Source organism: Loktanella sp. F6476L, assembly GCF_023015725.1.
Classification (GTDB): Bacteria; Pseudomonadota; Alphaproteobacteria; order Rhodobacterales; family Rhodobacteraceae; genus Yoonia.
Window position 1 is genome coordinate 57,672 of record NZ_JALKAR010000009.1, and the last position, 45,265, is coordinate 102,936.

41 protein-coding genes (1 of these 41 running past the window's edge) are annotated in these 45,265 nt (G+C 54.9%); 11 read left to right on the forward strand and 30 right to left on the reverse strand.

The features are described 5' to 3' along the window. Positions 1-307 carry the final stretch of a DNA repair protein RadC gene (gene radC / locus MWU61_RS15910; protein WP_247129429.1) on the forward strand. Its footprint begins 440 nt before the window's first position, so 307 of the gene's 747 nt are visible here — the last part of the coding sequence; its start codon lies beyond the left edge, outside the window; the stop codon is at positions 305-307. Here radC and MWU61_RS15915 read toward each other — a convergent pair. The 3 genes from MWU61_RS15915 to secA all read right to left on the reverse strand — a co-directional run bounded on the left by MWU61_RS15915 (position 292) and on the right by secA (position 5,669). After that, positions 292-1,866 (reverse strand): phosphate ABC transporter substrate-binding/OmpA family protein, encoded by a 1,575-nt coding sequence (locus tag MWU61_RS15915; RefSeq protein WP_247129430.1) that lies wholly within the window; start codon positions 1,864-1,866, stop codon positions 292-294. The two genes, radC and MWU61_RS15915, sit on opposite strands and share 16 nt — an antisense overlap. Before the next feature lie 11 nt (positions 1,867-1,877). Continuing rightward, a complete protein-coding gene (locus tag MWU61_RS15920; RefSeq protein WP_247129431.1) occupies positions 1,878-2,846 on the reverse strand; it encodes a hypothetical protein in 969 nt (322 codons plus the stop codon). 99 nt (positions 2,847-2,945) lie between these two features. Further along, positions 2,946-5,669, reverse strand: coding sequence for a preprotein translocase subunit SecA (gene secA, locus MWU61_RS15925; protein WP_247129432.1), 2,724 nt, complete (start codon positions 5,667-5,669; stop codon positions 2,946-2,948). A gap of 186 nt (positions 5,670-5,855) precedes the next feature. On the opposite strand from secA, the gene MWU61_RS15930 reads away from it, so the two are divergent. From MWU61_RS15930 to mutT, 3 genes are read left to right on the forward strand one after another with little or no spacing between them, the layout of a single operon-like run. Next, on the forward strand, positions 5,856-6,701 hold the full coding sequence (locus MWU61_RS15930) for a peptidylprolyl isomerase (RefSeq protein WP_247129434.1): 846 nt from the start codon (positions 5,856-5,858) through the stop codon (positions 6,699-6,701). After that, a complete protein-coding gene (gene argJ / locus MWU61_RS15935; protein WP_247129436.1) occupies positions 6,702-7,916 on the forward strand; it encodes a bifunctional glutamate N-acetyltransferase/amino-acid acetyltransferase ArgJ in 1,215 nt (404 codons plus the stop codon). Further along, complete coding sequence (mutT, locus tag MWU61_RS15940) at positions 7,913-8,311, forward strand: 8-oxo-dGTP diphosphatase MutT (protein ID WP_247129437.1); 399 nt, start codon at positions 7,913-7,915, stop codon at positions 8,309-8,311. Before argJ ends, mutT begins: the two co-directional genes overlap by 4 nt. A gap of 13 nt (positions 8,312-8,324) precedes the next feature. Here the strand turns inward: mutT and MWU61_RS15945 are convergent, their stop codons facing one another. The 11 genes from MWU61_RS15945 to pip form a co-directional block, all read right to left on the reverse strand. Continuing rightward, positions 8,325-9,491, reverse strand: a complete 1,167-nt coding sequence (locus MWU61_RS15945) for a YHYH protein (RefSeq protein ID WP_247129439.1) — start codon at positions 9,489-9,491, stop codon at positions 8,325-8,327. Positions 9,492-9,608: 117 nt separating this feature from the next. Next, positions 9,609-12,107, reverse strand: coding sequence for a translation initiation factor IF-2 (infB, locus tag MWU61_RS15950; RefSeq protein ID WP_247129441.1), 2,499 nt, complete (start codon positions 12,105-12,107; stop codon positions 9,609-9,611). Next, entirely contained in the window at positions 12,097-12,753 is a 657-nt protein-coding gene (locus MWU61_RS15955; protein ID WP_247129485.1) for an RNA-binding protein, read from the reverse strand. The genes infB and MWU61_RS15955 overlap by 11 nt, the downstream gene beginning before the upstream one ends. Before the next feature lie 21 nt (positions 12,754-12,774). Continuing rightward, positions 12,775-14,382, reverse strand: a complete 1,608-nt coding sequence (nusA, locus tag MWU61_RS15960; RefSeq protein ID WP_247129443.1) for a transcription termination factor NusA — start codon at positions 14,380-14,382, stop codon at positions 12,775-12,777. After that, positions 14,382-15,026, reverse strand: a complete 645-nt coding sequence (rimP, locus tag MWU61_RS15965; RefSeq protein WP_247129445.1) for a ribosome maturation factor RimP — start codon at positions 15,024-15,026, stop codon at positions 14,382-14,384. The genes nusA and rimP overlap by 1 nt, the downstream gene beginning before the upstream one ends. A 196-nt stretch (positions 15,027-15,222) precedes the next feature. Then, positions 15,223-15,747 carry a hypothetical protein gene (locus MWU61_RS15970; protein WP_247129447.1) on the reverse strand — a complete coding sequence of 175 codons (525 nt, stop codon included), beginning with the start codon at positions 15,745-15,747 and terminating at the stop codon, positions 15,223-15,225. Positions 15,748-15,946: 199 nt separating this feature from the next. Beyond that, positions 15,947-17,500 carry an ABC transporter substrate-binding protein gene (locus tag MWU61_RS15975; RefSeq protein WP_247129448.1) on the reverse strand — a complete coding sequence of 518 codons (1,554 nt, stop codon included), beginning with the start codon at positions 17,498-17,500 and terminating at the stop codon, positions 15,947-15,949. 72 nt (positions 17,501-17,572) lie between these two features. After that, a complete protein-coding gene (locus tag MWU61_RS15980) occupies positions 17,573-19,219 on the reverse strand; it encodes an ABC transporter ATP-binding protein (protein WP_247129449.1) in 1,647 nt (548 codons plus the stop codon). Next, positions 19,216-20,412, reverse strand: coding sequence for an ABC transporter permease (locus MWU61_RS15985; protein ID WP_247129450.1), 1,197 nt, complete (start codon positions 20,410-20,412; stop codon positions 19,216-19,218). Before MWU61_RS15985 ends, MWU61_RS15980 begins: the two co-directional genes overlap by 4 nt. After that, complete coding sequence (locus MWU61_RS15990) at positions 20,409-21,398, reverse strand: ABC transporter permease (protein ID WP_247129451.1); 990 nt, start codon at positions 21,396-21,398, stop codon at positions 20,409-20,411. Before MWU61_RS15990 ends, MWU61_RS15985 begins: the two co-directional genes overlap by 4 nt. Before the next feature lie 80 nt (positions 21,399-21,478). Continuing rightward, the gene (pip, locus tag MWU61_RS15995) at positions 21,479-22,468 is read right to left on the reverse strand and encodes a prolyl aminopeptidase (RefSeq protein WP_247129452.1); all 990 of its coding nucleotides are present in this window, start codon (positions 22,466-22,468) and stop codon (positions 21,479-21,481) included. 64 nt (positions 22,469-22,532) lie between these two features. Here pip and ubiG point away from each other — a divergent pair, with 64 nt between their 5' ends. Continuing rightward, on the forward strand, positions 22,533-23,282 hold the full coding sequence (gene ubiG, locus MWU61_RS16000; RefSeq protein ID WP_247129453.1) for a bifunctional 2-polyprenyl-6-hydroxyphenol methylase/3-demethylubiquinol 3-O-methyltransferase UbiG: 750 nt from the start codon (positions 22,533-22,535) through the stop codon (positions 23,280-23,282). Between the two features lie 53 nt (positions 23,283-23,335). On the opposite strand, the gene MWU61_RS16005 is transcribed toward ubiG, so the two are convergent. The 5 genes from MWU61_RS16005 to MWU61_RS16025 all read right to left on the reverse strand — a co-directional run bounded on the left by MWU61_RS16005 (position 23,336) and on the right by MWU61_RS16025 (position 26,414). Next, entirely contained in the window at positions 23,336-24,013 is a 678-nt protein-coding gene (locus MWU61_RS16005; protein ID WP_247129454.1) for a type 1 glutamine amidotransferase domain-containing protein, read from the reverse strand. A 126-nt stretch (positions 24,014-24,139) separates the two neighbouring features. Then, a complete protein-coding gene (locus MWU61_RS16010) occupies positions 24,140-24,580 on the reverse strand; it encodes a MarR family transcriptional regulator (RefSeq protein ID WP_247129455.1) in 441 nt (146 codons plus the stop codon). Beyond that, positions 24,580-25,410: a carbon-nitrogen hydrolase family protein gene (locus MWU61_RS16015; protein ID WP_247129457.1), complete on the reverse strand. Its 831-nt coding sequence runs from the start codon at positions 25,408-25,410 to the stop codon at positions 24,580-24,582. The genes MWU61_RS16010 and MWU61_RS16015 overlap by 1 nt, the downstream gene beginning before the upstream one ends. Then, complete coding sequence (grxC, locus tag MWU61_RS16020) at positions 25,407-25,664, reverse strand: glutaredoxin 3 (RefSeq protein WP_247129459.1); 258 nt, start codon at positions 25,662-25,664, stop codon at positions 25,407-25,409. Before grxC ends, MWU61_RS16015 begins: the two co-directional genes overlap by 4 nt. A gap of 33 nt (positions 25,665-25,697) precedes the next feature. Beyond that, a complete protein-coding gene (locus MWU61_RS16025) occupies positions 25,698-26,414 on the reverse strand; it encodes a double zinc ribbon domain-containing protein (RefSeq protein WP_247129486.1) in 717 nt (238 codons plus the stop codon). 28 nt (positions 26,415-26,442) lie between these two features. On the opposite strand from MWU61_RS16025, the gene MWU61_RS16030 reads away from it, so the two are divergent. The 3 genes from MWU61_RS16030 (at position 26,443) to MWU61_RS16040 (ending at position 29,165) form a co-directional block, all read left to right on the forward strand. Beyond that, a complete protein-coding gene (locus tag MWU61_RS16030; protein ID WP_247129461.1) occupies positions 26,443-27,261 on the forward strand; it encodes a methyltransferase domain-containing protein in 819 nt (272 codons plus the stop codon). Between the two features lie 64 nt (positions 27,262-27,325). Continuing rightward, positions 27,326-28,411 carry a ferrochelatase gene (gene hemH / locus MWU61_RS16035; RefSeq protein WP_247129462.1) on the forward strand — a complete coding sequence of 362 codons (1,086 nt, stop codon included), beginning with the start codon at positions 27,326-27,328 and terminating at the stop codon, positions 28,409-28,411. Positions 28,412-28,565: 154 nt separating this feature from the next. After that, complete coding sequence (locus MWU61_RS16040; RefSeq protein WP_247129464.1) at positions 28,566-29,165, forward strand: DUF6778 family protein; 600 nt, start codon at positions 28,566-28,568, stop codon at positions 29,163-29,165. Between the two features lie 75 nt (positions 29,166-29,240). Here MWU61_RS16040 and MWU61_RS16050 read toward each other — a convergent pair whose 3' ends face one another. Together MWU61_RS16050 and MWU61_RS16055 are read right to left on the reverse strand one after the other, a co-directional pair. After that, entirely contained in the window at positions 29,241-31,931 is a 2,691-nt protein-coding gene (locus MWU61_RS16050; protein ID WP_281502208.1) for a BspA family leucine-rich repeat surface protein, read from the reverse strand. A gap of 266 nt (positions 31,932-32,197) precedes the next feature. Then, complete coding sequence (locus MWU61_RS16055) at positions 32,198-32,788, reverse strand: L,D-transpeptidase (protein ID WP_247129466.1); 591 nt, start codon at positions 32,786-32,788, stop codon at positions 32,198-32,200. 164 nt (positions 32,789-32,952) lie between these two features. On the opposite strand from MWU61_RS16055, the gene MWU61_RS16060 reads away from it, so the two are divergent. Then, on the forward strand, positions 32,953-33,549 hold the full coding sequence (locus MWU61_RS16060; protein ID WP_247129468.1) for a CAP domain-containing protein: 597 nt from the start codon (positions 32,953-32,955) through the stop codon (positions 33,547-33,549). On the opposite strand, the gene MWU61_RS16065 is transcribed toward MWU61_RS16060, so the two are convergent. From MWU61_RS16065 to MWU61_RS16100, 8 genes are all read right to left on the reverse strand, one after another. Continuing rightward, on the reverse strand, positions 33,540-34,016 hold the full coding sequence (locus MWU61_RS16065) for a L,D-transpeptidase family protein (RefSeq protein WP_247129470.1): 477 nt from the start codon (positions 34,014-34,016) through the stop codon (positions 33,540-33,542). The two genes, MWU61_RS16060 and MWU61_RS16065, sit on opposite strands and share 10 nt — an antisense overlap. Before the next feature lie 104 nt (positions 34,017-34,120). Beyond that, positions 34,121-35,323: a class I SAM-dependent RNA methyltransferase gene (locus MWU61_RS16070; protein ID WP_247129472.1), complete on the reverse strand. Its 1,203-nt coding sequence runs from the start codon at positions 35,321-35,323 to the stop codon at positions 34,121-34,123. A 3-nt stretch (positions 35,324-35,326) separates the two neighbouring features. Further along, a complete protein-coding gene (locus MWU61_RS16075) occupies positions 35,327-37,159 on the reverse strand; it encodes an ABC transporter ATP-binding protein (protein WP_247129474.1) in 1,833 nt (610 codons plus the stop codon). Next, positions 37,156-39,006 (reverse strand): ABC transporter ATP-binding protein, encoded by a 1,851-nt coding sequence (locus MWU61_RS16080; protein ID WP_247129475.1) that lies wholly within the window; start codon positions 39,004-39,006, stop codon positions 37,156-37,158. The genes MWU61_RS16075 and MWU61_RS16080 overlap by 4 nt, the downstream gene beginning before the upstream one ends. A 45-nt stretch (positions 39,007-39,051) precedes the next feature. Then, positions 39,052-39,636 carry a LysE family translocator gene (locus tag MWU61_RS16085; RefSeq protein ID WP_247129476.1) on the reverse strand — a complete coding sequence of 195 codons (585 nt, stop codon included), beginning with the start codon at positions 39,634-39,636 and terminating at the stop codon, positions 39,052-39,054. Next, entirely contained in the window at positions 39,629-40,765 is a 1,137-nt protein-coding gene (locus MWU61_RS16090) for a CCA tRNA nucleotidyltransferase (RefSeq protein WP_247129477.1), read from the reverse strand. The genes MWU61_RS16085 and MWU61_RS16090 overlap by 8 nt, the downstream gene beginning before the upstream one ends. Continuing rightward, the gene (locus tag MWU61_RS16095; protein WP_247129478.1) at positions 40,762-41,352 is read right to left on the reverse strand and encodes a CoA pyrophosphatase; all 591 of its coding nucleotides are present in this window, start codon (positions 41,350-41,352) and stop codon (positions 40,762-40,764) included. Before MWU61_RS16095 ends, MWU61_RS16090 begins: the two co-directional genes overlap by 4 nt. Next, positions 41,342-42,346, reverse strand: a complete 1,005-nt coding sequence (locus MWU61_RS16100) for an Hsp33 family molecular chaperone HslO (RefSeq protein ID WP_247129479.1) — start codon at positions 42,344-42,346, stop codon at positions 41,342-41,344. The genes MWU61_RS16095 and MWU61_RS16100 overlap by 11 nt, the downstream gene beginning before the upstream one ends. Positions 42,347-42,424: 78 nt before the next feature. Here MWU61_RS16100 and MWU61_RS16105 point away from each other — a divergent pair, with 78 nt between their 5' ends. Next, the gene (locus MWU61_RS16105) at positions 42,425-42,859 is read left to right on the forward strand and encodes an NUDIX hydrolase (RefSeq protein WP_247129480.1); all 435 of its coding nucleotides are present in this window, start codon (positions 42,425-42,427) and stop codon (positions 42,857-42,859) included. A gap of 36 nt (positions 42,860-42,895) precedes the next feature. Here MWU61_RS16105 and MWU61_RS16110 read toward each other — a convergent pair whose 3' ends face one another. Beyond that, positions 42,896-43,669 carry a hypothetical protein gene (locus tag MWU61_RS16110; protein ID WP_247129481.1) on the reverse strand — a complete coding sequence of 258 codons (774 nt, stop codon included), beginning with the start codon at positions 43,667-43,669 and terminating at the stop codon, positions 42,896-42,898. Positions 43,670-43,807: 138 nt separating this feature from the next. Here MWU61_RS16110 and MWU61_RS16115 point away from each other — a divergent pair, with 138 nt between their 5' ends. Beyond that, a complete protein-coding gene (locus tag MWU61_RS16115; RefSeq protein WP_247129482.1) occupies positions 43,808-45,025 on the forward strand; it encodes an argininosuccinate synthase in 1,218 nt (405 codons plus the stop codon). Positions 45,026-45,265: the final 240 nt, after the last annotated feature.

The following is a 45,265-nucleotide window of genomic DNA, read 5'->3' on the forward strand; positions in this document are numbered from 1 at the left end:
ACAGTTTCGTGTGCTTTATCTGGATACACAAAACACTGTCATCGCGGATGAAGCACAGGCGCAGGGCACCATTGATCACGTTCCTGTCTACCCCCGCGAGGTCGTCAAACGCGCACTTGATCTTAATGCGGCTGCCTTGATCCTTGTGCACAATCACCCGTCCGGTGATCCAACGCCCAGCCAAGCGGACATCGACATGACGCAACAGGTTGTGAACGCGGCAGAGGTGCTTGGCATCACCCTGCACGATCATGTCATTATCGGCCGATCACGCGAAGTGTCGTTCAGGGTTCAGGGTTTGCTTTGATCGACCCATAATTCGACACGGCGGTTCATCTGTCGTCCCCACTCTGTGTCGTCGCAACCCATGGGCAAGGCTTCACCAAAAGCTTCGGTTTCCAACGTAACGGCCTCTGGCCATGTCCCCAACGCGGCGACCAAAGCACGCTTCACAGCCTCGGCACGCGCGCTCGATAGTTCCCTGTTTGGGGCCGGTGCCCCGCGTCCATCACTGAATCCCACCAACATCAAGCTTTGCCCGTCAAATCGGCCGTCGCGGATCGCCTGTCCCAGCGCCATCATATTGGATCGCGATTGCGCGTCTAACCGCGTTGATCCCACCTCAAACCGGAAACTCGTCGACAACCGCGTGCGCGGCATCAGCACGCGGACCATGCGTTGCAGTTCACCCAATGGGATGTCGGTGCCTGCCTTCAAGATTGCGTTCGCAAAACGTTGTCCTTGGGCATCAAGCGGAATGGGCACTGCACCCTGATCTACAAAACCCGCACGGCGCACGACCAACTGCGCTTCTGGCCCGCGCAACCACGCCAGAAAATCACGAACAATCTGCGGCTGCCGTCGGTCTGGTAGATATAAAAACAACGGTTCGGTCAGTGGGTAATCTTCGGTCTTAAGCGTCGTGGACACGGGGGTTGCTGTAAAATCACAGGCGTCTCGCAGTGCCAAGGGCTGCGTGTTACCCGTCTGGCCAAACGGCAACATCGCAATGCTTCCGGGGACATCTGCAACAGCATCACGCACTGCCGAAAGATCGGCGTGCCGCGTGATGTCTTCGGCAACGGTTCCGCCATCGGGCCTAACGATCCGGTCAACGAAGAACTGCATCTGCCCGTTTTCAACAGGCCCAAGGTGGCGTTGCACGGGCAAATCCGGACCACCAATGTCCGCCCAATTATCGACAAGACCACGGAACACCTGCGACACATCTTTCAGTGCGATTGCGTCAAGTTCCAACGAAGGATGCACGACGGGCACAAGCGCATCCAAACCGATAATGCGACTTTGTCGCGGTGATGTCAGATCACCCAAGCCGGCTTCCAACGCCAATTCAACCTCTTCGGGTCGTATCTCGCGGACCGCCAATGCCATGTCCGCCTCGAAGGCAATCAAATCGGCGAAGCCTTCGTCGGAATTCGTCACACGGAACGCAAAATTTGCCTGCACGCCATCCGTCGCGTCCACCAAATCCACAGTGAAATGAGACGCATCAATTTCGGTCAGGACAGATTGCCAACCGCGGGATCGCCCAAATGCCTCGACCAAAGCAGGCACAGCGACCTCAGACATCCGTGCGGACCCTGAAATGCGCACAAGCGGGACATAAGCATCTGGATCAGGACAGGCCGCGCCACCACAGGTGACCGACGCATAGCGCAGCGTCAAAGGGCCGTATTCTGTTCGCAGCTGCAGGAATTCACCGTCATAGCCGATGACATCACCCGTCAGAACCAGACCACCACCGTCAGATGTTACCGTGACAGGTTCTGCCAAAGCAGATGTCGCACAAAGAAAAACTGCGGCAAAACATGCCGCAGATTTCAACTTGTCTGTAAATTGGTTCAAACAGCGTCGCATCATCTTAGCGCGAGTGTCTGTTCCCCCAGTACCTTTTTCAACTCAAGAGTTGCACCAATCTCTTCACAGCTCGGAAGTGTGATACGGATGTCCTTAAATGCCAGATCAACGATGCCTGGGAAGACCGAAAAGCTTTCAGCGATCAGGTCTTGGCCGCAGTTCTTGTCTGTCACATGCGCCACGATGTTAATGTCGCGCATTCCGGTCGCGATATCTGTGTCGGCAGGAAAGGAATAAACTTCGGCAAACCGCGGGATTTCTCCGATGTCGTCCCCAAAATGATCCAGCATTACCTGGGTCCCTTCAGGGCCGTTTGATTGCAAATAACCCCCGTCATGACCTTCCCACTGAAACACGACGCGATTGTATTGCTGAGCTTGCGGCGCATAGGTCGACGCGGCAAGGCTTTTGCCATCTTCGAACGTGATAAAGAAAGTCGCGTCTTCGGACAAAGCCGGAACCGTCATTATCGCCGTACCGGCTGCATCTGCTTGGGCCGAAAAGGACAAACCACTGTGGTTCACCGTAAACGGCATGTCTGATCGACATTCTGACACAACAGTGACGATTACAGACCCTGTCGCATTCGGTGCTGTCACAGCAAGAATTTCACAATCTTTTGAAACGCTTGCACTGATTTGTGTTTGCGCAAATAGGCTTTGACCATCAACGTCATCAACATCTTCGACCAACGCAATCAGTTTAACGCTATCCGGATCAATCGGCAGGTTCGCCGTCGTTGCAATGCGCTGAGCGGCTGGTGCTTCAGGCTTCAACGTAAAGCTATCGGCTGTCGCCAATGGCGAATAATCGACGAGCAGAACAGGGTCGCGAATTTCGACGGGCAGATTGGCGTTGTAGCGCGCGGCATCTACATCGCCGTATTGCATGATAAAGCCGATGCCCAACGCAATCGCAAAAGTCGATGCGATGGTCGTTGCCTTTTTAACTCTCGTAAGACGCGACATGAGGTTGCTCCCGATTCCCACTTGGAAACAATAAGCACCTTGGTCGTGGCCCCAGCGCGACTGCGCGGGGGTTTTATCGTGACGGGATTATGGCTGAATTTAGCCTAATTTTCCGTGACAATGTTTAAATTTGTCACCAGAGCCACACGGGCAAGCGTCATTACGGCTTGGGTTGCCCCACGTATTTGGGTCATCTTCTACAAATCCGGGACGCGCGGCGTCTGGGTTTGTTGCAGCGCCCGCAACAGTCGCTCCCCCTGCAGTTGCGCCACCTGCGGCAGCAGCCGCTGCTGCGGCCTGTTGTTCGCGCATTTGGGCAACCATACGCTCCTGTTCTTCGGCGGTCATAGGTCGAATCGCACCCAGTTTTTGGGTCACATCGGTCCGCAAACCATCCAAGAGACGTTCAAACAGCTGGAAACCTTCTGTTTTGTATTCGTTCAACGGATCACGCTGGGCATACCCACGGAAACCAACGACGGATCGCAGGTGTTCCAATGTCAGCAGATGTTCACGCCATTTCGCATCAATCGTCTGCAACAACAGCTGCTTTTCGATGTTGCGCAGCGTTTCCGGACCAAAGGCTTCTTCCTTCTCGGTCATGTGCTTGTCGCTCTCGGCTTCAAGCCGCTCGCGCATGACTTCGTCGTCGACGCCTTCTTCCGCTGCCCATTTCATCACAGGCACATCCATGCCCAGATCACGGATGACAGCGGCGTACAGGCCTTCGGTGTCCCACTGATCCGCGTAAGATTTCGCCGGCATAAAGTCGTCGACCAGATCTTCGATAACCTGATAACGCATATCGCGCACTACTTCAGACAGATCGCTGTCTTCCATGATTTCGCGGCGCTGACCAAAGATCACCTTACGCTGCTCGTTCATCACGTCATCGTACTTGAGCAACTGCTTACGCATGTCAAAGTTACGACCTTCGACTTTCGCCTGCGCGCGCTCCAGCGACTTGTTCACCCATGGGTGCTCAATCGCTTCGCCTTCTTTCATACCAAGCGTCGACAAAACCTTGTCCAAGCGTTCAGACCCGAAAATCCGCATCAGATCATCTTCGAGCGACAGCAAGAACAACGACCGGCCCGGGTCACCCTGACGACCGGAACGGCCGCGCAGCTGGTTATCAATCCGGCGGCTTTCGTGACGTTCTGTGGCCAGAACAAACAGACCACCAGCGGCTTTCACCTTTTCTTCGGCGTCTTTATGTTCCGCCTCGATCCGTGCGCGTACCTCATCAGGGTTCGCCTCTGGATCTTCCGCCAGCGCCTGAACGACCTGCATCTCGACGTTACCGCCCAGTTTAATATCGGTCCCGCGACCCGCCATGTTCGTGGCGATTGTTACCGCACCCAGTTTACCAGCATCACCGATAATCTGCGCTTCTTGTTCGTGCAGGCGGGCGTTCAGCACGTTGTGCGCGATCCCCTCAGCAGTCAGCATCTGGCTAATCAGCTCTGATTTCTCAATCGACGTGGTACCAACCAGAACAGGCTGCCCTTTGGCATTCGCTTCTTTGGTCAGGTCAATCACGCCCTGATATTTCTCGCGGGCGGTCCGGTACACTTGGTCGTTTTCGTCCAAGCGGGCGATCGGACGGTTCGTTGGAACCTCGACCACGCCAAGACCGTAAATCTCTTTGAATTCGTCCGCTTCGGTCAACGCCGTACCAGTCATACCAGCCAGTTTGTCGTACAGACGGAAATAGTTCTGGAACGTCACAGAAGCTAGCGTCACGTTTTCCGGCTTCGGGTTCACGCCTTCTTTGGCTTCAATCGCTTGGTGCAAACCATTGGACAAACGACGACCGTCCATCATCCGCCCTGTGAATTCGTCGATCAGAACCACTTCGTCACCACGGACGATGTAGTCTTTGTCGCGCTGGAACATCTTGTGGGCTAGCAGGCCTTGGCTGACGTGATGCACCAGCGTCGCGCTTTCCGGATCATACAACGTCTGACCTTCAGGCAGTTGACCCATCTCGGTCAGGCGCTTTTCAATGAAATCGTTGCCTTCGTCATTAAACGTCGCCTGACGGGTCTTTTCATCCAGCGTGTAATGATCGTCCTGCACTTCAGGGATCAGCTTGTTGATGTCGATATACATCTGGCTGCGGTCCTGCGCGGGACCAGAAATAATCAGCGGTGTCCGTGCTTCATCGATCAAGATCGAATCGACCTCATCCACAATCGCAAAGTTGTGGGCGCGTTGCGACATCTGGGACAGTTCAGACTTCATGTTGTCGCGCAGGTAGTCAAAGCCAAGCTCGTTGTTCGTCGCAAACGTGATATCAGCGGCGTAGGCTTCAATCTTTTCGGCTTCCGGCTGTTGCGGGTAAATCACGCCAACAGTCAGACCAAGGAAGTTATAAACGTTCGCCATCCATTCAGCGTCACGCTTGGCAAGGTAATCGTTCACGGTGACGATATGCACACCTTTGCCAGTCAACGCATTCAGGTAGGCCGCAAAGGTCGCGGTCAGGGTTTTACCTTCACCGGTCTTCTGTTCGGAAATGTTGCCCTGATGCAGGAAAATCCCGCCCATCAACTGTGTGTCAAACGCACGCAGACCAAGCGCACGACGCGCGCCTTCACGACAGTTAGCAAACGCTTCCGGCAGCAGATCATCCAGACTTTCACCACCCATGGCACGTTGCGCCAGGCTTTCTGTCTTTTCCTTGATCTGCTCGTCAGTCAGTTTTTCGAACTCAGGCTCAAGCGCATTGATCTTCGCGACCAGCGGGCGAACCGATTTCACTTTACGATCATTGGCGGTGCCAAAGACTTTTTTGGCGACGGTTCCTAAACCAAGCATGTATTCTCCGGTGGCGCAGTGACGCCTGTCTAACATCGAATTGAGAGGAGGTCGCTTGTAGCCCCTGAACAGGCCACCTACAAAGGGCCAAGACCAGCCCCCTCAGGGTCTTTCATTGATCTAAGGTCGGGGTTGAACAGTGTCAACGTCGCGCACCCGCGCGGCGCATCAAGGGATCGTTTTAGAATGAAACATGTAACATTTTTGGGGTCTGCGGCGCTGATCGCAGCGTTGGCGGCACCGGTTGCAGCACAAGAAACCACTGCGGATACCGTTATTGCCACCGTTGGCGAGACAGAGATCACATTGGGCGAGATGATTATCGCACGCGCACAGCTGCCTCAGCAGTACCAGTCTTTGCCAGCTGACGTGTTGTTCGAAGGTGTTCTGGAACAGCTGATCCAGCAACAACTTTTGGCAGATGCCGTCGAAACGGCCCCTGCCCGCGTCGATTATGCATTGCGCAACGAACGCCGTTCCCTGCTGGCTGGCGAAGAAATCGACGCGCTGTCTGTGGCATCCATGACGGATGAAGCGGTCCAAGCCGCCTACGACGCGAAATACGAAAACGCAGAATCCGAAACCGAATTCAACGCAGCCCACCTGCTTGTTGAAACGCTGGAAGAAGCTGAAGCTGCCAGAGCCCGCATTGATGCAGGCGAAGAATTCGGCGAAGTCGCAAAAGAAGTCTCAACCGGCCCAAGCGGTCCGAACGGCGGCAACCTTGGTTGGTTCGGCGCAGGCCAAATGGTCACCCCGTTTGAAGATGCGGTCATGGCGATGGAAGTCGGCGGCGTGTCCGATCCAGTTGAAACCCAATTCGGGTTCCACGTGATCAACCTGATCGAAAAGCGCGTCAAAGAAGCACCTGAATTGGACGCTGTCCGGTCCGAACTGATGGCAGAAGTCCAAGAAGCCGCAATTCAAGCACGGCTCGCTGCGTTGACCGAAGCCGCAGACATCGTGACGCCGGAAGAAGGCACAATCGATCCTGAACTTCTGGGCGACCTGTCCCTGCTGGAGCCAAAATAAATGCCATTGTCCCCGCTGGCCCCTGCGGCCTTTCCTGAACTGCCCGTCATTGACGGCGTGACATTCGCAACTGCGGAAGCGGGGGTGAAATACAAAAACAGGGCCGACGTGATGTTGGCCCTGCTGACGCCCGGCAGCACCATCGCCGGGGTCTTTACACGATCAGCCACGCGATCTGCGAATGTGCTCGACTGCCAAGAAAAACTCGGCGGTGACCAAACAGGACCTGCCGCGATCTTCGTGAACTCCGGCAATTCCAATGCATTCACGGGCAAGGCCGGCACGGGATCGGTGAATGCCATCTCTGATGCCATCCAAAGCACCACAGGGGTGGCATCAAACCGCGTCTTCACGTCCTCTACTGGCGTGATCGGTGAACCGCTGCCGCACGACAAGATCATCGCGAAAGTCGACGAACTGCACACAGCGCAACACGCCTCCGGCCTGCACGATGCTGCTCGCGCAATCATGACGACCGATACCTTCGCCAAAGGGTCAACGCGGCAGATCACCATCAACGGCAAAACCGTGAACATCGCAGGCATCGCTAAAGGATCCGGCATGATCGCGCCTGATATGGCGACAATGCTGGTCTACATCTTCACCGATGCGGCGATTGGCTTCGAGGCGCTGCAATGGCTGCTGACCGAACAAACCAACAAGACCTTCAACAACATCACCGTCGATAGCGACACTTCGACCTCTGACACGCTTCTGGTCGGCGCAACGGGTGCGTCCGGCGTGGATGTTACGGGCAACGACGATTTCGCCGAAGCGCTGCACGCGGTTATGCTGGACCTATCGCATCAGGTCGTGCGCGACGGCGAAGGCGCGACAAAGTTCATCACCATCAACGTCACAGGCGCCGAGAACGACGCAGACGCACGCAAGGTGGCGATGGCGACAGCAAACTCACCACTCGTGAAAACCGCGATTGCTGGCGAAGACCCCAACTGGGGCCGCGTTGTAATGGCAGTAGGCAAATCTGGTGCAAAGGCGGATCGCGACCTACTGGCGATCAGTTTCGGTGATATCAAAGTGGCGGAAAACGGGTGGGTGTCCCCGACCTATTCAGAAGACGCCGGTGCCGCGTACATGAAAGGCGAAGACATCGCGATCAACGTCGATCTGGGCATCGGGTCCGGTACCAGCACAGCATGGACCTGCGATCTGACCCACGAATACATCCGGATTAACGCGGATTATCGGTCATGAAGACAGTCCTTGTATCCGCAGTCGCGCTGATCGACGTCGACGGGCGCATCCTTTTGGCCCAACGTCCCGAAGGCAAATCCATGGCGGGCCTATGGGAATTTCCGGGCGGCAAAGTCGAACAGGGCGAAACGCCAGAGGTCGCCCTGATCCGCGAACTGCAAGAAGAGTTGGGCATCGACACATGGGAAAGCTGCCTCGCGCCGCTGACCTTTGCATCGCATAGCTACGATGACTTCCATCTGCTGATGCCCCTGTTCGCTTGCCGCAAATGGAACGGCACACCGCAAGGGCGCGAAGGGCAAACGTTGAAATGGGTCTCATCGAAAGACCTGCGCGACTACCCAATGCCGCCCGCAGATATTCCGCTGATCCCAATTTTGCGCGACTGGCTCTAACGAACATGACACCTTACGGGCGCTGTGGCATCGCGGCCTGCAGGTCATCCAATGAAACGCCCAATGTCGTCGCGACCTGTGAAAGATCCGCATCACGTCCACCGGCTGCTTCCATCGCCGCAAAGAATGCTTCGCTCGTGACGCCAAGTTGCGCGGCGGCATCCTCAAACCCCGGTGGCATCCCACCGTTGTCACCAGGACGCGGCGGTTCATTCCGTCCACCGTCACCTGCGTTCTGGGCGCCAACGCCCGCCTCGGCGGTGGTGGTAAAGTTGCCTTCGGCTTGCACACCGATCAGACAGGGCGGCAAATTCGGGAACTCTGTGCCAGCGTGGTAGTGGTAGACACCATCGGGATATTCCTCTGTCTCCCTGACATGGCCCTGACATTCATCTAGATTAGTCGGCACTTCACCACCCGCATCTTGGCTGCCGTAAAGCGGGAAACCGTCGAAAGCGTAACCAAACATCGCGGCGCTGTCCTGCTCAAGATAGCAAGACGCTGCGACATCGACGGCATCATAAACAGCGTTCAAATCTGTTGATGTGGCGTGCCAGTGATACCAACCACCCGGATCAACATGACCGCCGCACGTATCCAGCGCGGGCATATGCCCCGTCTGTTGAATACTAGGTGCATCTGAAAAGATCGGCACGCCGTTCAGCGCCAAACCGATCTTGGACACTGTGCCAAGCGCAGTGCTTTTATCCGCGACAACGGGGGTTGTCGGGATCAGCATCGTCATCGTGACCGAAGCGTCTTCAGATACGTTAATGCAGGCATGGTCGTCTTCAGGTTGGGCCCTCGCGATGTCCGCGATATGCACCGTGCCGTCCTCGTCGTAAAACGTGTAGCCAAGGTTGCTGAGAAATTCAAAATACGCGCGATCAATGCGGTACAATCCTGCCTCGTCACCCGTCCAATCCCAGATACCCCCTTCATCGTCCAGTGTTGCGGGGCAAAACGGGCCAATATCCAGATCATCCGGAAGGTATTTGACGGTGAACTGCGCGCATTCGGACTGCGTTCCGTCTTCTAGTGTACACGCGACAATGTCTGGCTCTTGCACCAAGGCTTGATCGCTAATGCTGCCGGTATCGACGTGGGCCATTGCGATCACTGGCAGACAGGTCAACGCTGCGATCAGCGAAATATACGAGATATGGGAATATCGGATCATTGGGACACCTTTTGGTCAATCATACGTATTGAACGTAGCGCCAATGAATTTCCGCCGCCTCAAAATGCAAAAAGGCGACCCAAAGGGCCGCCTTTTCGAATGAATTCGGTCACCTGATTAGAGGTTCCGTTCGACCTCTTCACGCTCAAAGATCTCGATGACATCGTTCGCGCGGATGTCTTCGTAGTTCTCGAACGCCATGCCGCATTCCTGACCGGACTGCACTTCGGCAACTTCGTCCTTGAAGCGTTTCAGGGTCTTCAGCGTACCTTCGTGGATCACCACGTTGTCACGCAGCAGACGCACACCGGCAGACCGACGCGCCACACCTTCAGTGACCAAACAACCAGCAACCTTACCAACGTTAGACACCTTAAAGACGTCCTTGATGGTGGCATACCCGATGAAGTTCTCGCGGATTTCCGCAGACAACAGGCCAGATGCGGCGGCTTTCACATCGTCAACAAGGTCATAGATGACCGAGTAGTACCGAATTTCCACGCCTTTTTGGTTGGCCGTGTTCCGCGCCGTCGCATTGGCGCGCACGTTAAAGCCAAACACAGGGGCGCCGGATGCTTCGGCCAGACCGATGTCTGTTTCCGTGATCGCACCAACACCGGAATGCAGGACACGAACGCGGACTTCATCGTTACCGATTTTTTCCATCGCCTGAACGATCGCTTCGGCAGAACCCTGCACGTCGGCTTTCACCAAGATTGGCAGCTCGCTGATGTCCTCGTTCGCTTTCGCATTCGCCATCAACTGCTCAAGTGTAGTCGCCGCACCAGCAGCTGCACGTTTATCTTTCGCAGCTTTCTCGCGGTATTCAGCGATTTCACGCGCTTGGGCTTCGGTTTCTGTCACGTTCAGAACGTCACCAGCTTCTGGTGTACCGTTCAGGCCCAGAACCTCTACAGGAACAGACGGACCGGCTTCTTCAACGCGTTTGCCTTGGTCGTTGATCAGCGCGCGGACTTTACCCCACTGCTCACCCACAACAAAGATATCGCCGCGTTTCAGCGTACCGGACTGAACCAGAACCGTAGCCACAGGACCACGACCCACGTCAAGCTGGGCTTCGATCACCGCACCAGTTGCTGCGCGATCAGGGTTAGCTGTCAGTTCAAGAATTTCCGCCTGCAGGCCAATCGCCTCAAGCAGTTTGTCCAGACCTTGGCCCGTAATCGCAGACACTTCGACGTCCTGCACATCACCGGACATTTTCTCGACGATCACTTCGTGCTGCAACAGATCGGTCCGCACTTTGTCAGGGTTGGCACCCTCGCGGTCGATTTTGTTGATGGCCACGATCATCGGCACTTTCGCCGCTTTCGCGTGTGCAATCGCTTCGATTGTCTGAGGCATCACAGCATCATCTGCCGCAACAACCAGAACAACAATGTCAGTCACTTGCGCACCACGTGACCGCATCGACGTAAACGCCGCGTGGCCCGGTGTATCGAGGAACGACAAAAGCTGACCGCTTTCAGTAGTTACCTGATACGCACCGATGTGCTGCGTGATGCCGCCAGCTTCGCCAGCCACAACACGTGTCTTACGGATCGCATCCAGAAGGGATGTCTTACCGTGGTCAACGTGGCCCATGATCGTGATGATCGGGGCACGTGGCTTCAGATCTTCTGCTTTATCTTCTTCAGCCGTGATCACCTGTTCAACGTCAGCGTCAGAAACGCGGACAACAGTGTGGCCAAATTCTTCGATAATCAATTCGGCAGTATCCGCATCAATCGTCTGTGTTTGCGTGGCCATGATGCCGTTTGTCATCAACGCCTTCACAACGTCAGCAACACGTTCGGTCATACGGGCAGCCAATTCAGAAACGGTAATCGCTTCTGGCAGGGACACTTCGCGGTAAACCTTTTCACGCTCGGCAGACACACCCATCGCCTTGGCACGGGCGCGGTCTTGCTTACGCTTCATCGCAGCCATGGACCGTTGACGACCGCCTTCACCACCGCGCATCGCGGCGTTGACAGTCAGCTTACCAGAACGACGTCCGTCATTCGCGCCACCACGACCAGGCTTACCGCCTTTATTGTCACGGTTGTCGCGCTCGGGCGCTTTGTTGCGTGGGCCAGCGTTGCGAGCCGCACCAGATGGCGCATCATCCGCAGGGGTCGCAGCCGCGGCAGGTGCCGCTGCTGCGCGACGTGCATCAGCTTCGGCTTTTGCTTTTTTGGCAGCCTCTTCTTCGGCTTTTTGCTTGGCGCGCTCTTCGCGTTCACGGTCTTCCGCCTCTTTGGCTTCTTGTTCCGCACGGCGGGCTGCGCGTTCAGCAGCACGTTCTTTTTCTTCGGCTTCGCGCTTGGCTTGCTCTTCGGCTTCGCGGGCTTTCGCCATCGCGAGCGCCTTCATCCGGCGTTCGAGTTCGACATCAGAAATGCCTGCAGGACGTTTCGATGGGTCACCACCGATGGGCCGGCCGGTTGGGCCAGACGGCACAGGTTTACCCGCGCCAGGCTTGGGAACCACAACGCGCTTACGCTTTGTTTCCACCACGACGTTCTTTGTACGCCCGTGGCTAAAGCTTTGTTTCACGTTGCTTGGACGAGAACCGCCAAGACCAAGTGTCTTTTTGCCGTCGTTATCGCTCATTTAAATTCGTATCCTTCCCAAGGGCCGCTTTGCCCTTGCCAGTCTTTTGACCATCAATCCCGCGTAAGCCCGAAAGCTTTGTTGCATCCTCTACAACACGATTGCTGAGTCCACCAGTAGAGACCGCGCAATGTATTGCAGTTCCTCTACCAAAGGCCAAACCCAACTCTTGCGCGGTCAAGCATCCAAAGTAGCGAGCCCCCTCAGGGGTCCATAGTTTCGTTTTGCCCCGTTCGGAGCCATCAGAGGCCTGCATTAGAACGCGCACGTTCTCAGATCCAGCAAGCCAGCCTTTAACTTTTTCAAACCCACACACAGCACGACCGGCCTTACGTGCAAGGCCCAGCAGATCAACAACACGTTGGGCAAGCAACCGTTCAACATCGTCGATCAACGTATCCGATACGGTCACGGCTTGCTTTGCACTGCGGGCGAAATGACCCTTCCGCGCGTCTTCAAGAACCGCGCGATCCGCGGTGACATACATACCACGACCGGGCAGTTTACCCAAGATGTCAGGATAAACCGCATTGTCGGGGCCAACCACAAACCGGATCAATCCAGCCTTTGGTTGCACCTCTCCTGTGACGATGCACTTACGTTCCGCACCGTCGTCAGGGTTCTTATGTTGGCCACCACGCGCCATATTCAAGGTCAGAAGCCCAAATTAGGCTTCTGATTCCTCCTCGGCAGGTTCGTCTTCGTCAGCAGTCAGTTCGTCAGGGTCAACCCAACCCAGCATTACGCGGGCTGTCATGACCATGTTCTGCGCTTCCTCAAGCGACACATCGAATGGTTCCAGTACACCGTCATCTTTGGTGCGTTCGCCTTTAGTGATGGTCCAGCCACCAGCCAATTCCCAGTCCGCACAAGTCGCGAAGTCTTCAAGCGTTTTCACGCCATCCGCGCCAAGGGCTTCCAACATCTGTGGTGTCAGACCTTCAAAGTCGATCAGGGACTGCTCAACGCCAGCGGCAATTGCAGCATCCATGGCCTTCTTATTCTGGGCTTCCAGATATTCACGTGCACGTGTCTGCAGTTCACCAGCAGTGCCTTCGTCAACGCCTTCGATGACCAGTAGTTCTTCAACTTCAACGTAGGCAACTTCTTCAAGGTTCGTGAACCCTTCGGAAACCAGCAACTGCGCAAAGAATTCGTCCAGATCCAGCGTATCCATGAACAGTTTCGTACGCAGTTCGAATTCTGCCTGACGACGCTTGGATTCTTCTTCTTCAGTCATGATGTCGATATCAAGACCAGTCAGCTGAGATGCCAGACGCACGTTTTGGCCACGACGGCCAATCGCCAGCGAAAGCTGCTCATCAGGAACAACAACTTCGATCTTGCCAGCCTCTTCGTCCAGAACAACCTTGGACACCTCAGCAGGCTGCAACGCGTTCACGAGGAACGTCGGCATATCTTCATTCCAAGGAATGATGTCGATCTTTTCGCCCTGCAGTTCGTTCACAACAGCCTGAACACGCGAACCACGCATACCAACACAGGCACCAACCGGATCAATTGACCCGTCGTGTGAAATCACAGCGATCTTCGCGCGTGAACCTGGATCACGTGCAACGGCCTTAATGTCGATCACGCCTTCGTAAATCTCAGGAACTTCCATCTTGAACAGTTCAGCCATGAATTCTGGCGCTGTACGGGACAGGAAGATCTGCGGACCGCGCTGTTCGCGACGCACTTCTTTAATGAAGCAACGGATGCGTTCGTTCGGGCGATACGCTTCACGGCCGATCTTTTCGTTACGGCGCAGGATGGCTTCACCTGAACCCACGTCGATGATGACGTTGCCGTATTCCTCACGCTTAACAAGCGCGTTGATGATTGTGCCAGCCTTGTCTTTGAATTCTTCGTACTGCTTGTCACGCTCAGCTTCGCGGACTTTCTGAAGGATCACCTGCTTGGCGGACTGGGCGGCAATACGACCTAGTTCAACCGGCGGAACCTCTTCAGAGAATACATCGCCGATTTCAGGGTTGTCCATGTATTCACGGGCCTGTGCCACAGTGAATTCAGCTTGATAATTCTCAAGCTCTTCCTCTTCAACAACCGTGCGAACGCGGGTGAACGTGGCTTTACCTGTGCGACGGTCGATAGACACGCGAATGTCCATTTCCGCGCCGTAGCGGGATTTCGCAGCACGCGCGAGGGATTCTTCCATCGCTTCGATCACCAACACAGGGTCGATGTTCTTTTCGCGGGCTACGGCCTCTGCGGTTTGCAGCAGCTCAAGCTGGTTGGCTGAGGTAATCGCCATTAGTTACTCTCCTTGTTCGCGCTGTTCTTTGAACTCGGGCGCTTTTTGGATTTGCCCGCCTTAGAGGGGGCAGCGTTTTCGTCACTGTCGATGATCGTTTCAATCTCATCGAACTGGGATTCATCAATCTGGCCCGCATCCTTGCGGCCCTTCAAAACATCGCGGATCAGCTCGTCGGTCAAAACCAACTTGGCATCAGACAGCCATGCGAATTTCAAACCAATTGTGCCTTCCTCAATGGTGATCAGAACTTCGTCGTCCTGCACACCGGCCAATTCGCCCTTAAAACGGCGACGACCATCGATCAGCTCGTCCGTTTCAATCTTGGCCTCAAAGCCCTGCCATTGGTCGAAATCCTTGAGACGGGTCAAAGGACGGTCGATACCCGGGCTAGACACTTCAAGGTTATAAACCTCAACGATCGGGTCTTCGACGTCGAGCGTTGCCGAGATCGCCGTGGACACCTGTCCACATTCATCAACTTCGATCTGGCCATCAGGGCGCTGGACCATAATCTGAAGAATCGTCTCTTTGCCGGACATCAATCGCACGCGCACAACTTCGAATCCCATGTCTTCAACGACAGGGGTGATGATGTCTGCGATGCGACGGTCAATCGCGGCTTTTGCAATCAAATCATTCATTTAGCTTCGCCATTCTATCAGGCACAAAAAAACGGGCGCGCGGCCCGTATCAGATTTCCGGTTGGGTCGGGGGTGGAAGCCGACGCCGCTGTTGTCAATGCACATAGACCTATTGGCCTTCAACTGCAAGGGGGCGCAGATCGCCCAAGTCATACTTGGGCAATCAATCAGTTCAACAAAGACCAAGACAGATGGACTAAAGCCCCAACATGGCGTGCAATTCGCGCATCGCCATGTCCGACAACCCACGGCCATCGCTCAAATTTAGCAGTGCTGCCTGCGTCACGCTCTGGGCTTCCTCGGCGCGCTGCTGGAACCAATTGTAGGTATTTGCAGCTTCAGCCACCGCAAAGTGATGTCGGTCCGACGCGGCGCCAGCGGTTTCGCGCGCCTTTGCGACCAGCAGAAGACTTTGGTAATCCGCATAAGCTTCGTTCTGGGCTGCGACTGCACCTTCCAAAGCAAGACGCGCTTGCTGATAGGCATACAATTTTCCTTCAAGACTACCGATAGGCGCTGACGACAAAATTGCGTCACTTGTTTGCACCGTTTCAATCCCGACCAGCGTCTCCGATAGATAGCCGCGACTCGACGTTGCATCGACAGTGCTGTCTGCGATGGCTGTGGAATGAGAGGCTAATAGAAATAACGTAGCAATTCCAAAAACTTGGTAGGCAAAAACGCTGATCTTAAAACGACCAGAACCAGTTAACATTTTCATACAATAAACATCCAATACTTATCCCAACGGGTAGGTTTTGGCAGACCGATTTGGCGAAAGTATGGCGCAAAGTTAACCTTAACGTCGCATTGCGCGATCAAAAGGCTTCGCTGCAGCTGCCCGCGGCGGGCCTATGCTGCAAAACAAAACGCCCCACCGTTTCCGGCAGGGCGTTTTCTATTCAATCAGGTTGACTGGCTTACGCCACAGACCAACGCTCTGCCATACGGGCGTTATCCATCTGCCACAGGTTACCCACTGTGTCAGGTGAAGAGATCCGGTTGTTCACAGCCTGCACGTAGTTGGCAAACATTGGAACCAGAACACCACCATCGTCACGCAGAATTTCCTGCATTTCATGGTACTGGCTGCGACGTGTGTCAGCATCCAGCTCTGCGCGGGCTGCCAAAAGCAGCTCTTGGAAGCGTGGGCTGTCTTCAGCGCCCCACTGGCTATCGTTCCAAGGCACACCAGCTTCATAAGCAGTCGAGAACATCCAGTCTTCAGTCGCACGACCGGACCAGTAAACAGCCGCAAAGTTCTTCTTCAGCCATACGTTGGACCAGTAACCGTCTGATGGTTCTTGAACCACATTCAGGTTGATGCCTGCAGAGGAAGCGGATGATTGATACAGCTGAGCCGCATCAACAGCACCTTCAAACGCAGCGCTAGACGCTGAGATATCGACGTCCAAGCTGTCGAGACCAGCTTCTTTCAGATAGAATGCTGCCTTGTCCGGATCGTACTCAAGCTGATCCATTTCAGAGTGGTAGTACTGGTTAGCAGGACCGATTGGCGTGTCGTTACCAACAGCACCGTGACCCAGCAGGATCTTGTCGACCATTTCCTGACGGTTGATACCGTACTTCAGGGCACGACGAACGTTGACGTCGTTAAACGGCGCGTTGTCTGTCAGCATTGCGAATGTGTAGTGCTGGTTGCCCGTCACTTCTTGAATGCGCAACTGAGGGTTCGCTTTCAACAAACCTTCGGTTTTAAAGTCGATGCGGTTGATCGTATCAACCTGACCCGTCATCAGTGCGTTCATACGCGCTGTGTTGTCGTTGATCGCGATGAATTCAACTTCATCAAAGTAGCCGACTTCGTCGCCTTTGTAGTGATCTGGAACGCGCTTACCAACGAAACGCACGCCTGGATCAAACGCAACAACGCTGTAAAGGCCCGTACCGATACCGTTCTGGATCGCTTCTTCGATCATGCCAGCTGGGTACATGCAGATGTGATAATCTGACATCAGATATGGGAAGTCAGCGTTGCCAGAGGCAAGCGTGAATTCGATCTGCAGATCAGAGTTTTTCTTCATCTCGGTGATCGCTTCAACAATCGGCTTGGCCGCTGATTTTGAATCTTCACCAATGTGCATCTGCAGGGATTCGATCACATCGTCAGCGCCGAACGCTTTGCCGTTGTGGAACGTCACGCCAGACCGCAGGTTGAATGTCCAGGTTTTCGCATCTGCTGATGCTTCCCAGCTTTCAGCCAATTCGCCAACAAGCGAACCGTCTGCTGCAACCTCTGTCAGACAATCAAAAACCGTACCGTGTGCGGCTGCGATCATGAAGATGTCAGAATGGGTACGCGCATCCCAGCTATCGGATGTGTTCGCGCCACCAAGACCAGCAGTCAGTTTGCCACCCTTTGTTTGCGCACGAAGCGGCATACCTGTCAGGCCCAGAACACCAGCGGCTGCGCCGGTCTTCAACAGACTACGTCTGCTAATTCCATGTAACATTGTATTTCTCCCTAGTTTGTTGTCAGGCGTTTACCGCCCTATTTTGTCGTCCGTATGAAACGGATGAATGCTTTACATATTATCAATGGCTGCATCGCCAATGTTATCCACACCGCGCTCTGCAAGCAAATTGGTCAGCCAATCAGGATCCATTTCAGGCACCGATGACAACAGCAAATCCGTGTACGGATGATGCGGCGGTTTAAACATGTCCCGCTTGGGGCCTTGTTCGACGACACGGCCTTCTTTCATCACCACAACTTCGTCCGCGATGGCACGAACGGTCGCAAGGTCATGGGTAATGAACATATAAGAAAGCGACAGGTCGTCCTGCAAACGCGCCAAAAGGCGCAGGATTCCTTCAGCAACAAGCTGATCAAGCGCGGACGTGACTTCGTCGCAAATGATGAACTTCGGTTCAGCGGCAAGCGCACGGGCGATCCCGATCCGCTGCTTTTGACCACCTGACAATTCAGACGGCAGGCGGTTGTAGTATTCATCCGCAGGCAGTTCGATCTGATCCATCAGACCATCAACACGCTTGCGCAGATCACGACCTGACAGCCCAGTGTAGAACTGCACAGGACGGGCGATGATATTGCCGACGCTGACACGCGGGTTCAGCGCGGTGTCAGCCATCTGATAAATCATCTGCACCTGACGCAACTGGTCTTTCGTACGTTGCTTATAGTTGGCCGGCATCACTTCGCCGCCAAAGCTGATCTCGCCAGCGCTTGGTGGCAGCAAACCGGTAATACACCGGGCCGTCGTCGATTTACCTGAGCCGGATTCACCAACAACAGCGACTGTACGACCTTCGTGCATGTCAAAGCTGACATCATGCAACACAGGGATTTTCCCGTAAGCGGCATCAACATTCTTGACCGACACCACAGGCACAGCACCCGCAACAACAGGCGCTTTTAAAGGGCGTTCAAAACTACGCACAGCCCACAGCGATTTTGTATAATCCTGTGTCGGCGTAGCCAGCATCGTGCGGGTATCAGCGGTTTCCACCTCGTCACCCTTCAGCAGCACCTTAATCTGGTCGGCCATCTGGGCGACAACAGCCAGATCATGCGTGATGTAGATCGCAGCGGTGTTGAATTCCTCAACGATCTCGCGGATCGCAGCCAACACTTCGATCTGCGTCGTCACATCCAAAGCAGTTGTCGGTTCGTCAAAGATGATCAGATCGGGACGACAAGCCATCGCCATCGCGGTCATCGCACGCTGCAATTGACCACCAGATACCTGATGCGGATACCGAAACCCGATTTCATTCGGATTAGGCAGGCGAAGCTTGCGATACAGCTCCATTCCGTCCGCTTCGGATTCAGCTTTGCCCATCACACCATGCTGGGTCGGTGCCTCAACATGCTGTTCAAGAATTTTATGTGCTGGGTTAAAGCTCGCAGCAGCAGACTGCGCCACATAGGCGATCCGTTTACCAAGCAAAGACCGTTTCGTCGCGGCAGAGGCGCTGAAAAGATCAATGCCATCAAATTCGACGGTGCCTTTCGACACACGCACGCCATCGCGACAAAATCCCATCGCAGCCAAACCAAGTGTAGACTTGCCCGCGCCGGATTCACCGATCAGTCCCAGAACTTCACCCTTCTTCAGGTCAAGATCGACACCGTTGATAATCGGGTTCCACGTTTCGTCACTGCGGCCCTCAAGCCAGAGATTGCGGATTTTGACCAGTTGATCGCTCATTCCTTCAACCCCGACGTTTTATGTAGCATCCAGTCGACGACAAAGTTCACAGCAACGGTCAGCAAGGCAATCGCACCCGCAGCCAACAACGGTGTCACCGACGCTTGCGGCGCAAATTGTGCGTAGTTGATGAAACCGGCAAGGTCGCGCACCATCGTGCCCCAGTCAGCCAAAGGCGGCTGGATACCCACACCCAAGAACGACAGCGCAGCGATCGTCAGGAACACAAAGCAGAAACGCAGACCAAATTCGGCCAGCAAAGGTGCAGTCGCATTTGGCAGGATTTCCTTGAACACGAGGTAACCCATGCCTTCACCGCGCAGTTTCGCAGCCTCGATATAATCCATCACAACAATGTTCTGACCAACGGCACGGGCCAGACGGAACACGCGGGTGCTGTCGATGACAGCAATAATCAGGACCATAAATATCGTCAGCGGAATACCCAGCTGCGATGACCACACGCTCGCGATTGTCATCAGCAAGAGCGCAAAAATCAACGACGGGATCGCCATCAACACGTCCACAGCACGCGACAGTAACTGGTCAAGCCAGCCACCCAGAACGGCGGCTAGAAAACCAAACGTCCCGCCAAGCAAGAAGGCCAGCACTGTCGTGATAAACGCGATCCCAACTGTGTTCTGTGCGCCGTAAATCAGGCGGCTAAGAATGTCGCGACCGATCTGATCTGTACCCAACGGATACGCAGGATCACCGCCCAGCGCAGGATCACCGCCAGCCACAACGTTTGCAGCAGCACCTTGGATAATCTCGTCTTGGCCGTAAGGGGCGATTGCACCCGCAAACACCGCAACAACGACGTAAATGATGATGATCAGCACTCCAAAAGCAGCAGTCAACGGCATAGACCGGAACATCTTTTTCGACCATGCGGTGCCAACATACTGGCCCAGTTGCTTGAACAGCCAAGCCGCAATGGCAAAGATGACAAACCCTTCAATCGCCGCCTTCAAAAAGAAGAACTTGTTCGCGACGAGCGGATCGTCGGACCGTGCTTGCATGTAAGCCCATGCAAGCCAGACCAACAACGCAGCACCCAAGACATAACCAAAGGCCACGCCGTAAGACATGTCGCGGAATTTCGGGGCGTTGTTCGTCACTTTTTGGCCGGCAAACCGCATCACCCACGCAAGGCCCGCGATCACAACAAGTGCAATAAGAAGATTGATCATTTCGGATGCCTCAGACGCGGATTGCTCAGGATCGACATGATGTCCGCCGTGAGGTTCAACAGGATGTAAGCAGCTGCAAAGATCAGGCAGCAGGCTTGGACGACCGGAATGTCGCGGATTTTCACACTATCCACGAACAGCTGGCCGATACCCGGATACACAAACACCACCTCAACCACGACCACACCAGTGATCAGGTAAGCAAGGTTCAATGCGATCACGTTGATGATCGGGGCCAGCGCATTCGGCAGGGCGTGTTTCACGATGACGCGCATCGGCGACATACCCTTGAGACGGGCCATTTCGATATAGGGTGAAGCGAGCAAGTTGATAATCGACGCGCGTGTCATCCGCATCATATGCGCGGTCACGACCAATGTAAGCGTAAGCGCAGGCAGCATTGTCTTTTCCAGACGTTCGCCAAACGGCATCCCGTCGTAAATGTTGGACAGCGATGGCAACAGCGGGTTGATCACGGCAAGCACGAGGATCAGCACATAGGCCATGAAGAACTCTGGCGACGAAATCGAACTCAACGTTGCGATATTCGCGGCGCGGTCAAAGATTGTGTTGCGATACAACGCGGCCAGAATGCCGAGCGTCACAGCAATCGGCACAGCGATCATTGCAGTCACACCAGCAAGGAACAATGTGTTGCTCAACCGTGGCAGGATTTGATCCAGCACGGTCACGTTATTCACGCCGCCCAAGTTTGACGTAAAGTTCAACTGCGCGAAACTGGTACCAAGATCACCGGTCAACATCCCGCCAAGCCAGCCAAAATAGCGCGTGATCAACGGCTGATCCAACCCAAGGTCTTTGCGGATTTGATTGACGGATTCTTCTGTAGCCCCTTGACCCAAGATCAGCTGTGCAAAATCACCCGGAAGCAAGTTCACAGCAACAAAGATCACAATCGAAACAATGAGAAGCGTGAGAACGCCTAGTGCAAGGCGTTGAAGTATAATGGTTAGGACGTTGCCCAAAATTCTAAGTTCCCCTGAGGATGCTTACAAGTTAACGGCACAGACGCGGCTGTAAACCCTCGAGATTCAGAAAGTCTGGTTCAGAAATTCAGAAAGTCGCGCTTGTCCGCGAACATATCCATCGTGTGCACAAGTTCTCGACTGATGCCCGGTTCGGACAATGCATGCCCCGCTTTTCCGATCATGACCAAACGCCCCTTTGGCCATTTGCTGGCCAGCGTGTGGGCAGAAACCGGCGGACAGATCATGTCAAAACGCCCCTGCACAATCACGCCAGGGATATCTGCAATCTTGTCCATATTGTTCAAGATTTGCTGGTCCTCGGTCAAAAATCCGGCATTGGCGAAATAGTGATTTTCGAGCCGTGCAAAGGCGCGGGCGTAATCAGACGGGCTTTCGCCAGTTGAACCGTTTGATTCAATCGACGCCAATGCGTTTTCCCAACCCGCCCACGCGCGCGCATACCGCGATTCCATCGGCAAATCGCCCGAGAAAAGGCGCCGGTGATACGCCGCGATAAAATCATCGTGTTCGTCTTCTGGGATCAAATCAGTGAACTTTGCCCAAAGATCAGGCCAGAACCGACCAGCCCCACCGCCATAGAACCAGTCCAGCTCGGGTTGGGTCATCAAGAAGACGCCGCGCAACACTAGCGCGGCCGTGCTCTCGGGATGCGTTTGTCCGTAGATCAGCGACAGGGTCGCCCCCCAGCTGCCGCCAAACACGATCCACCGATCAATGTTCAACGCCTCGCGGATCATCTCGATATCCGCCACCAAATGCCATGTTGTGTTGTTAATAACGCTTGCATGGGGTCGCGACCGACCACAGCCACGCTGATCAAACAAAACGATCCGATAAACACTTGGGTCAAAATAGCGACGCATCGCTGGGCTACAGCCACCACCGGGCCCGCCATGCAGGACAACAACAGGAATCCCGTTCGGATTGCCGCATTGTTCCACATAGATGGAATGCCCGTCGCCCGTATCCAGCATTTGCTGATTAAACGGGTCCATCGGGGGATACAGATGTGCGCCTGTGCGCTTTTGACCTACGACCTTGTCCATAAACGACCTATATAGCGTGTTGAGACGGGAAACCATCACCCGAAGACAGGAAATGGACCACGATATGACCGATGCAGCAACCAACACAGTAGACCCCGCCGAGATCGCCAAATTCGAAGCCATGGCCGCTGAATGGTGGGATTTGGAAGGCAAGTTCAAGCCGCTGCATATGCTGAACCCCTGTCGGCTGGATTACATCACCAGTCAAATCGCGGCAGAGTTCGGACGGGACCTGAACGGGCCTGCACCATTCGACGGGCTACGCATCTTGGACATCGGCTGCGGCGGCGGGTTGTTATGCGAACCGATGGCGCGGCTTGGGGCGACGATTGTGGGCGTTGACGCGGCAGCAGGCAACATTCCCGTGGCTGAGATTCACGCGCAGCAATCAGGTCTAACCATCGATTACCGACACAATACAGCGGAAGCGATGGCAGAAGACGGCGAACAGTTTGACGTTGTTCTGAACATGGAAGTTGTGGAACACGTGGCTGACCCGCTCGGGTTCCTGACGGCGTGTCGGCAACTGTTGAAACCCGGCGGGCTGCACATCTGTTCAACCATTAACCGCAACCCCAAAAGCTTTATGATGGCCATTGTCGGCGCAGAACACGTGATGCGCTGGCTGCCAAAAGGCACGCATGAATTCAGCAAATTCATCACGCCAGACGAATTGTTCGACCTATTGCGCAACGCAGGCATGGACCCTGTGGACCGCAAGGGATTCCAGTTCAATCCGATCATGTGGAACTGGCGAATTTCTGATCGCGACCTTTCGGTGAACTACGTGACAGCGGCGATCAAACCTGCATAAAACAAGGGCGGACCAATCGGCCCGCCCCATCACTCGTTACTTGTAACATCGATTTACTTCAGCAGGGCCAAAAGCTGCTCTGCCGCTGCTTCTGATGACGCAGGGTTCTGGCCTGTCACCAGTTTGCCGTCAGTGATCGCAAAAGACGCCCAATCGTCGGACTTCTCGTACTGACCGCCGTTCGCTTTCAGCATGTCTTCAACCAAGAACGGCACAACATCTGTCAGCTGAACAGCATCTTCTTCGGTGTTGGTGAAACCGGTGACTCGCTTGCCGTTCACTAGCGGTTTGCCGTCGGCACCTTTGGTGTGCTTGAACACCGCAGGGGCGTGACAAACAGCACCAACCGGACGGTCGCTTGCCGCAAAGGTTTCGATCAGACGAATGCTGTCAGCATCTTCGGCCAGATCCCACAATGGGCCGTGACCACCTGGGTAGAAAATCGCATCGAAACCAGCGTCTTGCACGTCAGCCAGAACAGCTGTGTCCGCCAGATCAGCCTGCGCATCTTTGTCATCTTTGAAACGACGCGTTGCGTCTGTCTGGGAATCTTCGCTGTCGCTGCTTGGATCAATCGGTGGCTGACCACCCTTCGGGGATGCAAGCACGACTTCCGCGCCCGCATCTTTCAGCGCGTAATAAGGGGCTGCAAATTCTTCCAGCCAAAAGCCGGTTTTCTTGCCTGTGTCACCAAGTTGATCGTGTGACGTCAAAACCATCAAAATCTTCATAAGATCGGTCCTTTCCAATTCTTGAACTTGGGGATGTAACTCGGCGCACGGCAAAGGGTTCCTCTCACCTTGCGTCAGCATCAAGTTGGCGTGATCGACTTGAATTTACAGGTGGTCAGGCAGCTATCAGGCGTCAGCTAACCGCTGTCGCATTTCGCGCAAAACAGGCAGCGTACTGCGCACACGCATCGGACCTATATCCTTGACGATTTGGGCAATCAGCGGGGAAATCGCGTGAATTGCGGCGTCACGCGCGGACATGCCCGCTGGCGAAATGGCAACCATCTTACGCCGCGCATCATCCCAATCGGGCCGGATATGAACCCAACCGTTCCATTCCAGCTTGCCTAGCGTGTTTGTCATCGCACCACGGGTCAGATGAAACGTACGCGCCAATTCACCGGGGGACCGTTCCACACCGCTATGGGCAAGATGATTGAGTACTGAAAAATGGGACAGCTCCATCCCCTTTGGCAACACCTTCGCGACACTGGCACGCGCCAACTGATCCACCGCCAGAATCTCGCTGAATAACGTCGCAGCAAGATTATCGGAGTCGTCAATCATCAGGGACCTGTAAAATCTCGATCATGGGTGAGCGCGGGAATGCGTTTGCGCGCATGTGACACTTCCGCAGGGTCAATATCAACCATTACAATCGTCGCATCCGTACCACCGTCGGCCAAAACGTCACCCCACGGACTGATCACCATCGAATGCCCATAGGTCGTGCGCGGACGCTCGGCAGCGGGGTCAAACGTGCCCGTTTGGGCGGCGGCAAGGACATAACACCCTGTTTCTATGGCCCTTGCGCGCAATAATGTTTCCCAGTGGGCAGCGCCCGTCACCGGTGAAAAAGCAGCAGGAATCAGTAGAATATCGGCACCAGCCTGCGCCAATGTGCGATAGAGATAGGCAAAACGAATATCGTAACAAATCGACATGCCAACCGTGCCAAATGGCGTTTCGACCAATGTTGCGTGATCTCCGGGACGATATCCTTTCGATTCGCGATAGGTCTCTTTCTCGGACACGGTCACGTCGAACATGTGGATCTTGTCATAGCGCCCGACGATATCGCCCTGCGGGTTGATCATGAACGACCGATTGGCAAAACGCCCATCCGGATCACCGGTTTTCAAGGCCAGTGACCCGATAGAAATCCAAACGCCCAGCGCCTTAGCATCGGCGCACAACGCGGCAAGCGTGATGTCGTCGTCTTCTAACGACAAAGCCGCGGCCTGTGCGGCGCGGCTTGATGTCAGGCAATTCGTGACTTCAGGTGTCAGGACAAATCCGGCCCCTTGCCGGACAGCATCGCGCACCATAGCGCGCACCATCGCAAGGTTCTGGACCGGATCAGGTCCTGACGTGATCTGAAGTAAAGCTACTTTCATGCCGCCAAAAGCGGGTCCAGCTTGCCACGCGCATTCAACGCGTTCAGGTCGTCAAAGCCACCGATGTGTTTTCCATCAATGAAGATTTGCGGAACCGTCGATCCCCCATTTGCACGCTTGATCATTTCAGGGCGCTTGTTGGGTTGGGCAAGAATATTGACTGTGCTGTAGCTGGCCTTTTTGTTGTCCAGCAAGCGTGCAGCCGCATGGCAATACGGGCAACCGGGTTTGATATACATTTCAATGTTAGCCATCGGGCAATCCTTTCAGTGCGGGTCAGCGCCTATCTAGGTATCCTTCACCACACGCGCCAGAGTAACAATAGACACGTTTGCGGCACCAGCGGCCCGCGCAGCCTCTGTTGCGGCAGCTAAGGTCGCCCCGGATGTCATCACATCATCGACAATCAGAACCGACTTGCCAGCCAGCAAAAGACCCCGTTTCGGATGGGCGGTAATAGTACCCGCCAAAGCCGCAAAGCGGGCTGTGCGCCCTATCCCATCCAACGGTTTGGTCGCTTTCGTCCGCGTCAATGCATCCACAATCACCGGTCGCCCCAGATGACGCCCAAGATCCACCGCCAAGGCCGCAGCTTGATTATACCGCCGTTTGATCAAACGCGACCAATGCAACGGCACCGGCACAATCACCGTATCTTCGCGCATGATCGGCTGCGAACGCGCAGCCATCCATCCGGCAACAGGCCACGTCAGATCTAATCGATCGCCATGCTTCAAACCCAACACCAATCGCCTGCCAATCCCGCGATATTCCAACGCTGCACGGCCGCGTTCCCACGGGCGGGCGATTGTCATGCAATCATCGCATTGGATGCGATCTCCGTGATCCTCACCCAATTGCGGCGCCCCGCAGGTGTCGCACACCAACCCGCTAATAAATGCGGTTTGCGCCCAACATGGGCCGCACAAACCATGTTCGGCCTCGGTTGCCGTTTCGCACGCGACACATTGCGGCGGATAAATTGATCGAACGACACTTTGCATTAAGGCTTGCACGCTCTAAATCCCCCTTATGGATACGCCACCGAATATCACCGACCGCGCCGCCCTGACCCGTCACCGTGATAGGGCCTTGCCCGACGCGCTTTTCTTGCACGACGTCGTCGCCGACGAATTTCAGGAAAGACTGATCGAGGTTAACAGAACGTTTACAAAGATCGCGATTGTCACCGGCTTTCCAGAATTCTGGGCGGCAAAGTATCCGGACGCCACAATTGTGGGCGATGACGACACCCTCGCGCTCGAAGTCGAAACCTACGATCTGGTCCTGCATACACTCGCGCTGCATTGGGCGAACGACCCCGTTGGGCAACTGGTACAATGTCGGCGGGCACTGAAACCGGACGGGTTGTTCCTTGCGGCCAGCTTTGGCGGGCAAACACTGAACGAATTGCGGACATCGCTAGCTGAAGCGGAAATCGCCGTCACGGGCGGATTGTCCCCGCGCATCGCGCCCATGGGCGAAATTCGTGACCTTGGTGGTTTGCTGCAACGGGCAGGTTTCGCATTGCCAGTGGCAGACGGCACACCCTTGCAGGTCAGCTACGCCAACGCGTTTCACCTGATGCATGACCTGCGCAAGATGGGCGAAAACAACTCCCTGTCCGACCGGATTAAAACATTCACCCCCCGTAACATGCTGACTGAAGCCGCGACGATCTACGCCGACAACTTCCGCGCAGAAGACGGCAAGCGGGTCACAGCCACCTTCGAAATCATCACGCTGACAGGATGGGCACCAGCAGAAAGCCAACCGCAACCCTTGCGACCGGGTAGCGCCAAGACACGACTGGCCGATGCGCTTGGCACCGATGAAACACCACTAAAATAAGTCCAATCGACGCGCCTGCGCGTATTCCATTTCATAAACCACCAAATCGCGATAATGACGGGCCATGACCATGTTTGATGCACAAGAAACCTCATCTGAACGCCCTGCCGTTTGTCCTGTTCACGCACAGCCTGACCACCCGAAGGTGAAACCGGCACGTGTTGGCGTGCTTGTGGCCAACCTCGGCACACCAGACGACACCGGCTATTGGTCAATGCGCCGCTATCTGAACGAATTCCTGTCCGACAAACGCGTTGTCGATATCTCGAACTGGATTTGGCAACCGCTCTTGCAGCTGGTGATCCTGACCAAACGGCCTTTTTCGTCAGGCGCGGCCTACAAATCCATCTGGAACGAAGAAGACAACGAAAGCCCACTTCTGACCATCACCAAAAAGCAGACCGCAGCGATCCGCGCCAAAATGGTCGCCGAATACGGTGACGACGTGCGCGTGGATTTCTGCATGCGTTACGGCAACCCTTCCACCAAATCCAAAGTGCAGGAAATGGTCGATGCAGGCTGCACCAAAATCCTGTTTTTCCCGCTGTACCCGCACTACGCAGGGGCCACATCAGCAACCGCAAACGACCAGTTTTTCCGTGCCCTGATCGCGCAAAAACAGCAACCCATCGCGCGGATTGTTGAACCGTATTTCGAAGACACGGCCTACATCGATGCGCTCGCCAAATCTATCGAAGCCGCCTACGCAAAGGCTGACAAAAAGCCGGACGTCCTCGTGTGTTCGTACCACGGCATGCCGATCCGGTATCTGATGGAAGGCGACCGGTATCATTGCGAATGCCAGAAAACGACGCGCCTGCTGAAAGAACGGCTGGGATGGGCGGACACCGAGATCCGCACGACGTTCCAATCGGTCTTTGGCCGCGAAGAGTGGCTGAAACCCTACACCGTCGAAGAAGTGGCGCGTATGGCATCTGAAGAGGGCATCAAGAACATCGCGATCTGCGCGCCTGCATTCTCTGCCGATTGCATCGAAACGTTGGAAGAAATCAACGAAGAGATCAAAGAAAGCTTCGAAGAAGCTGGCGGCGAACACTTCACCTATATCCCATGCCTCAACGATGATCCGGCGCACATCAATGCACTATCAGGGATCATCAATAGGAACTTACGCGGCTGGCTACGGTAGGCATTCGGCGAATCCAGCGCATGATTTAAAATGTGATACTATCTTTAGAATATTCCCCGTATCTTTCGGATATTCTCGATAAAAAAGTCGCATTCCGGACAGAATCGGACAGTACCTACATTGGAATAAATTTCTTTTCCGATGGAGGAGCCCAATGAAAGCTCGAATCTTAACGCTATGCCTTGCTTTGCTTGCTGGATGTTCCGGCAGCTGGGAAACAGACTATAGCACAGGTATCGAAAACACCGTTTCACAAAAATGGCGCGTACGTGAAGTAAACGTCGCGATACCAGACGACCTGACGACGACCGAAACGAATTCTTACGCACCAAACGCTGACGTTGTTTGGCACGAAGATCCAGTCGGTGATCGTAGAGTGCAAGTCGCGGAAATTGTGACGGACGGCGTCCGTCGCGGTGCACGCCCGTTGCGCGGGTCCAAAGCTGTGAACTTGGATGTGACCCTGCATGAATTCCACGCACTAACACCACTCGCGCGGGCAAAAGCACCATCTGCAGTGCATAACATCGCCTTCAGCATTCAAGTGGTCGATGCGCGCACTGGCGAACCTTTGACAGAACCGGAATTCATTCGTGCAGATTTGGAAGCGCACGTCGGCGAAGCCGCATTCGAAGCATTCCAGCAAGGCGAAACGCAAAAGGTCCGCATCACGCGCCACCTGCAACAAGTCACAGCAAGCTGGCTGGGCATAGGCCCGGACGTGCGGCGGTCATTCTCGTCCGCTGGGCGCTAAACAGCGCAGTTGATCGCAACGATACGAAAAGACGCAAAACGGCAGGAGGTTTCAAACCCCCTGCCGTTTTTCATTTTAGATAACGACAAGACTGCCGTCGGTAACCATATCATCTTCAAGCGTCGTGGTATGCGCAACACCGTCCAGATTGATCGTGATCGTATCGGCTCCGCCCGCTACTTCTGAAATGGTCAAAGTCGTACCACCAGACCCGTCGTCCGCTGCAGTCACCCAATCCGAGATGTCATCACCGTCATCGTAACCGATCAACAGGTTCGACACGTCCAAAGCATCAATACCGCGTTCAAAATCAGTGATCGTATCGGCACCCGCATCAGCGTGACCATAAACGACAAGGTTCTCACCCGCACCCAGCGTGATCAAATCATCGCCAGTACCACCAAAGATCACGTCATCACCATCACCACCGGTGATCGTGTCGTTACCACCAAGCCCGTGATACGTCTCACCACCGGCAGCAAGAACAACGGTATCATCGGCCGCATTGTCGCCAACCTGCAAACCATCAATTGCATCGAAATCCATCCCGTCAACAACCCAACCGTACGCGTCTTCCAAATGCTGAATCGCAGTCGCGTCAGTCGCAGATGCAGCGACAGTTAGCTCCACACCCTCAGCTAGAGCCGTTTCACCAGCCGCCCCATCAATCGTGGCCCAGCCATTCAACGAAGCATCCATATTTTCGGACGACATCCCTGTGGCACCCTCGAACATCTGCCACATACTATCCCGATCCCCCTCAGTGATACTTGAGACGTTCCAATCACCAATATCTTGATCAAATGTGCTGCTTTCTCTAAACATCGACCCCATATTCGTAACACTGGATGTATCCCAACCGCTGATGTCCTGATTGAAAGCAACAGCGCGATTGAACATGGAACGCATACTTTTAACGCTCGATGTATCCCAACCTCCGATGTCCTGGTCGAACATTTCAGTGTCGCCAAACATGGCTGTCATGTCAGTCACGCTTGAGGTGTCCCACCTACCGATGTCCTGATTGAAAATCTTAGCTCCATCAAACATATCTTTCATGTCGGTAACACTCGATGTGTCCCAGTCACCGATATCTTGATCGAATTCCTCTGCACTATTGAACATCTCATACATAGATTCGACATTTGAGGTGTCCCAACCACCTATGTCCTGATTAAATACCGTGGCGTCAGCAAACATGTAAGACATCGATTCGACATTCGACGTATCCCAAGAACCAATATCTTGATCGAATACATACGCGTTAAGAAACGTTCCATCCATTACAGTGACACTTGACGTATCCCAACCACCTATGTCCTGATTGAAAGCGTTCGCACGGAAAAATGCACCATCCATGTTTACCAGATTGGACGTGTCCCAGTCCGTTATGTCTGCATCCAAAACATAGGGATAGCTTGTCTCATAAAACGGATAAATAAGACTAGTTTCGTTTGCTCCAGCCGTATTCAGCACACCGGAAGGTGAGGTCACAGAATACGCCGCAATATCAACCGCGACGTTCGAATGCCCGACGGCTAGATCAGGAACCACTTCTGCGGTCCAAGTTGTGCCACTACCCGTCAAGCTGCCTGCAACAAGTGTGCCGTTAGCAACGATAATATCACTTTCAGTGAAGTTAGAACTATCGACCGCTTGGCTGAACTCAAACGTAATCGTATTTGTCCCAGCCTCAAAATTTCCCCAGTTGACATTTTCAGGGATCGCCGTCGCTTCCCCTGACCCCGTAATCGTGACCTCATTCATCGGCCTGACCGTGATGTCGACCTTGTCGCTGGTGTTACCGGCTTCGTCTGTCGAAAACACAGAAATCGTCGATCCCACTGCAAAGTCACCCTCGATCGTCCAGTTTCCATCAGCGTCGGCGACAGTTTCGAGATCCGGCACGCCGTCTCCATCGACATCGATCACAACAGTCGCACCTGCACCTGCAGTACCCAAAACCGCTTTGTCACCGTCGGCGACGACAACGGGTGCTACTGGCGCAGTTGTATCCACAACCACATCCAACGTCGCATCTGCTTGGTCGCTCTCATTGCCAGCGGCATCGGTCAGCGTCACCGAAAGGGTCTGTTCGCCTTCCGCCAGCGGGGCATCGGGCGTCAATGTGCCGTCGGCTGCCGAATATGTCGCTGCGGTTTCGACACCGTTGACGTAAAGCTTCGGTGTGTCCGCCAGATTGGCACCGATATTCAACGCGGGGCGCGTATCGTCGGTTGTAACAGCCGTGCTCGTCGTGCTGGTGATCGACCCAACATCGTCGCGGTAACTCGTGAATGTTGGCGCATCCGGTGCCGTTGTATCAACGATCGTACCACCGCCATCGCCGCCGGTTCCACCATCACCATCGCCATCACCGCCAGTTCCACCACCGCTTGTATCATCGGAACCACCGCCGCCACCGCCTGCAACCGCAGCCAGAACGCCAGCACCAGCCGCCGCGCCAAGCAGTGCGGTGCTGTCCAGTGCCACAGCAGCGCCGCCCAGCGCCAGTCCGGCACCAGCTTCAAACACCTCGAAATAATCGACAAGCCGGATCACTTCGCCGTTGGCCAGCGTCAGGATCAGATCATCACCCACCTGTTGGGTGGATGCGATGTCCGATGCGGCAAAGCCTAACTGGACCTGTCCGGTCCCTGCGGCGATACGAAATGTTCCCGTAACCGGGTCTGCGATTGTGACGGTCGGGCCTGCGGATGCGTTAGACGCACCTGTGCCGTCAATGAGCAATTCACTCAAATTCATTATATAACTCCAAGATCTGCCTCACAGGCCTATCCGAACGCTTCCGTTCTTTACTCTTTAAGAACAATAACTTCGGTAACCTGCATTTATTTTTATGAGGCCAGTATCCGTGGAAATCCGTCCGTTTCAAAATGAAACTTGTGCAACCATTGGGTTTTGGTTGTGAATGTGGCTCAATTGCACGGAGAAGTTGGGTCACCCAATTCGCCCAATAAAAAAGCCCCGCCAATCGTGACGGGGCTTCAGAAAATTACGGTTAGGTGATCCTAGATCAACATCACTTGGGCGCCATTGCCGACCAAACCGTACAATTCAGCGATGTGTTCGTTATACAAACCGATGCAGCCATTCGACGACCGACGACCGATCTTGCGCGTGTCGTGGGTGCCGTGGATTCGGTAATACTGCCAGCTTAGGTACAACGCGTGTGTGCCAAGCGGATTGTCCGGACCCGGTCCAATACGTTCAGGCCATTCAGGGTTGCGTTCACGCATCGCAGGTGTCGGGGCCCATGACGGACCTTCTACCTTGCGAATAACCTCTGTGCGACCGCGACGTGTCAGATCCTCTGACAACGGAACAGACGTTGGATACAGTTTATAAATGCTCTGATCCTCGGACCAGAAATGTAACGCACGGCTTTCCAGATCGCACAGGATCGCACCGCCAGCCAACGTTTGGAAATACGGACGCCAATCAAGCGACCGGAACGATGCCGTGTTGCGTGTCACACCACCACCAATCACGCCTTCAATTTCGGTCGAATTGTTCGTCTGACCGATTGCGGCTGTGCCAACTGTGGCTGCAGTTGCCGCAAGAAACCCGCGGCGGGAAAGGGACTTGAAGTCGGACGTCATGGTCTCGCGCTCCGTCAAATACAAAATAATGTGATGTAGACTTAGGTATTCTACCCCGTTCGCGCAAATCAAACATGTGTCATAATGGCAAACTGTTGCTGAACGGTGTTTGCGGTGTTGTGCGAATGCCGCTAAGACAAGGCATTCTTAACGCGAGTATCCCCATGTTTCGACGCGAATTGATTTTAGGACTGACAGCTTTTGGTTTGGCCGCTTGTTCTGGTGGTACACCAGTCGCAAGAATCGGCCCTGATGGCTTGCCACTACCGACGGTTTACCAAATCGGGGCAAACGACGTCGATGCCATTCAGTTCCGCATGGAAGACAGTATCAATGCGCTGCGCCAAGCAGCTGGTGTAACGCCTGTCACACTTGATCCGAACCTGATCGCATCTGCCGCAACCCATTCGCGGGACATGTCCGTGCAGAACCGGCCATGGCTGTTCGGGTCTGACGGATCATCACCGTTGGATCGGGCACGTCGCGCAGGGTTCTCTGGACGTCTTGTTGGCGAAGTCATTTCGGAATCCTATGAAACCGAACTGGAAACGCTCGCCGCATGGACCCAAGATCAAGACAGTCGCGCTGTGATCCTTGACCCAACTGCCCAGCGCATCGGTTTTGCATGGTATCAAGAACCAGCCGGTAAAATTTGGTGGACGCTCAGCGTCGGCACGGCACCGGGTGCATTCCAAGCACCAGCAGCCGTCGACATTCGCCCACTTGGTGCACCCGTCGCAGGTAGTTCTTTTCAGGGATAAATGTAGATCGGGGTCCAATCGCGGACCATCGCGTAGATTTCTTCAATCTCGTCGTTCGTCACGGCGATACATCCCCATGTCCAATCATCTTCGTTCGACAACGGATTGGGCGTGCCGTGAATAAAGATATCACCACCCGGGCTTAATCCATGCGACCGCGCATAGGCGATGTCGTTACGGTTCGGGTAGGAAATACCTAAAGACAGATGATAACGGCTATTCGGGTTCCGGCGGTTAATCAGATATGCGCCTTCGGGTGTCCGACCGTCGCCTTCAAACGCCTTGTGACCAGCAGGCGCGAAACCAAGCTCGAAATCATATTCTTTCAACAGACGTTCGCCATTGAGCAACTGCAAGCGACGCTGCCCTTTGAACACCTGAATGCGGGTCACAGGCGGCCCGCTGTACGTCCTGAATTTAGTTGTTGAACAGCCGGTCAGCGCCGCAGCGCCCAGACCTACTACCATTGTTCGCCTAGAAATTGTCATCTGCCCACCGTCGGTCTGCTGCCGTTTTGCCGGATATTATGCACTATATTTGCGCCACCATAGCGCCTTCGTCAAACTGATCTTCACTTCCTCGTGAAGCTTGCCACAACCTCAACATGTGGCGACCAGCGGAATTGATCAACAACCTGTACCCAATTTAGCGTAAAGCCATGTGCAACAAGCATTTTTGCGTCGCGGGCAAAGGTGACAGGGTTACACGACACCATCGCGATCACCTTGACGTCGCTTGCCGCAAGCGTCGCAATTTGCGCATCAGCACCGGCACGCGGGGGATCGATGACAGCCGCGTCAAATTTCCGCAGTTCATCAGGTTCCAGCGGACGGCGGAACAAATCACGCGTCTCGGACGTCACGCGCTTCAGGTTCTTACCTTCGCGCCAGCCCCGATCAAGGGCCGCGATCATATCCGCTTCACCTTCAACAGCGTGGATTTCAGCCGTCTTGGATAATGGCAAAGCAAAGGTGCCGGACCCAGCGAACAGGTCAACGATGCTTTTCGCGCCTTGGGTAATCTCAATCACCGCATCACGCAGAACCGCTTCGCCATGTTTCGTCGCTTGCAGAAACGCGCCAGCAGGCGGCACCGCGGACACACCACCGAAATCCTGCGCAGGCGGGTTCATCGTCACGATCACTTCGTCCTGCCAGACAAGCCGCGACACGCCGTGCATTTGCGCGAACACCGCAAGCTCCATCCGCAATTGCGACGTTAATTCTTTTTCCGTCTCAACACTGATATCAGGGCCAACTGACGTCTCGGTCACGGTGAACGACACATGCGACTTACGCGATGCCGCGAACATGATCAGCGCCTCAAGCGCGGCACGCGCGTCATGCAAACCCGGTGTGATCAACTGGCAATCCGGCACCGCGATAATCGTATCAGTGCCCTTCGCGTAGAACCCTAGCATCACGCCCTTTTTGGTACGCTGACCCGCAAACTTTGCACGCCGGCGCGACTGGGCAGGCGACGTCGCAATATCGCGAAACACCGTGTTTAGACCCTGTGCAGCGATGGCTTTGCGCACAATTTCCTGCTTCCAATCGGCGACAAACGCGTCAGAGGCATGTTGCATGGCACAGCCGCCACAGGTCTTGAAATGGCGACACGGCGGCGACACACGATCGACAGATGGCGTGACAATCCGGACTGTGCCGTCTTGATCAACACTAACCTCTTCACCCGGCAAAACGCGCGGCAACAATGTCCGCCCGTCGTCCAATTTACCCATGCCAAGGTGGGTTAACCCTTCGATCATCGCCATGAATTATTCCGCCGCATCTTTCACGTTAATAAAGCCGCCCGATTGCCGGTTCCAGTACCGCGCATACAGACCGTCCTGCGCGAGCAAGTCGTCGTGGCTTCCTTGTTCAACGATGCGCCCCGCGTCAAGCACGATGATGCGATCCATGCGGGCCAATGTCGACAAACGGTGCGCAATCGCGATCACGGTCTTACCTTCCATCACCGTTTCCAGCGCGGACTGAATGGACGCCTCGACCTCTGAATCAAGCGCCGACGTCGCCTCATCCAACACCAAGATCGGTGCATCTTTCAAAATCGCACGGGCAATCGCGATCCGTTGCCGTTGACCACCCGACAGTTTCACACCGCGTTCGCCGAGATGCGCGTCATAGCCGGTCCGATCCATGAAATCCTTCAGATCGATCAGAAAGTCATGCGCTTCTGCCTGCTGTGCTGCCGCGATGATCTGATCCTCGGTCGCATCAGGTGATCCATACCCGATGTTGTCACGCGCCGACCGATTAAACATAGCTGTTTCTTGCGTCACCATCGCAATTTGGCGGCGCAGGCTTTCTTGTGTCACCTGCGAAATGTCCTGACCATCAATCAGGACACGGCCCTTTTCGGTGTCATACAGCCGCAGAAGCAACGCGACCAAGGTCGACTTCCCAGCGCCGGACGCACCAACAATGCCCAACCGTTCGCCGCTCGCGATGTTCAGATCAACAGCGTTCAAACCACCCGGACCACCACCGTAGGAAAACGTCACATCATCCAATGTAATCGTCCCCTTTGGCACATCCAAAACACCTGCATTCGGCGCATCACCCAGCGTATGTTCCGGCGTCAGGGTCTGCACAGCGTCTTCCAAAACGCCAACATTGCCGTACATGCCCATCAGCGTGAAACTGACCCAACCAGTCATCTGCGCCAGACGCAGCCCAATGGTGCCCGCAACCGCGATGTCACCTGTCGATGCGCCGCCACGGCTCCAAACCAGCAGAGTCACGCCAACCAAAATCAAAGGCAAAACGCCCGAAAGCACCATCAACGATCCGCGGAACGATGCAGACACCCAGCCCCAAGCGATCCCTTTTTGGCGAAACGCCTTCATCGCATTGATTGCAGCTTTGTCTTCGTGATCGTCATGGGCAAACAATTTGACCGTCTTGATGTTGCCAATCGTATCAACAATCTGGCCCGACACAGTCGCGTTCGCTGCCGCGCGCGCGCGAGATGCTTTGCGAATGCGGGGCATAAAGAAGCGCAGGAAAAAGACATAAGCGATAAACCAAAGCGCTAATGCAAAACCCGCCCGCCAATCCAGCGTCATGACCAAGATCAACGATCCAACCACGGACGCGAAGGCAAAGACCACCGTGTGCACAAATTCCACGACAATGTCGGTCAACGCCCGCGACGCCTGCATCTGCTTTTGTGAAATCCGGCCCGCGAAGTCGTTGTCAAAGAACGACACCGCCTGCCCCAACGTATAGCGATGCAATCGCGATAGGATCAGCGCAGAAATCGACGGCCCCAAAACCACCGATTGCATCACGCCGGACAGGGCAAGCCATGCAGGGCGGAATAGCAGGAAAAACACCGAAACGCCCAGTATTAGACCCGTATTTTCGGCGAAAAAGCCTTCGGCACTTCCCGCCAAAGCCGCGTCAATTACCATGCCCAGCATTAACGCTGACGCGACCTCGATCAGGCCCGACACCACCGAAACCGCTGACCCAGCTGCAATCGGCAAAAAGCTGCCCTTCAACGCCCAGCGCGCAAAGGCGACCAGCGTCTTTGGCGGCGGCCCATCCGCCGCTTGAAATGGGGCGATCCAGTTCGCGATGCTCATGCTTTTGATCCTGCTGTGTCCTGCCCTAAAAACCCGCCCGATTGGCGTGCCCAGAACCGTGCATATTGCCCGTTTGCCGCCAGTAAACTGTCATGCGTCCCGTCTTCAATAATGCGACCCTGGTCCATCACGATGATCCGATCCATCTGGGCAATCGTCGACAAACGGTGCGCAATCGCGATCACCGTTTTGCCCTGCATCATGCCATAAAGCGTTTCTAGAATGGCGGCTTCGACCTCTGAATCCAGCGCCGACGTCGCCTCGTCTAACAACAAGATAGGCGCGTCTTTCAAAATGACACGGGCCAGCGCGATCCTTTGTCGCTGACCACCCGACAATTTCACGCCACGTTCACCAACGCGCGCGTCATATCCGGCGTTCCCTTCGTTATCTTCCAGCGTCAGGATGAAATCATGCGCTTCCGCTTTTTTCGCGGCGGCGATCATTTCGGCCTCGGTGGCACTTGGGCAGCCATACAGAATATTTTCGCGGACCGACCGATGCAGCAACGCGCTATCCTGCTGGACCATACCAATCGCAGCCCGCAAACTGTCCTGCGTCACGGTGTTTATCGGCTGTCCATCAATCACGATCTGCCCGCTTTCGGCGTCATAGAACCGCAACAACAACTTCACCAGCGTCGATTTCCCGGCACCCGACTGGCCAACAAGACCCACCTTTTCACCAGGTGCAATCGTCAGGTTGATCTGGTCGAGCCCGCCGGTCTGCTTCCCATAATGATGCGACAGGTCCTGCATCTCGACACCCCCCTGTGACACCTGCAACGGCACCGCATTTGGATCATCGAGCAGCGTAATTGGCTGCGCAATCGTCTGCATCCCTTCCTTCACGACACCCAGATCACGAAAGAAACTGGACGCGGCAAACATAATCCACCCAGACATCGAATTCAGCCGCAACGCCAAGGCGGTCGCCGCCGCGACAACACCCACAGACGCCGTGCCTTGCATCCACAAATAGACAGCCCAGCCAACAACACCGACGACCAAGAACCCGTTAATCAGGGTCAGCCCGCCATCCATGATCGTGAACAGCCGCATTTCGGTCTGGAACGTGCGGCGCGCTTCTTCGATGCTTTCCTTCGCATAGTCAATTTCCCGATCATGATGCGCGAACATCTTCACGGAATGGATATTTGTATAACTATCAACGACGCGCCCCGTCACAGCGGACCGCGCATTCGACGATGCCTCTGACGCGGGACCAATCTTGGCCATGACCCAGCGCATCAGCCACAAATAAGACCCTAACCAAAGCAAAAGCGGGACCATCAACCGTGGGTCAGCGCCGGACAACAGCACAGCAGCGCCCACAACATAAGCCACAGCAAAGGTCAGCGCGTCGAAAATTTCGAACACCACTTCACCCGCGGCAGGCGGCGTCTGCATGATCCGGTTCGCGATCCGACCAGCAAAATCATCCTCGAACCAGCCGACCGATTGACGCATAACATGACGATGCGCACGCCACCGAACCAGCGTGCCGACATTGGGCAGGATTGTCTGGTTCAGCAGCAGCACTTGACCCATGTAAACGACAGGCCGCACCGTCAAAATCGCAATAGCAACGACGATCAGCTCGACCCCGTAGGTCGTCCAGACCTGATCCGGCGTGCCGCTGCCTAGCAAATTCACAAGCCGGCCCATGTAGGAAATCAGCATGATCTCGACAATCGCGATCACGATTGACACGACACCCGTAAAAACGAAAACTCCGCGAAAAGGCCTGAAATAGTCCCACAAAAACGCGCGCAACGTTTGCGGCGGCGTGTTGTTTTCGGGATAGGCGACATAGGGGTCGACCAGCTTTTCAAAGAAGCGGAACATGACAATAGCCTTTGGGGTTATCCCCTAGACATAGTCGTGCACGCCCTAGATGAAAACCAGCACCGAAAAACAAACCAAAGCGACGGCCATGATACGCAAAAACACGCGCCATGCGGTCGCGTTTGTCAGCAGATACGACAGCAACGTTCCAGCGTAAGTCCAGAACAGGCACACACATAGGTTTATGGCCGAAAACGTAGCGCCGAGCGTTAACGCCTGCTCTGTCGGTGATCCCATTGGCACGTAGACCATCGCGGACAATGCGACCGCCCAGACCTTTGGGTTCACCCACTGGAACAGTACCGCTTCGATAAAGGTGAACGGACGATCAGCCGCGTCATTCTTTTGCACCGGATTGGCAAGCCACAGCTTGTACGCCATCCACAAAATCCAAAGGCTCGCGCAGATTTGCAGGATTAGCCGCAAGGATGGATAGCTTTGCAAAAGCGCGCCAAGACCAAATCCCGTGATCGCCGACGTGATCCCAACGCCAAACGCCACACCAGAAATATGAGGCAATGTCGGGCGAAACCCAAACCGCGCACCAGATGCCGTCAGCAAAATCACGTTCGGACCGGGTGAAAACAGCCCAGCAAAGACGAACCCGAAAAGCGGCAATAATTCAGTCAATCAGGTCATCCTTCGTCAACGTGAAACCGGACGCGATCCACCGTTTCTCAGCCGCTTTCAACGCCTCGCCCAGCGCCGCACCTTGCAACGCAGGCATTAGGTCTGGGGCGGTAATCGGGAACGTTTGACTGGCTGCAAAATTTACTGATTTCGCTTGATGAGTGTCTATATCTTGACCCATAGACGCGCATTCTATCGCCAGCTTATCCATGCCTGTTTGGCAATCGTGACGATACGCAATTTCGGTCGGGGACACATCGCTGCGCAACACATCCAGCCGCCGCGCGTTTGCCTTTGACAGCCGCAAATTCTCAGCCACGTCCATCCCGCCTAGAACCGCTAAACGACGGATCGGATCGGGCGTCATCCCTGCGTTCTGTTCAATGTGCACCAACACCGCCAACGCGCCGTGATCTGCACCGGGCAGCACCTGCATCAAGCCACCGCAAGACGCAAAAGACGCAACAGCGGGGGCCGGATCAAGGGCGGCGAGCAGCTTAATCATCTCCTGACCGATGCGTTCCTTTGACAGGCTCTGGATGCCTTCAACATTCTCGGCGCATGCCGCCAAACCATCTGCATCAATGCCGTCATCGACATTGCCGTACCACGCGTGAAACCGGAAAAATCGCAAGATACGCAGATAATCTTCGCGAATACGGCGATCCGGATCATCGATAAAGCGGACATGCCGCGCCTTCAAATCCGGCAATCCACCCAAAGGGTCCGCGACCACACCGTTACGATCCGCATAAAGCGCGTTCATCGTAAAATCACGGCGGCGGGCGTCGTCCAGCATCGTGTCGGCAAACGCAACAACGGCACGCCTGCCATCGGTAGCAACATCTTTGCGGAATGTCGTGACCTCAATCGGTTCCTTATCCACGATGATCGTCACGGTGCCATGGTCGATCCCCGTAGGAACCACGGTCAATTCAGCGGCTTGCGCCAGCTTCATCACGACGTCAGGGCGTGCGTTCGTAGACAGGTCCAGATCGGCAACAGGCGCATCCAGCAATGTATCACGGACACAACCGCCCACAAACCACGCCTGAAAACCAGCATCTGCTAACAACGCACAAACGGTTTGCGCAGGCGTCGCAGAAAGCCAGTCCGCCGTGATTTTCATGATGCGATCCGATCCGCCAAGCCGCGCAGGATACGGGCGGTCGCACCCCATATGTAATATGCGCCGAACGGGGCCACATAATATTCGCGCCGCCTGCCCTGCCAGCGGCGACCTTCGATGCGGTAACTTGCAGGGTCGGTGAAATGGGTGAACGGTACCTCGAACACTTCGGCGACTTCGCCGGCTTCGGGGATCACGGTGTATTCGCCGCGTATCAGCGCCACGATTGGGGTCACTTGGTAGGACGTCACCGTTTCATGGCACGGCAACGCGCCAAGCACGTCAACTTGACCCGATGGCAATCCGATCTCTTCGCGTGCTTCACGCAAAGCAGCGGCCGCAAGGTCCGCGTCGGTGTCATCCATCTTACCGCCCGGAAAGGCGATCTGCCCCGGATGGTGTTTCAACTTCGCAGAGCGTTTCGTAAGGATCAAGTTCCCGTTTTCGCGCACGCCAACCAACACAGCAGCTGGTTTCAAAACGCGACCCTCGGGCGTGACAATGTCAGGGTTCAGATCAAAATCAGACGACGCACCACCCGATTGGGACAGCGCGTCGCGTAAGATTTGACCGTAATCAGGCGTCATCGCCTGCGGCCTTTTCCCCTTCAAACCCAAGTGTCAAAGGATCGAACACATAATGGGCCCCACAGAACTGACAATCCGCCGTCACTGTATTTTCCTCGGTCGTCATCGTCTTGATGTCTTTCGCGGAATAGATCGACAACGACTGACGCACTTTGTCTTCGGAACAGGTGCAGCCGAATTTGATCTGGTTCGCGTCAAACACGCGCGGTTCTTCTTCGTGGAACAAACGGACCAACAATTCGGTCGGCGTCACGGTTGGGCCGATCAGTTCCATGTCGTCAACAGTGCTCAGCAATGCTGTCGCGCGGTTCCAGTTTTCACCTTCATCCTCGTTCAGGAAATCCATCGGATCAGTCAGGCCGTCCTCACGCAATGCTTCGTCACCCGCAGGGGCGTCGCGGATCGACGATTTTGGCATATGCTGCAACATGATCCCACCGGCCCGCCATTTTGGACCTTCGCCCGGCATCTGGTTTTGACCGTAAGACAGCGAAAACTGCGTCGGCAACTGTTCAGACTGCGCAAAATATGTCTCTGCACAAGCGGACAAGGACCCACCGGCAAGCGGTGTCACACCTTGATAAGGCGCCATGTCTTCACCCTGATGGATCATGATCGCAAAGTAACCTTTGCCGATCTGTTCAAACCCATCGCCATTCTCGTCCAGCGTATCTTTGTTGTAGCTGGCATAGGCACGGATGCGGGCAGGTTGACCATCGTCAGTCGGCGCATAATAATCTGTCGCCAGAATACGCGCAGCACCTTCGCCGCGAACCTGCAAGGACAGCTTCCAGCGCAGTTTCATCGACTGGCCGATCATCGCGGTCAGCAAAGCCATCTCAGCCACCAGACCTTCGATCACGGCAGGGTAGTCGTGCTGTTTCAGAACTTCTTCCAACACGCCATCCAAACGGGCCACCCGGCCACGGATGTCGGAACGATCGAGTTGAAACGGCAGGACTGTATCGTCCCAGGCAATTGAACCTATGGTCATCGGCTTTCCTATCTTGTCAGGAATTGGCATATCGCGGCTATATAGGGGCGGCAAGTGTAGCGTCCAAGGGGGTAAGGTATGATCAGACGGTATGGCAGCACGCCGATTGCGGGACACAAGTACGTGCAACGGCCCGGTGCCTACGCGATTTTACCTCGCGGCGGGAAGGTTTTGGTCACCTACCAAGGCGCGCCGCACGATGAATTCCAGCTGCCCGGCGGCGGCATTGATCCGGGCGAAGGGCCGATCGAGGCATTGCACCGCGAAGTTTTGGAAGAAACCGGATACCGGATCGCCGCACCACGAAAGGTCGGCGTGTTCAGGCGGTTCACCTACATGCCTGAATACAAAATCCACGCCGAAAAGGTTTGCCACATCTATCTAGCGCGCCCCATTCTGCCGCTCGGGCCACCGTCAGAACCGGGACATTTAGCGGTTTGGCTTGATCCGGTTGTGGCCTTGGCGGAACTGGCAAACGACGGAGACGCCGACTTTCTCGCCGGCGTCTTTTAATCGTTTCGCTGCGAAACTCTGTTTATTAACAATATGTTAAGAAATTAGAGGGCGATCTTCGATGACGTGACCGTAGATCGTTGTGAGGATTGAGATGCCGAGCAGTGTGGTCAGCCAATTCAAAGCAATACTCATGAATATGCCAAGAATTGGCACGGCACTGCCAATGAGCTCAAAAGCGAAACCTAGGATCGCATTTAGCAAAGCAAACAGAAGGGCTACACCCCAAATAACGCCGCGAATCTTGCTCGTGGCTTCTACTGCATCGCGAAATGTCATCGATTTTCCCAAAGCCGTCGCTACCAAGGCTGGCCCCATTCTTAAGCTTATTACGACCAAGAGAAAAAATGCGCACACAAACACTATAGCGGAAAGAACACCAAACAATGAGCTCGATTCCCGCCCACCTGCGGCCAACGGCATTAATGCAAGTAAATAATAGCAAAAAAACAAAAGCACGCCAATTAGCCCCAGAATTAGAGCCATCAAAATAGCTTTTGCGGCATATGGCCAAATCGGGCGATCCTTCACAGTTGGAAGAAAACCGACATATTCCTCTAGCAAAATAAACCGGTGCCACGATACGGCGACCCACGCCGCCACAAAAAGCGATAGCGGGAGCAACACGACAAGCATGATGGACATAAGCGGGGTCACCCCTACTGTTGAGTCGGCCATCGTGCTAAGCGCGCCAAACATTACGGCATAGCCCAAAATCAAGATCAGATACGGCCCGACCGACACCTTTAGCGCCTGCCCGAAATTACCGAAAATCATGCGGAATGTGTGAAGTAGGATTTTGAACGCCATGGAAAAATACTCGTCTGGTTGAATTGTGCGCCTAGGTTGCACGCGGGTGGACCCCCGTCAACGCCGCTATCCTTGCCCTGCCCGCCCAAACGCAGTATCGCCGTTTCCAACAAATATCCGCATCAAAGGCTTGATCTTATGTCCGCTCCTAAAAAAGTTGTCCTTGCTTATTCTGGTGGCCTCGACACCTCTATCATCCTCAAGTGGCTCCAGACCGAATATAACTGCGAAGTTGTCACGTTCACTGCCGATCTAGGTCAAGGTGAAGAACTGGAACCCGCCCGCGCGAAGGCTGAAATGATGGGCGCATCTGCGATCCACATCGAAGACGTCCGCGAAGAATTTGTCCGCGATTTCGTGTTCCCGATGTTCCGTGCGAATGCCGTTTACGAAGGCATCTACCTGCTTGGCACGTCTATCGCCCGCCCACTGATTTCCAAGCGCTTGGTTGAGATTGCTGAGGCCGAAGGCGCTGACGCCATCGCCCACGGCGCCACTGGTAAAGGCAACGATCAGGTTCGGTTTGAATTGGCCGCTTATGCGCTGAACCCAGACATCAAAGTCATCGCCCCTTGGCGTGAGTGGGATCTGACGTCCCGAACCAAACTGATTGAGTTTGCAGAGCAGCACCAGATTCCTGTGGCGAAAGACAAGCGCGGTGAGGCCCCGTTCTCGGTCGATGCGAACCTGTTGCACACGTCGTCTGAAGGGAAAGTTCTGGAAGATCCTGCTGTTGAAGCACCGGAATATGTCTATCAGCGCACTGTTAATCCTGAGGATGCGCCGAACGAGCCTGAGTTCATCGAAGTTGGGTTTGAGCGTGGCGATGCCGTGTCTATCAACGGCGAACGCATGTCCCCCGCGACTGTGCTGACCAAGCTGAATGAGCTGGGTGGCAAGCACGGCGTGGGTCGTTTGGACCTTGTTGAAAACCGTTTCGTTGGCATGAAGTCCCGCGGCATCTATGAAACGCCGGGCGGCACTGTGTTGCTGGAAGCCCACCGTGGGATCGAACAGATCACGCTTGATTCTGGTGCTGGTCACCTGAAAGACAGCTTGATGCCGCGCTATGCAGAACTGATCTACAACGGTTTCTGGTTCTCGCCGGAGCGTGAAATGCTGCAAGCCGCGATTGATAAATCGCAAGAGCACGTGAGCGGCACGGTGAAGATCAAGCTTTACAAAGGCTCTGCCACAACTGTTGCGCGGTGGTCTGAAAACAGCCTCTATTCCGAGGCGCATGTGACGTTTGAAGAAGATGCAGGCGCGTACGATCAGACGGATGCGCAAGGCTTTATCCAGTTGAACGCATTGCGTTTGAAACTGCTCGCTGCGCGGGATCGTCGCACCAAATGACGCAAGACGAGATGACAGCATTGCTGCAACGGGGCGTGAACCACGCGCCGCTGGCAGGATCGTTGAAGTTTGATAGCGGCGATGACGGCGTGATCATTCTGGAAGACCAGACTGGACCTGTCGCGCTTTCGTGCCGCCCCAAGTGCTCGTTTATGCCGCTTTCCGTTCGAAAGCGACGGGGCTTTTCCAGCCCAGTGCTGAGTGTCGGCGGCGCGGATTGTAGAAGCCATTGATATATTC

What these genes read in the sequence shown, in the direction of transcription:
- MWU61_RS16105 (WP_247129480.1), top strand. Translation starts at nt 42,425, where the DNA reads ATGATCAGACGGTATGGCAGCACGCCGATTGCGGGACACAAGTACGTG.
- MWU61_RS16090 (WP_247129477.1), bottom strand. Translation starts at nt 40,765, where the DNA reads ATGAAAATCACGGCGGACTGGCTTTCTGCGACGCCTGCGCAAACCGTT.
- MWU61_RS16070 (WP_247129472.1), bottom strand. Translation starts at nt 35,323, where the DNA reads ATGGCGATGATCGAAGGGTTAACCCACCTTGGCATGGGTAAATTGGAC.
- MWU61_RS16110 (WP_247129481.1), bottom strand. Translation starts at nt 43,669, where the DNA reads ATGGCGTTCAAAATCCTACTTCACACATTCCGCATGATTTTCGGTAAT.
- hemH (WP_247129462.1), top strand. Translation starts at nt 27,326, where the DNA reads ATGACCATGTTTGATGCACAAGAAACCTCATCTGAACGCCCTGCCGTT.
- MWU61_RS15955 (WP_247129485.1), bottom strand. Translation starts at nt 12,753, where the DNA reads ATGGCGCGTGGTGGCCAACATAAGAACCCTGACGACGGTGCGGAACGT.
- MWU61_RS16040 (WP_247129464.1), top strand. Translation starts at nt 28,566, where the DNA reads ATGAAAGCTCGAATCTTAACGCTATGCCTTGCTTTGCTTGCTGGATGT.
- MWU61_RS15975 (WP_247129448.1), bottom strand. Translation starts at nt 17,500, where the DNA reads ATGTTACATGGAATTAGCAGACGTAGTCTGTTGAAGACCGGCGCAGCC.
- MWU61_RS16030 (WP_247129461.1), top strand. Translation starts at nt 26,443, where the DNA reads ATGGATACGCCACCGAATATCACCGACCGCGCCGCCCTGACCCGTCAC.
- MWU61_RS16025 (WP_247129486.1), bottom strand. Translation starts at nt 26,414, where the DNA reads ATGCAAAGTGTCGTTCGATCAATTTATCCGCCGCAATGTGTCGCGTGC.
- MWU61_RS15985 (WP_247129450.1), bottom strand. Translation starts at nt 20,412, where the DNA reads ATGATCAATCTTCTTATTGCACTTGTTGTGATCGCGGGCCTTGCGTGG.
- MWU61_RS16015 (WP_247129457.1), bottom strand. Translation starts at nt 25,410, where the DNA reads ATGAAAGTAGCTTTACTTCAGATCACGTCAGGACCTGATCCGGTCCAG.
- MWU61_RS16100 (WP_247129479.1), bottom strand. Translation starts at nt 42,346, where the DNA reads ATGACCATAGGTTCAATTGCCTGGGACGATACAGTCCTGCCGTTTCAA.
- MWU61_RS16095 (WP_247129478.1), bottom strand. Translation starts at nt 41,352, where the DNA reads ATGACGCCTGATTACGGTCAAATCTTACGCGACGCGCTGTCCCAATCG.
- MWU61_RS15920 (WP_247129431.1), bottom strand. Translation starts at nt 2,846, where the DNA reads ATGTCGCGTCTTACGAGAGTTAAAAAGGCAACGACCATCGCATCGACT.
- mutT (WP_247129437.1), top strand. Translation starts at nt 7,913, where the DNA reads ATGAAGACAGTCCTTGTATCCGCAGTCGCGCTGATCGACGTCGACGGG.
- ubiG (WP_247129453.1), top strand. Translation starts at nt 22,533, where the DNA reads ATGACCGATGCAGCAACCAACACAGTAGACCCCGCCGAGATCGCCAAA.
- MWU61_RS16080 (WP_247129475.1), bottom strand. Translation starts at nt 39,006, where the DNA reads ATGTTCCGCTTCTTTGAAAAGCTGGTCGACCCCTATGTCGCCTATCCC.
- MWU61_RS15970 (WP_247129447.1), bottom strand. Translation starts at nt 15,747, where the DNA reads ATGAAAATGTTAACTGGTTCTGGTCGTTTTAAGATCAGCGTTTTTGCC.
- MWU61_RS16115 (WP_247129482.1), top strand. Translation starts at nt 43,808, where the DNA reads ATGTCCGCTCCTAAAAAAGTTGTCCTTGCTTATTCTGGTGGCCTCGAC.
- MWU61_RS16010 (WP_247129455.1), bottom strand. Translation starts at nt 24,580, where the DNA reads ATGATTGACGACTCCGATAATCTTGCTGCGACGTTATTCAGCGAGATT.
- MWU61_RS15930 (WP_247129434.1), top strand. Translation starts at nt 5,856, where the DNA reads ATGAAACATGTAACATTTTTGGGGTCTGCGGCGCTGATCGCAGCGTTG.
- MWU61_RS16055 (WP_247129466.1), bottom strand. Translation starts at nt 32,788, where the DNA reads ATGACGTCCGACTTCAAGTCCCTTTCCCGCCGCGGGTTTCTTGCGGCA.
- MWU61_RS16005 (WP_247129454.1), bottom strand. Translation starts at nt 24,013, where the DNA reads ATGAAGATTTTGATGGTTTTGACGTCACACGATCAACTTGGTGACACA.
- MWU61_RS15980 (WP_247129449.1), bottom strand. Translation starts at nt 19,219, where the DNA reads ATGAGCGATCAACTGGTCAAAATCCGCAATCTCTGGCTTGAGGGCCGC.
- pip (WP_247129452.1), bottom strand. Translation starts at nt 22,468, where the DNA reads ATGGACAAGGTCGTAGGTCAAAAGCGCACAGGCGCACATCTGTATCCC.
- MWU61_RS16060 (WP_247129468.1), top strand. Translation starts at nt 32,953, where the DNA reads ATGTTTCGACGCGAATTGATTTTAGGACTGACAGCTTTTGGTTTGGCC.
- infB (WP_247129441.1), bottom strand. Translation starts at nt 12,107, where the DNA reads ATGAGCGATAACGACGGCAAAAAGACACTTGGTCTTGGCGGTTCTCGT.
- MWU61_RS16050 (WP_281502208.1), bottom strand. Translation starts at nt 31,931, where the DNA reads ATGAATTTGAGTGAATTGCTCATTGACGGCACAGGTGCGTCTAACGCA.
- secA (WP_247129432.1), bottom strand. Translation starts at nt 5,669, where the DNA reads ATGCTTGGTTTAGGAACCGTCGCCAAAAAAGTCTTTGGCACCGCCAAT.
- MWU61_RS15945 (WP_247129439.1), bottom strand. Translation starts at nt 9,491, where the DNA reads ATGATCCGATATTCCCATATCTCGTATATTTCGCTGATCGCAGCGTTG.
- argJ (WP_247129436.1), top strand. Translation starts at nt 6,702, where the DNA reads ATGCCATTGTCCCCGCTGGCCCCTGCGGCCTTTCCTGAACTGCCCGTC.
- MWU61_RS16075 (WP_247129474.1), bottom strand. Translation starts at nt 37,159, where the DNA reads ATGAGCATCGCGAACTGGATCGCCCCATTTCAAGCGGCGGATGGGCCG.
- MWU61_RS16065 (WP_247129470.1), bottom strand. Translation starts at nt 34,016, where the DNA reads ATGGTAGTAGGTCTGGGCGCTGCGGCGCTGACCGGCTGTTCAACAACT.
- nusA (WP_247129443.1), bottom strand. Translation starts at nt 14,382, where the DNA reads ATGGCGATTACCTCAGCCAACCAGCTTGAGCTGCTGCAAACCGCAGAG.
- rimP (WP_247129445.1), bottom strand. Translation starts at nt 15,026, where the DNA reads ATGAATGATTTGATTGCAAAAGCCGCGATTGACCGTCGCATCGCAGAC.
- grxC (WP_247129459.1), bottom strand. Translation starts at nt 25,664, where the DNA reads ATGGCTAACATTGAAATGTATATCAAACCCGGTTGCCCGTATTGCCAT.